Genomic DNA, 56,964 nt, shown 5'->3' on the forward strand with positions numbered 1-56,964 from the left:
TCCTGCTCCCGCAACTCGAGGATGTTCATGAGGTGCAGTGGGGTCGGTACCGGCGGGTGGTGAAGTGCCAGGATGCTGCCGAGCTCGGCAGGCGAGCTGAGCACGTCTGCCAGCCAGGCTCTTTGCTGTTCAGACACGTCTCCGTGGTGGAACCCGGGCACGCTCGTGTCGAGGGCGATAATCCGGAGGCCGCCGATGTCGAAGACCCGATCGACGGGTTCGGCCGTGCCCGCTTCGCGGAGGAGTTCGGTGCGGAACGCCGATCGCTCGTCGTGATTGCCCATCACCCAGACCACCGTGGCACCGAGCCGATCAGCTGCGATCTCGACCTGGTCGCGAACGCGACGGTAGGCGTCTGGCTCACCACGGTCGGTGATATCCCCGGTCAGCACGATTGCGCTCGGTTGCAGGCCGGTGAGCTCCAATTGCGCCAGTGCCCGTTGGAGAGTGCGGTCGGTATCGACCCTGTCGTAGAGGGCACGCCCTTCGCTCAGGTAGTGCGTGTCACTGATGTGCACGATCAGCTGCGATGCGGCAGCGTGCTGGCCCAGCTGAACGGTTGGCATGCTGCACCCCTTCTTCTCTCGAGCGACCAGACTACGGGCTGGGGGTGACACTCGGCATCATCGCGATTGAGACCGCAGCCAGCCGCCGGCACCCTCGCGAACCACCCCCTCCAGCCCGAACAGCCCGAGCACCGAGACCACCGATGCAACAGAGAGCCCCGCACGACGAGCGATGTCTGCCACCGGACGCGGTGAGCGCGCGCTCAGGGCGTCAAGAACCCGAACCTGGTCGCTGGTGCGCTGCCCCGCGTCTGATGGTCGGTCATCAAGTGGAAGGTCGAGTTCGACAGCGCCGAGTCCCGGCGACGCCAGTTCGGCCATCTCTGCCGCGTTTGTCACGCAGAACGCATCGTATTCGCGAATCAGTCGATGGCATCCGGCCGAGGTCGGCGACGTGACCGGCCCCGGGACTGCACCGAGCGGGCGACCGAGCGCAGCGGCGTGGCCTGCCGTGTTGAGCGATCCGGACCGCCACCCGGCCTCAAGCACGATCGTCGCCAGACTGGAAGCCGCGATCAACCGATTTCTCTGCAAAAACCTCCACTTGGTCGGTGCTGACCCGCACGGCAGTTCGGAAACGACGGCTCCGGCATCCGCGATACGGCTGAGCAGTGCGTCGTGTCCGCTGGGGTAAAAGCGGTCGACGCCTCCCGCGAGGAACGCGACGGTGAGGCCCCGACTGGCCAGTGCCGACCGGTGGGCCATCCCGTCGATGCCGTATGCGGCCCCGGAAACGATGGCGAACCCTCGATCGACCAGCCCGGCCGCGGCTTCCATGGCGACATGTTCCCCGTATCCGGTTGCCGCGCGGGCACCGACGAGTGCGAGCGAATGCGGCAGCGCGGCGAGCGCCGCCTGGACTCCCCGCCACCACAGGGCAAGCGGGGCGTGCGCGCCGAGATCGTCGACTGCGCGCGGCCAGAGTGGGTCCTCAGGCAGCAGAAGTGCAGCCCGAACGCGCTGAGCCTGCTGCATCGAACGGATGATGTCGGCCGATTTCAACCGCGGGCGCCACCGTGCGAGCCCCTGCCCGATCCCGGCTTCCAGTTGGGGATCGACTTGTGCTCCCACACCTTTCACAGCATCCGCGAGCTTCGCGGGAGACCAGGAGTCAAGAACGGCGGTAAGCGACGTGGCTGCGCCGAGGTAGCCGACAAGCAACCCTGCGACCGCGTCGCCGGGTTCGGCGATTCCCGTCCAGGCGGCGCGCGCAAAGACATCCGCCACGGGTACTTCCGGCATGTCTGGACTGTCTGGCCCGTCATGCCCGTCTGACCCATCTGACCCGCCCGACCCGCCTGGTCGTACGAGGCGCGCAAGCCGACCGACCTCCGACGAGTCGAGTCCGAATTGTGTGGTCACGACATTCCTTTCCGCAGGTACAGTGCTTGCCCGACCTGGTCTGCGCCGGGGCTCGTGAGCCCTTCGAGGTCGGCGATCGACCAGGCGACTTTCAACACGCGGTCGTATCCGCGCATGGTGATTCCGCCGCGCTCCAGGGCACGGTCGAGCCCCGCGGTGATGGCACCGCCGAGCCGAGCGTGTGGCCCGCGGAGCCATGGACCGGGTACCTGGGAGTTGAGTGTCCACGGCGTCGGGGCGAGACGTTCGGCGGCTGCAGCACGCGCGCTCTCGACACGCGCCCGTGCCGCGGCGCTCGTCACGCGCTCTTCGGTGTCGGCGAGCCTCAGTTGCGCCGCGGTGATTCGCTGCACACCCAGCTGGATATCGATCCGGTCGAGCAGCGGTCCGGAGATCTTCGCCAGATAGCGACGCCTGGCGTTCGGCGGGCAGGTGCATTCCTTGTCCGATGCGCCGTACTGTCCGCACGGACACGGGTTCGCGGCCATCACCAGCTGGAAACGGCCAGGAAAGGTCGCGGTTGCGTTCGCCCTGTGAATGCTGATGAGCCCAGATTCCAGCGGTTGCCGCAGTGCGTCGAGAACCGGTGCCGCGAACTCGGGCGCCTCGTCGAGGAAGAGCACACCGTGCGCCGCCCTCACCGCGGCACCTGGGCGAATCTGCCCCGTGCCCCCGCCGATCATCGCTGCTGCCGTCGCGGTGTGATGAGGAGCTTCCAACGGCGGCCGCGTGACGAGGGACCGCCCAAGTCCGCTACCCGTCAGCGAGCGGAGTGAGCTGACCTCGAGCGAAGCAGCGGTGTCGAGGTCGGGAAGGATCCCGGGCAGCCTGGCCGCCAGCATCGTCTTTCCCGAACCCGGCGGTCCGAGCATGAAAACGTGGTGGCCACCGGCGGCAGCCACCTGCAGGGCAAGAACCGCCTCGTCGTTTCCCACGACGTCCACCAGGTCGAGCTCGGTCTGAGCATCCGCCGCGTCGTCGTGCTGCATGATCGGATCGACATCAACCGGCTCGATCGCTGCGCCATGCCAAATGAGTGCTTCACGCAGCGAAGCGACAGCGATCACCCGCATCCCGGGCACAAGCGAGGCCTCTTGGGCGTTCCCCACGGGAACCATCACCTGGCGATGCCCTCGTTTCGAGGCAGCGATGACCGCAGGCAGAATGCCGGCCGTCGGCCGCAACCGGCCGTCGAGAGCGAGCTCACCGATGTGCACGACCTTGTCAATGGATGCGGGTGGAACGATGTTGTCCGCAGCCAGGCAGGCGAGGGCGATCGCGAGGTCGAACCCCGAGCCGTGCTTGGGCAGGGCTGCGGGCGACAGATTCACTGTCAGCCGATGCGGCGTGAGGGCGGAACCTGAGTTCTTCGCCGCCATCCGCACCCGATGTGTCGCCTGGGAGAGTGCGGCGTCTGGGAGGCCGATCAGGATGATGGCGGGGAGATTCGCTGAGATGTCCGCTTCGACCTCGACCAACGACCCGGTCATGCCCAGGAGGGCGATCGCATGAGTGCGGGCGACGCTCATCAGAAGATCCCGGTCAGATGTTCGATCGTAGGACTCGAGGCGAATGGGGCGATCACCGAGATGGCATCGATGCGGATGCGCCGCGGGCTGGTGGCGGACTGGTCACACCAGGCCGCCGCAAGCCGCCGCAGCCTGGCCAGCTTGTCGATGGTGATGGCCTCGAACGGATGCCCGAAGGCGACACTCGATCTGGACTTGACCTCTACGAAGACGATCTGCCCCTCGTGCTCCGCGATCAGGTCGATCTCGCCCTGCGGGCAGCGCCAGTTACGCTCGATCAGCCGGTAGCCGGCTTTCGTCAGGAAAAGGGCAGCGCACTCTTCGCCGCGTCTTCCGAGATCGTCTTTTCTGGCCACATCGACCAGAGTGGACGAGCCGCAGGCCGCATGGGCCCACATCCGACTGATCTGTGCACTGTCGGTTTTGGCGAAGGCTGTTGAGGGACACCGTCATCCGGCTCCCGAAGTCCGCTCACACTGGGTGCGGCGAACGCTACTCGTCGAGCGCGAGTTCCTTGGGGAGTTCGAAGTCCTTTGATGCCAGTTCCTCGACGTTGACGTCTTTGAAGGTGAGCACCCGCACCGATTTCACGAACCGGTCTGAGCGGTAGACGTCCCAGACCCAGACATCCTTCATCGTCAATTCGAAGTAGAAGTCGTGCTCCGTGTCGCGGCGAACGAGTTCGACCTCGTTGGCCAGATAGAACCGGCGTTCGGTCTCGACGACGTACTGGAACTGCCCGACAACATCGCGGTATTCGCGGTACAGGGCAAGCTCAACCTCGCGGTCGTAGTCCTCGAATTCATCTTCTTCCATGATGATCCAATCCTACGCCGTGAACGGCAGCCAGGATCTGCGGTGCAGCTCACTCGGACCGAGGTCGGTGATCGCGCTCATGTGGGTTGAACTTCCATAGCCCTTGTTCGACGCCCAGTCGTAGCCCGGCAGCCGGGAGTCTGCCTCGATCATCAGCCGGTCCCTGTGCACCTTGGCGATGACGGATGCCGCGGCCACAGACGCGCAGTCCCTGTCGGCCTTGATGCGAGTCACGACATTCAGCGGCGTGGGCAGCGCTCGGTTCAGCCAGTCATGGTTCCCGTCGAGGAGGATCACGCTGTGCCGGAGGTCGATGCCGACGGAGTGCAGTTGATGAACGGCCCTTCGGCCGGCGAGTCCGAGCGCCGCCATGATGCCGAACGCGTCGACTTCGTCTGCAGAGGCCAGACCGACCGCAGAGTGAATAGCCCAGGCTGCTGCAAGCGGGGCGAGCAGCTCGCGACGTGGTTCGCTGAGCATCTTCGAGTCGCGGAGCCCCGCCGGCATCTCCCGGACGGTCGAATCCACCACTGCGAGGCCGACGGCAACCGGGCCCGCCAGTGCTCCGCGGCCCACCTCGTCACAGCCGATCACGCACGGAACCCCGCTCGCAATCAGTGCGCGCTCGACCTCCATGGTCGGGTCAGCGACGCCCATTCACTCCTGGCCTTCCTCGTTCACTCCTGGCCTTCCTCGTTCACTTCTGGCCTTCCTCAACACCCTCGAACACCTGTGGGTAGTTGTCGAGCCAGGTCCACCTGTCGAGTGGCCAGCTGATCACCAGGGCACGACCGACGACGTTGTCGATCGGCACGAACCCCTTGCCTGGGGTGTCGCCGTTGTAGCGGGAGTCACGGGAGTTGTACCGATTGTCCCCCATCATCCACAGCGAGTCCTCTGGGACGACGATGTCGAAGTCGATCTTGGACACCTCGGTGTTTCCGGGCGGGAGCATCACATACGGCTCGGAGAGCGGAACATCATTGACACTCATCTGGCCGAGGGAATTGCAGCACACGACGTGGTCGCCCGGCAGTCCGATGGTGCGCTTGATGAGGTGATCGTTGCTGTCTGGCGCGGCGAGGCCGACGACCGACAGGAGCCATTCCAGGCTGGCAGCGATGGGGTTCTGCTGGATCTCCGGCTGGGGCATCAGCCATCCGCCTGGGTCGCGGAAGACGAGAACGTCGCCGTGCTCGATCGGCATCATGCCCGGCTCAAGCTGGTTCACGATGATGCGGTCGTTGACCATCAGGGTCTCTTCCATCGACGCAGACGGGATGTAGAACGACCGAATGAGGAAGGTCTTGATCAGGAACGAGATCAGCAGCGCAACAACAAAGATGATCAGCAGGTCGCGAAGAAAGAGAACGGCGCCGCGCCTGCCGCGGTCGCCGCGCTTCGAGTCTGATTCCAGGCGATCCGATCGCGAGGGCAGAGAGTGATCTGTCATTTAACCGCCTGAGCTCCTCACCCAGTTTATGCGGTGAGGAACTCAGGCAGAACCAGCCGGAAACGCGAGTCGCCGGCAGGCGGATGACTAGTTGTCGCGCTTTTCCTTGATCTTGGCCTTCTTGCCACGGAGGTTGCGCAGGTAGTACAGCTTGGCGCGACGCACGTCTCCGCGGGTGACGACCTCGATGTGATCGATGACCGGGGAGTGCACGGGGAACGTACGCTCGACGCCGACCTGGAAGCTCACCTTGCGGACGCAGAACGTCTCGCGGACGCCTTCACCCGAACGGCCGATGACGACGCCCTGGTAGACCTGGATACGAGAGCGCGTGCCCTCGACGATGTTGACGTGGACCTTGACGGTGTCGCCGGCGCGGAAGTCCGGAATGTCGCTGCGGAGTGACGCAGCATCCACGTGGTCGAGAATATGCATGAGTGTTTCGCTCTCTGTACCCGCCACAGGTCGAATACGGCTTGTGCTCCGGGCCACACGCGAATGCGCGTCGATCGGGGCAACCGATAGATGATGGTGTTGTGCCTGCGTTGATGCAGCTCCCCTGTGGCAGACGCTTGCCGCGGCACAAACGCTTATTCTGCCACGAACAGGAGCCGGCCGCAAAAACGGATGCCGCCGCTCACCGAATCGGACGCGAACCGCGGGCTACGGTGTCGGCTTCTCTTCGATGATGATGACGTTCGGGTCTGGCCGTACCGACTCGGGCCGCACCGTCGTCGCCCGGGTGTTGCCGGGTGTGGCGGTCCAGGTGCCGGCGTCGAAGCTGCCGGCGCCTTCCGACTGCAGGTATGCGGGCCTGGCCGCCTGCTCGAGGTCGTCCATCACGGCGCGCATCCGCTGCCTGGCCGCATCGATGAGCTCCCAGATGGCGAACCAGAACGCTGCGGCACCGACGACGATGACCAGAATCGACAGCCACGGGGAGGCGGAGGCGTAGAACCCGACGGCGATAATCAGTGCGTGCCACAGGGCGAGCACTCCCGCATCCGCCCAGGACACTGCACGTTCGGCCCGCACCTGCTTGCGAGCCGTGAACAGCAGGGCCACGATCAGCATCGCGAGACCGAGCACGACCGCGCCGAGGAACACGCCGAGTACCGCCCAGCCACCGGCGCCGAAGATCGGCCAGCCGACGACGAGCCACACCGGGAGCACAACAACGGCGGCGAACTGCCAATAGAAGAATGCCCTGCGGATGATCACGGAACCAGATTATCGGCGTCGGCTGCGTGAATCCTCGGAGTTCGCCGAAGGCGGAAGCCCGGAAAGAAGGTCTGGCCGCACCTGTGAGGTGCGTTCGACCTGCTGCTCGTGTCGCCAGGCGGCAATGGCGCCGTGATGACCGCTCAGCAGGATCGGTGGAACCTCGAGCCCCCGCCACAACGGCGGCTTGGTGTAGCTCGGGTACTCGAGGAGGCCGTCCTCGTGCGACTCCTCGATCAGGCTCTCCGGGTTTCCGACAACACCGGGGATGAGCCGCCCGATCGCCTCGATCATCGCCATGACCGCCACCTCTCCCCCGTTCAGCACATAGTCGCCGAGGCTGATCAGCCGCACCCTTCCCCGCGCTGCGTAGTGGTCGACCACCCGCTGATCGATGCCCTCGTACCGTCCACAGCCGAAGACGAGGTGGGGTTCCTGGGAAAGTTCGCGGGCGATCGACTGGGTGAACTGCTCGCCGGCGGGTGACGGGAAGATGAGAACGGGGCCGTCGGTATCGGCCTGGCTTGTCCCATCGGCCGCGTCCGCAGCATCCGTTGTGCGTGTCGCCTGGATGATGGCATCGAGGGCCTCACCCCAGGGTTCCGGCTTCATGACCATGCCTGCGCCGCCTCCGTATGGGCCGTCGTCGACGGTGCGATGCCGGTCGTGGGTGTGGTCGCGCAGGTTGTGCACGCCGAGTTCAATCAGTCCGCTCTGGCGGGCCCTGCCGAGGAGCGAGATATCGAGCACATCGAAGAATTCAGGAAAGATCGTGACGATGTCGATGCGCATGCCTCGAATTCTACGGCGCGGGTTCTCCCTCAGCTGCGATGAGGTAGCGTTCGAGCACCAGCTCGGCGAGGGCTTTCGGCGGTGGTTCGTGCGGCACCAGCAATGGTTCAGAGACGAGGTCGGCTGTCGTCTCTCTGGCCAGGGAATGGAAGTAGCCGGGTGCTATCAGGTAGCTGCTGACGACGATCCTGGCCAACGGATGCTCACGCCTTGCCGCCTCGATAGCCTCAGAGATGCGGGGAGCGGCAGCCGAAATGAAACCGACAGACACCGGTGTTCGCAACCTGGCCGCGAGCATCCGCCCGACGCGCCTACAGTCTTCGACGGCCCTGGAGTCGCTCGACCCGGCAGCGGCGAGCACAACGGCGTCGCCTGGCAGATAACCGACCTCGCTGAGGCGTTCCTCGAGCACGTCGATCAGACGTTCGTCTGGGCCGAGCGCCGCAGACACGGCGATCGTCCGCCGGCTCGCCGCGCTCTCCCTCTGCAGATCGACATGAACGTGGTACCCCGCAGACAAAAGTAGCGGCACGATGATCGCCGGCTCGCCCCCGTCGAGTGAACTGAGCACGGCGGCGACATCCGGCTGCTGCACGTCGACGAAGCCACCGGCTACGGCGAGGTCCGGCCGCAGGCGGGCGACGGCATCCACCAGCGCCGCGACCGCCACCTGGCCCTGCACAGAGGAGGTACCGTGCGAGATAGCGACCAGTGTCGGCTGCTGATCGACCATGGTCATGCGTCGAGCGCAACCTCGATGAACCCTCCGACGATGCGCGTGCGGTAGGTGCGGAGGAAGAGGGCAGGATCGCTGAAGCACTCCCCCGTTCCGAGGTCGTACACCTCCTTGTGGAGCGGCGACGCGAGCGTCGGGCGGTCGCCTTTCGAACCGACGATGCCGCGAGCCATCACGTTCGAATCGGTGTGCGGATCACGATTCGCCACGGCGTACACCTCGCCTGGCGCCAGCAGGAAGAGCGCGATCTGCTTCATGCTCAGCAGCGCGGCCTCCCCCCACGACGGTTCCAGGTCGGTGACTTCGCACGCACGCTCCCAGCTAGTCGGATCCGTTGTCGCCTGGTCCGCAGCCGTGTTCTGGGTCATCGTCATGGTCATGTCGCACTCCCTGTGGTTTGGCGTCGAACCGTTTGCGCTCGAACGGTGATGGCTCAACGCTAGGCGGGCCGCATTTCGGATCATCGCGCGTTGTGTTACAACGCGATGAATCCCGCCTCACATTGTCTGGCTCGCGCCGTGGGGAGTTGTTAACTGCCCGACACATACGGGAAACGGCCGGGAAACTGCCCTGGCCTACCGTCGAGGCCACGAGCTTTTCGCCACTCGTCTTCACTCGACACCAAGGAGCGGCACATGACGTCACCCTCAACAGGTTCGGCCACGCAGCCGGGAACACTCCCCAGACGGATCGTCATCGTCGGTGGGGGCCCCGCCGCACATCGACTGGCGGACGCTCTCCACGCCCGCGACACCGACGGGCGCACCACGGTCACGATGATCGCGGAGGAGCCACACCGTCCGTACGACCGTGTTGCCCTCAGCCAGCGTCTCGCCGGCGCGATCGACCTCACTTTGGAGCCCACCAGCGTGTGGAGTCCGCACCGGGTCGCACTTCGTATCGGCGAGCGCGCGACCGCTGTAGACCGTGCGGCGCGCACCGTGACGACCTCAGCAGGTGATGTCCTGCCGTACGACGACCTGGTGTTCGCAACCGGGTCGAGCGCTCCGGTGCCCGAGATTCCGGGCTCGGAGCAGAGCCGGGTCTATCGCACGCTGCAGGATGTCGATGCGCTCGCCCACGAAGTTGCCTTCCTCACCGAGACCCTCGGTCGGCCTCCTCGGGTCATTGTCGCGGGCGGCGGACTGCTCGGGCTTGAGGCGGCCGGCGGGCTGAAGTCCCTCGGAGCGGAATCGGCCGTCGTGCACTCCGGCTCCTGGTTGATGTCCGCGCAACTCGACGAGGGCGGGGGGCAAGCCCTCGGACGGCTGATCAGCGCGCAGGGCATCGGGCTCCACCTGGGGACGCGCCCTCGCGCGATTCTCACCGACGACTCAGGCGAGCACGTCGTCGGTGTGAAGTTCAGCAACGGGCAGAGCGTGGCCGCGGACATCGTTGTGTTCGCGATCGGGATCACACCGCGCGACGAGCTGGCCAGGGACGCCGGCCTCGAGCTCGGTTCCCGCGGCGGCATCACCATCGGTGACGATTGCCGCAGCAGCGACCCGTCGATCTGGGCGATCGGTGAGGTGGCGAGTTATCATGACCGGTGTGTCGGCCTGGTGGCCCCGGCGAACGCGATGGCAGAGGTCGTGGCCGACCGACTACTGGGCGGTGAGGCGACATTCACGACCATCGACGACGCCACCAAGCTGAAGCTCTCCGGTGTCGACGTCGCGAGTTTCGGAGACGCCCTCGCCACGACATCCGGTGCCCTGGAGATCGTGTACGCAGACCCGGCGCGCGGGCTCTATCAGAAGCTAGTGGTCACGGATGACGCGAAGACCCTGCTCGGCGGCATCTTCGTCGGCGACGCCGGCCCGTATTCCGCTCTTCGCCCGATGGTCGGCCGCGAGCTCAGCGGCGAACCTGCCGCCTACCTCTCCGCGGCGGGCGCGGAAGCGCCGGGCGACGAGCTCCCAGACGACGCCCTGGTCTGCTCATGCAACAATGTCTCGGCCGGCACCGTTCGCGCCGCGGCGGGCGGTCCGCACGGCGACCACGCCGAAGCGTGCACCGACCTCGGTGCGCTCAAGGCCTGCACGCGCGCCGGCACCCAGTGCGGTTCGTGCGTCCCCCTGGTCAAGAAGCTCCTCGGCAGTGAGCTGGCGAAGTCCGGCGTGACCCTGTCGAGGGCGCTCTGTGAGCATTTCGCGATGAGCAGGCAGGAGCTGTTCGAGTCTGTTCGTGTACTCGAGCTGAGCTCCTACGAAGAGATCGTCAGCCGATTCGGCTCTGGGCGGGGCTGCGATGTCTGCAAGCCCGCCATCGCATCCATTCTCGCCAGCGTTCACTCGGCATACATTCTCGACAACGGCAGGGGCACGCTCCAGGACACCAATGATCGCGCCATGGCGAACATGCAGAAAGACGGCACGTACTCGGTCGTTCCGCGCATCCCCGGTGGTGAGATCACGCCGGCCAAGCTGGCCGTCATCGCACAGGTTGCGACCGACTTCGGGCTGTACACCAAGATCACGGGCGGCCTGCGAATCGACATGTTCGGCGCTCGGCTCGAGCAACTGCCAGACATCTGGCGAGTGCTCGTCGACGCAGGGTTCGAGTCAGGGCAGGCGTACGGCAAGGCGCTGCGAAACGTGAAGAGCTGCGTCGGGTCGACCTGGTGCCGTTTCGGCGTTCAGGACTCAGTGGCGCTGGCCATAAAGCTGGAGCTGCGCTATCGCGGGCTGCGAGCACCCCACAAGTTCAAGTTCGGGGTATCGGGATGCGCCAGGGAATGCGCGGAGGCGCGGGCAAAGGATGTCGGAGTGATCGCCTCTGAGCAGGGCTGGAACCTGTACGTCGGCGGTAACGGCGGCTTCCAGCCCGCGCACGGCCAGTTGCTCGCCTCCGACCTCGACGAGGACACCCTGATCAGGTACATCGATCGCTACCTGATGTACTACATCCGCACGGCGGACCGGCTGCAACGCACGGCGCGCTGGATCGAGGAGCTCGACGGAGGTCTCGACCACGTGTACGAAGTAGTGGTCGACGACTCGCTCGGCCTCGCCGACGAGCTCGAAGCGGCGATGGCCAGGCACGTGGACAACTACGAAGACGAGTGGGCGGCCACGCTCGCCGACCCAGAGCGACTTCGACGGTTCCGCTCGTTCGTGAACGCGCCGACCCAGCCGGACCCGAGTATCGTCAGGGTGCCGGAACGGGGCCAGTCACGCCCGGCAACCCCCGAGGAGCGTTCAACCGTGCTGTTGGCCGGAGACCGCATCCCGGTGAGGGGCGAGTGACCGTGCGCGGCACCACCGGACCGGGTGGCCGGGTGTCCCCCGGTCGTGTGACCCTGGTCGGCGGCGGACCGGGATCACTCCACCTGCTCACCGTCGGCGCCGTCGACGCGCTGCGTGAAGCCGACGTCGTGCTGTACGACCGGCTCGCCCCGCACGACAACCTGCGCTCACTGGCTCCGCGCGCCGAGCTCATCGATGTCGGAAAGCACCCGGGCAACCACGTCGTCGGACAGGACGGAATCGAGGCGCTGATGGTTGCCAGAGCCCTGGCGGGCTCACACGTCGTTCGGCTGAAGGGCGGGGATCCATACGTGTTCGGGCGCGGTAGCGAAGAGGTGCTCGCGTGTCACGAGCATGGGATCGCCGTAACAGTCATCTCCGGTGTCACCAGTGCGATCGCCGTTCCGGCGGCTGCCGGCATCCCGTTAACCCACCGCGGCATCAGCCATGCCTTCACTGTCATCTCCGGCCACGCCCCGCTCACAGACAGGGAGCTGTCCGGACTGACGATGCTCGGAGGCACGATCGTGGTTCTGATGGGCGTGGGCACCCTGCCCACCCTGAGCCAGGGGCTTCTGCGACACGGCATGGCCGCCGATCTGCCGGTCGCAGTCATCGAACGTGGCTTCAGTCCCACCCAGCGCACGACGATCGCCGATCTCGGAACGATCCTGACCGAAGCCGCGCTGGCCGGTGTGGAGTCCCCCGCCGTACTGGTGGTCGGGGAGGTCGTTCGACTTGCTTACCGTGGTGATCTCTCCGCCGGCCAGATGATGGACCGCGCAGAAGAATTTCTGGCAGCAGACTCATCCGTACCGGGCTGGCCGGTTTCCGGCAGGACGGCGGGATAACGCATGCAGGCATCCGAGGGCGTCGTTCCTACCTTCCGGCCGGACCAACTCGAAGGTTTTCGCATCGGTGTGACCAGCGACCGCAGGTCAAGCGACCTGATCGACGCATTCGAAAGACGGGGCGCGCGCGTGTTGCACGCACCGACGCTGCGAATCGCGCACTCCCAGCAAGACGGCTCTCTGCTCGACAACGCCATGCTTGACGACACCCGTGCGCTCATCGACGCCAGACCCGATGTGCTCCTGGCGACAACCGGATACGGGGTGCGTCGCTGGTTCGAGGTGGCGGATGCCGCCGGCCTCGGTGAGCCCCTGGTCGGAACGCTTGCCGAGTGCGACGTCCTCGTTCGTGGACCGAAGGCGCGTGGCGGCATCCGCGCCGCCGGATTGAATGATGCCGGCATGAGTGACGAAGAGACCACCACTTCGCTGGTGTCCAAGGTGCTCGAAGAGTACCCCGCCGGCCTCACCGTCGGCGTGCAGGTGCACGGGTACACCGACGAGGAACAACTGGACCGATTGCGCGCGGTGCACGCCCGTGTAATCACGGTTGCACCGTATCGCTGGGTCGCGCTGGACGACACCGATGAGCGCGTGCGGCACCTCGTCGACGCCATCTCCACGGCGCAGCTGGATTGCGTCACGTTCACCAGCGCACCTGCGGTGCACGCGCTGTTCTCGGCCGCGGAGGGCATGGGCGTCTACTCTGAGGTGCTCGCAGCGCTTCGCGGCCCCGTCTGCGCGGCCGCGGTCGGTCCGGTGACCGCTGCGCCGCTCATCGCGGCGGGAATCGTGCCCATTCAGCCGACGCGGTTTCGGATGGGGGCGCTGATCCGTTTGGTCTGCGAGCACCTCGAACAGCAGGGAATCGATCGGATCGAGACCCGTCACGGGCCCATCTCGCTTCGTGGATCCGTCGCCGTCATCGGAGCCGACCGCATCCGTTTGCCGCCGTCGGCCCTGGCGATTCTGCGTGCCCTCATCGCGGCGCGTGGTTCCGTGGTCTCCCGCGATGACCTCGTCCGCGCGCTGCCCGGCACCCAGGACGACCACGCGATGGAGGTGTCGCTCGGCAGGCTGAGGCAGACGCTTGGTGTGCCTGGCCTGGTCGCAACGGTCGTCAAACGCGGCTACCGGCTCAACGTCTAGCTTTCGCTGACATCAAGCCGGTGGCCGCGAGGTCTTGGCTGCCTGCTCTAGCGCAGCGACGGCTCGAGTTCTTCGATCGGCGCGACGAGTGTGTCGAGCTCGGCATCTTTCACAGCACGGTTGACGCGGGTGCGATGGGAGAAATAGAGCAGAGCGCCAGTGAGCGTGACGGCACCGATGAAGTTGCCGAGGAGCACGGGCAACTGGTTCCACCCCCACCAGTCGAGAAAGCTTACGTTGGCGCCGAGCACCATGCCGGCCGGGATGACGAACATGTTCACGACCGCGTGTTCGAAGCCGAGTGCGAAGAACATCGTGACAGGGAGCCACATGGCGAGGATCTTGCCGCCTGTCGAGGTGGAGCTGAAGGCGAGAATGGCGCCGAGCGTGACCATCCAGTTGCAGAGTATGGCTTTGATGAAGACCAGTACGAGTCCGGATATGCCCAGCGCCTCGTAGCCGATGGTCTTGCTCTCTGCCACGTCGATGATGGTGGCGATCATCGGGTCGGAGTGGTCGGTTCCCATCCTGGTGATGGTGGCCAGGTAGAGCGCCGCATAGATGGCGCAGCCGACGAGGTGGCCGATGATCACAAAGAAGAAGTTGCGGAACATGGCTTTCACCGTTGTACGGCCCTCGAGTACCGCCAACGGGATGAGCGCGAACGTTCCTGTGACTAGCTCAAGGCCGAGGATCACGATCATCACGAATCCGACCGGGAAGATCACCGCTCCGACGAGGCCCAAGTGGGTCTGGTTGCTCGCCGTGAAGGCCAGGGTGGTCGCACAGGCGAGGATGGCCCCCGCGAGGGTTCCACGGGCCAGAAGCTGCCCGATTCCGAGGCTCGCCTTAGTGACGCCCGCCTGCACGATCGAGTCGATGAGCTGGTCTGGTTTGACGTAGGTCATTGGCTGCCCTTTCGGTCTGGACCCGCGGTGCGCGAGCCGATATTCCGACAGTACAAACGCCGCTATGCGGAGCTGTTTCGCCCCTGTCACCCGCCCGTAAATTCCGTCTCAGCCTCGGCCGCGGTCACTGTGAGGGTTCGCGTGCAAGGGGGATCTCGTCTAGCTGTGAGCATCAGCACCTGTATATAGCGGGCGGACATGCTCACAGCTGGATATCGTCGCCCTGCGAGTTATCCACAATTTCTGGGGCGGACCGTATGAGCACAATCATTACCGGCACAGTAGGTGCGTGAGCACGGTGACGGATGTGATGAGGAAGCTGGGCGGTGTGGCTCACCGCAGCAGGTTGCGTGGGTCGGGGGTGACGCCGAAAGAGCTCGAGATCGCAACGCGAGCGGGAACGGTCAAACGCATCAGGGCTGGCTGGTACTGCCTGTCGGACGACAACGACGAGCGTGTGCGTGCGCTTCGTGTCGGAGGCCGGCTCAGCTGTGTCTCACTCCTGCGGCGATACGGAGTATGGACGATGCCGGACGCCAGGCTTCACGTCGCCGTCTCCGTCCCGAGAAGCAGGCTCCGATCACCGCACGACCGTGAGGTAGCGCTGTCTGACTGGAGTAGGCAGGCCAGCGTCGCAACGCATTGGAGAACGAAACTCCTCTGGCCGGCCGAGCCGGCCGACCTTCTCGACGATGCAGCGGCGTGCGCGGCGACCTGTTTGTCGCGCGCTCACGCCATCGTCGCATTCGATTCGCTTCTCAACAGCCAGCTGCTTTCGCTGGACCGCCTGCGTGCGGCATTGACCGGGCTGCCGGATTCCCATGCCTGGATGATGCCGCTTGTAGACGCAGGATGCGGCTCCGGTCTGGAGACACTGGTGCGCCTGCACCTTCGCAGCCACAACGTCAGGGTGCGGAGTCAGGTGCACATGCCTGGCATCGGCTGGATCGACCTGCTGATCGGTGATCGACTCGTCGTCGAGCTCGACAGCCGGACGCACCATGACAACCCAACCGCCTATGAACGAGACCGCGCGCGGGATCTCGCCCTGATCGAGCGCGGCTATGTCGTCGTGCGTGTGACGTATCGCAGAGTCATGACGGACTGGCCGGCGGTAGAACGCGCACTTTTGGCGATCGTGCGGCGACACGAGCACCGCTGGCAATCAGTCCATCGCGCAGCCGGCGTCGCCGTACTCCCGGAATGAGGGGCGATTAAATCCAGCTGTGGCCTACAGCATCCGCATATACGGGGTGCTACCGCTCACAGCTGGATCTAATCCACAGGTGGTGCAGGCTCGGCGGATGCCGGGGCATCCGTTTCTGACTCGGCGGAGGCCGGGGCTTCCGTTTCAGGCTCGGCCGGGAGTTCTTCTGGGATTTCGTCAGGGAGCTCTTCGAACAGGCCGGGAGGCGGCGTCACCGTCACGGTGCCGCCCTTCACGTCAACGCTCGGTACGATCGCCTTCACAAACGGGACCATGACGTCGCCCTTTGGGGTGATGACGATGAGAAGGTCCTGCGCCGGCATGTGATCCAGCCGCGCGATCGTGCCGACCTCGACTCCGTCGCGAAGCACCTTCAGGCCGACCAGCTGGTGGTCGTACCAGGCGTCTTCCTCATCGGAGAGCTCCTCGGCATCCTGGTCGATCCAGAGGATCGCCTTGACGAGAGTTTCCGCGGCAGAACGGTCGGGAACATCCTTGAAGAACCCGACGGGCTGCTGGTTGTACCAGCGCAGCTCGACGAGTTCCAGGGTCTTACCGTGCCAGGGTGAACTGGTCGGCACCTGGAGGGTGAACACGGCACCCGGGACGAACCTGCGCCCCGGGTCATCCGTGAACATTTCCAGTTTGATGGCGCCCTTGAGGCCATGGGCCTTCGTCAGGCGACCGACCCGCAGCTGGGTACGCGCTGGTGTGCCCTCGCTCACCGGACCCCTGACCAACTCAGAAATCGGTGTCGACGACGTCGACGCGCACGCGCTTGCCGTCGGCCAGCGCGGCCACCAGGGTGCGCAGCGCCTTGGCGGTGCGACCGGAACGGCCGATCACCCGGCCGAGATCCTCCGGGTTCACACGAATCTCGAGGACATCGCCGCGCGGTGAGTTCTTTGAGATCACGTTCACGTCGTCCGGGTGATCAACGATCCCCTTCACGAGGTGCAGAAGAGCGGGAGCGAGCAAGACTAGGCCTTGTCTTCTGCGGTTGCGTCGGCGTCGGCTGAAGCAGCGTCGGCCTCGGCAGCAGGCGCTTCGGCAGGAGCCTCTTCCTTGGCGGCAGGCTTGTCGGCCTTCGGCTTCAGAACCGGCTTCTTCTTCTCGTCGGCGACGAAAGCGACCTTCTCTTCCTTGACCTTGACGGTGTTCTTGGCGTTCTTGTCACCCTTGAAGATGCCCCAGTCGCCGGTGAGGCGGAGGAGTGCTTCAACCTGCTCGGTCGGCTGTGCGCCGACGCCGAGCCAGTACTGCACGCGCTCGGACTCGACCTTGATGACCGAAGGCTCTTCGGTCGGGTGGTACTGGCCGATCTCTTCGATGACACGGCCATCGCGCTTGGTGCGCGAGTCGGCGACGACGATGCGGTAGTACGGCGCGCGGAGCTTGCCCAGGCGCTTCAGACGGATTTTGACAGCCACAATTCTCCTGTGATTCTTAGATGTTTGGCGAACTGACTGCCGTGAGCGTGGGGGCACACTCGGCAGGAGGTCTAATGGGGTTCATGCCACGTCTGATTAGAGGGTCGAACGTGACGGAACTCGACTAATCATTCTGTCATGCATCCCGGTGTTTGTGATAATCGATCATCACACCCGTGAAATTATGGCGTGCAACCGAGGCAGAGGAATGCACATGAATATCGATTTTGCCCCGTCGGAGCGTTCCACCGTGGGCATCGAGTGGGAACTCGCGCTCGTCGACCGCACCACTGGTGACCTGGTTTCGATCGCCGGCGACGTGCTCGAGGCGCTGAACCAGGCCGACGGGTCCCCCCATCCGTCGATCACCGGCGAGCTCCTGCTGAACACCGTCGAGCTGGTCTCCGGCGTTCACCACACCGTTGCGAACGCGGTGGCGGATGTTGTCGGCCAGCTTGACGAGGTTCGTGCCGTCACGGAACCCCGCGGCGTCGACCCCGTCTGCAGCGGATCGCATCCGTTCGGCCAGTGGTTCGAACAGGAGGTGACAGACAAGGAGCGCTACCACAAGCTGATCGACCGCACCCAGTGGTGGGGGCGCAACATGATGATCTGGGGCATCCACGTGCACGTGGGCATCGAAGCCAGGGACAAGGTGATGCCCATATTGGGCGGCCTGCTCGCCTACCTTCCGCACTTGCAGGCGCTGACCGCGTCCAGCCCGTTCTGGGCCGGCATCGACACCGGCTACGCCTCGAATCGCGCACTGATGTTCCAGCAGTTGCCGACGGCCGGGGCTCCGTGGGCCCTGCCGGACTGGCAGGCGTGGGAGGGCTACGTGGCCGACTTGACGGCGACCGGCATCATCGACGACGTGACAGAGGTGCGCTGGGACATTCGTCCTGCACCACGGTGGGGAACGATCGAGATCCGCGTCTGCGACGGCGTGTCGACCAGGGAGGAGCTCGGCGCCATCGCGGCGTTCATCCAGTGCCTCGTCGAGTGGATGAGCACACGACTCGACGCCGGGCACGACGTGCCGACCATGCAGCCATGGTTCGTGCGAGAGAACAAGTGGCGAGCCGCCCGCTACGGCCTCGACGCGCAGATCATCCTCGATTCAGCGGGAACGGAACGGCTGGTGACGGATGACGTGCGCACCCTCATCGACACCCTCGCGCCGACGGCCGAGCGCCTCGGCTGCTCGGTCGAACTCGATCAGTTGAACCTGATCCTCGACGGTGGCGCCAGCTACCAGCGGCAGCGCAAGGTCGCGCAGGCGCATTGGGGCGACCTCCCGGCAGTTGTCAGTTCCCTCCGCAGGGAGTTGAAGTACGGGCTCGTCAGCTCATAGCAGCGGCGTCAGGCTGCTGCTCAGGCGTTCTTGGCATCGCGCCAGGCCAGCCACTGTCGTACCGGCGCCAGGTCGTGTTCTGGGCCGGTGATGCCCACCGTGAACAGGCGCGCGCCGAGTTCGTAGAGGGCGTCGGCCTCCTTGGCCGTTCGCGCCTTGAGCTCCGTGGAGATCTCGATCTCCTCGATGTCTCTGCCGACCCGTTCACACCAGTCCGCGAGCACGACGAGCTTGTGTTCCATGACGGTCGGCGACGAGAACGAATGCCAGATGTCGGCGTGCTCGGCAACAATGCGCAGCGTCTTCTTCTCTCCGCCGCCACCGATCAGCACCGGAATGTCACGCACCGGGGCAGGATTCAGGAGCGACCAGCGCTTCTCAATGCGTGCCAGGTCCGCGTCGAGGGCGTTCAAGCGCGTGCCCGGCGTTCCGAACTCGTAGCCGTACTCGTCGTAATCGCGCTCGAACCAGCCTGCACCGGTTCCGAAGATGAACCGGCCACCGCTGATGTGATCGATGGTGCGAGCCATGTCTGCCTGTAGGTCGGCATTGCGGTAACTGCTGCAATTGACCAACGCCCCGAGCTGGATCGTCGAAGTCTGCTCTGCCCAGGCGGCGAGCATCGTCCACGATTCGAAGTGCAGGCCGTCAGGGTCGCCCTGGAGGGGAAAGAAGTGGTCCCAGTTGAACGCGATATCGACGCCGAGTGCCTCGATCTCGGCCAGAGTCGACCTGATGCGGTCGTACGGGGCATGCTGCGGCGCGATCTGTACGCCGATGCGCACTGCTCGGTCCACGGCCGAACGGGGCTGTCCCATCGTCAGTTGACCGGAGTGAGGTCTTCGTTGCCAGCGACCAGGGTCGCGGTGACCTCGCCCGCGGCATCCTTGAGCGTCAGCGTCGTGCCCTCGAGTGCCGCGGCCTTCGCCTCACTGAAGAGGCTCGGGATCGGTTTGCCTTCACAGAAGATGAGTGTGTGCGGGCCGGCAGTGGTCGTCAGAGCGCCGTCGGCGCCCAGCTCCCACGTGCCCTGCACGCCGTTGCAGCCGTCCGATGCCGTCCAGGTGCCGTCATCGACGATCGTCAGGAACGGGGTCTTGGGAGAGTTCAGTGCTTCGTCAGACACCCAGGTGCCGACAAGTTCCTCAGCGGTGATGGCGCTGGACGGTTCCGCAGAGGGAGTGCCCGTCGTTCCGCTCGGAGTTCCGCCGGCCGGTCCAGTGCACCCGCTGAGCAGCGCAGCCGCCAGGAACGCCGTCCCGACGAGCAAAGCCAGCTTGCCGGCTCGTCGTGTGTTCCGTTTGTCATTGTGCAAAGCAGACCCCCTGGCGCCTCGTTGATGTTGCCGAATCTATTTCGTCTTGCTGGGATTACCGTCCGAGCATCTTCTGCAGTGCTGCCAGTTCTTCTTCACTCGGCCCGTCAGGTTTGCCCGCGTTGCCGCTGAGTCCGAACCCGGATCCGCCCACGCCTGCAACGGCTCCGCCCTGCTTCACACCATTAGCCAGCGCTGCGTTCTCTGCAGCGCGCTTGGCCGGATTTCCCGACTTCGAGCCCTTCTTCTTCTGCTGCGGCTTGCCGCGGCCACCGCTGAATCCCGCCCCGGGAACGGGACCCATGCCCGGAACGTTCGGCATGCCACCCCTTGCGACGGTCTTCATCATCTTCGCCGCCTGCTCGAAACGCTGCACGAGCTGGTTCACCTCAGTGACGCTCGAGCCGGAACCGCGGGCAATTCGCAACCGCCTCGATCCGTTGAGCAGCTTCGGCGTTGTGCGCTCCGTCCGTGTCATCGACTGGATGATCGCCTCAGTGCGAACGATCTCGCGTTCGTCGAAGTTGTCCAGCTGCTGCTTCATGGCTCCGGCACCCGGCAGCATGCCCATCATCTTCTTGATCGAACCCATGTTGCGCAGTTGCTGCATCTGGCCGAGGAAGTCATCGAGCGTGAAGCTGTCGGTGGCGAACTTCTCGGCGACCTTCTTCGCTTCGTCCTCGTCAAACGCGTCCTGCGCCTGCTCGATCAGGGTCAGGATGTCGCCGAGGTCCAGGATGCGGCTGGCCATCCGGTCGGGGTGGAACGGTTCGAAGTCGTCGAGGCTCTCACCTGTCGAGGCGAACATGATCGGCCGACCGGTCATGGAGGCCACGGAGAGTGCGGCACCACCGCGCGCGTCACCGTCCAGCTTTGTCAGCACAACGCCGGTGAAATCCACTCCGTCCTGGAAGGCCTTCGCCGTGGCGACGGCGTCCTGGCCGATCATCGCATCGATCACAAAGAGCACTTCATCCGGGTCGACGGCCTTGCGGATGTCGGCGGCCTGCTTCATCATCTCCGCGTCGACACCGAGACGACCCGCGGTGTCGACGATCATCACGTCGTGCTGCTTCTGCTCGGCGAACTTCACCGCGTCTCGAGCCACCTTCACCGGGTTGCCGACGCCATTGCCGGGTTCCGGAGCGTAGACCGCAACACCGGCCTGCGCCCCGACTACCTGGAGCTGGGTGACCGCGTTCGGTCGCTGGAGGTCAGCGGCCACGAGAACGGGTGTGTGGCCGTCTTTGGCCAGCCACTTCGCGAGCTTTCCGGCCAGGGTGGTCTTGCCAGCACCCTGGAGTCCGGCGAGCATGATGATCGTCGGTGGCTTCTTCGCGAACTCGAGTCGTCTCTGCTGCCCGCCGAGGATCTGCACCAGCTCCTCGTTGACGATCTGCACAACCTGTTGGGCAGGATTCAGCGCTTTGTTGACCTCGTCGCCGAGTGCGCGCTCGCGCACCTTGCCGGTGAAGTCCTTGACCACGTCGAGGGCGACGTCGGCGTCGAGCAGGGCCCGGCGGATCTCGCGGACCGTGCCGTCGACATCCGCTGCAGAGAGCTTGCCCTTTGTGCGAAGGTTCTTGAACGTCTCCGCGAGACGATCTGAAAGGTTTCCAAAAGTAGCCATGGTGACTCTAGTTTAACGCCCGTCGTCAGCGTTCGACGGCCACGGCGACGGTGTCACCGTGCACGTCGACCGTCACCACCAGCAGCGAGTCGCTGTCATCTGGGCTGATCGAATAGTCGAGCAACGCAAAATGCTCGTCGCTGCCGCCATGGTGTGGGTGGAAGCCAATCCGTTGGAGCCGCAACGAGCGCAGGAAGTCGATCTGCCGGTCGCCGGAATCCCAGATGATGGCGTCGTCGAGCGCGTCGTCATCCAGCTCCTCAAGTTGTTCGTTGATGTACCGCAGTGTCGCGCTCTCCTCCGAGCTCAGCTCGGCGACGAGCGATTCCCGCGCCTGCGAGTCGAGTTCTTCAATCGAGGAGATCATCGCGGCCGCGATATCGAGTGATTCCGAGGCAACGGATGCCTCATCGGGCGAGTTGAGGTCGACGCCGACGTTCTGGTCCCCCAGTTCGACAGTGTCTGACCAGTACACCTCCCCCTCGTCTTCGCTGCCGAGGATGCCGAAGAAGTCGTGTTCGATGGTCATGTGGGCTCCTTCCCTTCTCAGCCGACGAGCTTCTGCGCAAAAACGTGGGGTGTGAAGCCGGTGAGATCGTTGATCCCCTCGCCCTGTCCGATCAGCTTGATCGGAATTCCGGTCTTCTCCTGCACGGCAAGCACAAATCCACCTTTGGCGGACCCGTCGAGTTTGGTGAGCACGAGGCCGGTCACGCCGGCGTGCTCGATGAACGCCTCCGCCTGCGCGAGTCCGTTCTGCCCTGTCGTGGCATCAAGCACCAGCAGCACCTCGGAGATCGGAGCCTGCTTCTCGATGACCCTGCGCACCTTGGTGAGCTCATCCATCAGGCCGCCTTTGGTCTGAAGCCGGCCGGCGGTGTCGATGATCACGATCTCGATGCCTTCTGACTTCGCCTTCTCGACGGTCTGAAAGGCGACGGATGCTGGATCCTGGCCGTGCGCCTGCGGCCGCACGATCTGCGCGCCGGCACGTTCCGCCCAGGTGGCGAGTTGTTCAACGGCTGCCGCGCGGAAGGTGTCGGCAGCACCGACCACAACGCTGCGGTCGTAGGTGCGGAGGAACTTGGCGAACTTGCCGATGGTCGTCGTCTTACCCACCCCGTTCACGCCCACGACGAGCACGACGGCAGGTCGCTCGCTGAGCTTCAGGGTCGGGTCGAGTTTTGCGAGCCGTTCCTCGATGCCTTCGCGAAGCATCCGTTGCAGGTCTGCTGGGTCTGTTGTCTTGTACCTGTCGACCTTTGCGCGCAGTTCGGTGATCACCGCGTCAGTGATGTCGGGGCCGAAATCGGCCTGGATCAGCGCATCTTCCAGATCGTCCCAGGTCTCCGCGTCGATCGTCTTCTTTGCGAACATGCCGCGCAGGGCGCCGGAGAGTGACCAGGAGGTGCGATCTGCCATGCCTCTAGCCTACGGTCTCTCCCGGCCACCTCCTCCGTGAGCGCAGGCCGATTCACAGGCAGAAGGGCTGGTGCGGTGCCACCGGGCTCGCTACTCTCAGCAGAGTCGGTGGTCGTCTGCCCGCCGGTGTCACCTCCCGAAGGGTTTCACCATGACACTCGAAGCACACAGCACCGAATCCGCCGCTGAAAACGCCGACTCGGTGCTCGCTGCGCTTGCCGTCGATCTGGGCGGCCGCGTGGTTTTGCCGGCGGACGCCGGCTGGGACGCGGCCCGTGCACCGTGGAACATCTCCGTCGACCAAAAGCCTGCCGCTGTTGCGACTCCACTCGATATTAGAGACATCCAGCGGATCCTGGTCGCGGCCAGGGAAGCCGGGCTCGGCGTCACCGTGCAACCTCGCGGACACGGAGCGAACGGTGACGCCGCGGGTTGCATCCTGGTTCGCATGTCCGCCTTCGACGAGATCAGTGTCGACACCGACGCACGTACAGCGCGGATCGGAGCTGGAGTGCTCTGGGGAACGTTTCTTCCCCACCTGGACGGCACCGGACTGATTCCGCTCGCCGGAACCAGCCCAGACGTCAGCGTGATCGGGTACCTGCTCTCCGGTGGTCACTCCTGGTTCAGTCGATGGAAGGGCCTGGCTGCCCATTCGATTCGCGCCGTGGAACTCGTCGACGCGCAGGGTGACGTGCGCCGAATCACCGCAGAAAGCGATGCCGAGCTATTCTGGGCGCTTCGCGGTGGCGGAGGTCTCTTCGGCGTCGTCACAGCAGTGGAGATCGAGCTGTTCGAGGCGCCGGCGCTGTTCGGCGGCAAGATCCTCTTTCCCGACGCGGTTGCCGAGACGGTGTTCGCGCAGGTCACCGACCTCATGACTGATGCGCCCGCCGAGCTCAGCATCTTCTTCGGAATGATCAACTTCCCCGACGCGCCGTTCATACCGGAGCCGATGCGAGGCCAGACCTTCGCCAACGTCGACGTCGTCTTTGTCGGCACGGCTGAGTCGGCCGCGCCATTGCTCGCACCGTTGCTGGCCTCCGCTCCCGTGATCGCCGACCAAACCAGGCCGTTCACAATTTCAGAGCTCGGCCAGGTGGCGGCGGAACCGGAGGAACCCATCGCCGCGCTCGACCTGGGCGCCTCGATCGTCGATCTCCAGGGCGATGCGGTCGCCGCGCTCGTCGGGGCCTTCCGTGCCGCCACACCGGATGGCCTCACCATGATGCAGCTACGCAGGCTGGGTGGCGCGGTCAGCGACACCGCGGCAGGCGATTCCGCGGTGGTCGGGAACCTGGATTCGGCTTACCTGCTGTTTGCTGCCGCGATCCTGATGGGCCCGTTACCGAGGGACCGATCGCTGTTTTCCCCGCTGGAGTCGGCACTCGAAGGGCGCACGGTGCCTCGCTCTGTCGTCTCGCTTCTCACCAGCGGCCAGACGCTCGCCTACGCGTACCCCGCAGAGACGCTGCGGCGACTGGCCGCTGTCAAGGCGATGGTCGACCCCGGCAACGTCATCCGCAGCAACCGCCCACTCCCCTGACCCGACTTCCTGCCATGGTGGCTCTCACTGCGGGTCAGGAGGCCTGCTGCTCGTCACGCACGATGCGCTGGCCGACGACGGCGGAGACACCGTCTTGCCGCATGGAGACCCCGTAGAGGGCATCGGCGATCTCCATGGTGCGCTTCTGGTGTGTGATCACGATGAGCTGGCTGGTTTCTCGCAGGTCTTCGAAAATAGTGAGCAGGCGTCCGAGGTTGGCGTCGTCGAGCGCCGCCTCGACCTCGTCCATGATGTAGAACGGGCTCGGCCGCGCCTTGAAGATCGCAATCAGCAGCGCAACGGCCGCCAAAGAGCGTTCGCCACCCGACAACAGTGACAATCGCTCGATCTTCTTTCCTGCCGGCCGCACAGAGACCTCGATGCCCGTGGTGAGCATATTGTCTGGGTCGGTCAGCTGAATGCTTCCGCTCCCGCCGGGGAACAGCACGGGGAACACCTCAGCGAATGCCGCCTTCGTGTCGTCGAAGGCGCTGGCGAAGATGGTCTCCATCTTCCCGTCGATCTCCTCGATGATCGTCAGCAGGTCCTTGCGCGTGTCTGTCAGGTCGGTCAGCTGCTCGGTCAGGAACTTGTGGCGCTGCTCCAGCGCCGCAAACTCCTCGAGCGCCAACGGGTTGACCCGTCCGAGCTGGCCGAGCTTTCGCTCAGCTGCGGCCAGGCGTCGCCGCTGCTGCTCCCGATCGAACGGTACACCTTCCTCATCCGGATCCACTTCTGGTCCGTCTGCCGGAATCAATTCCTCTGGCCCGTATTCCGCCACCAGCACGTCTTCGACGAGTCCGAGCTCACTCCCTGCGCGCTCAAGCAGGCTAGACAGGTGCAGCTTCTTCTCGTAGATCTGCAGCTCGAGGCCGTGCACGTTCTCGGTGATCGCCTGTAGCCGCTCTCGCAGGGCGCTCTCCTCCCTGCGCAGGGTGGAAAGCTCCTCGTTCTGGCTGGCCCGCTCGGTCTCGGCGGTTCGCAGTCGGAGCCGCGCTTCACTCACGGAAGTATCGACGGAGGCGAGCACCGCAGGTAGCGCCTGCACGACGCCGGTGGCGGCATCCACCTGACGACGACGGATAACGGCACGCCTGGCCGCTACCTCTGCAGCGGCCCGATCGGCCTCGAGCTGCCTGGCGAGTTCCTGCCCCCTGGCTTCCTCCGCGCGAACCCGCTCTCGCGCGGTCTCCACCTGCAGGCGAGCCTCAACCTCGCGTTCGCGTGCCGCTTCCAACTCGGCATACAGGGCATCGCGCGAGCTGACGTCGAGGATCGGCCGTGGCCGGGACTGCGCCCTTTCCAGTTCGGCCGTACTCTGGGCTGCAGCGGCTTCAGCATCACCGATGGAGACGCTGGCAAGGGCGAGCGCCGATTCAAGACGGTCGAACTCCGCTACGGCGGCCTCGACCTGTACTCGCGCACGATTGAGCCTCTCGGTCTGCGCGGCAAGTCTCGAATCGAACTCGCGCAGCGCGGCCAGGGCATTGGCTGACTGCTCCTTGTACACCTGCAGAAGGCCTCGCTGCTCAGCCAGCGCAAATCGCGCCCGTTCGATCTTCGACGTCACCTCGCCGAGCTTCTCCTGTGCCGTGTCGCGTTCCGCAACCAGTTCAAGCTTGCTCTGCTTCGCTCCCGACCCGCCGCGCAGCACGTAGTCGGTGAGCACGTCGCCGTCCCTGGTGATGATCGTTACCGGCACGGCGGCAGCGTGTTCAGCGAGAACCGGCCGCGCTTGCCTCGCAGCATACACATCTTCTGCGATGACGGTGTACGCGAGGACACCGAGCACTCCATCAGGCGCCTCGACGACGGATGTCGCCGGCACAACTCCCTGGCACGTGGGAAGGTCGGCGGACACAGCACGCGCGTCCGCAACGATGAGCTCCACCCGCCCGAGATCATCGTGCCTGGCGTGGGCCACGGCCTCGAAAGCGGCGTCGCGGTTTTCGGCGAGCACGGCGTCAGCCAGTGACCCGAGCGCAGCGGCGATGGCGGTTTCGTAGCCGGGGTGCACCTTCACATGCTCTGCGACCAGTCCGCGGATCCCATTCAGCCTGGCTGCAACCAGCGCAGATGAACCGTCCTTCTGGTCGAGGGCAAGCGACAACGCGCCGGTGCGGGCGGCAAGCGCATCGCGTTCGCGCTCGTGGCCGTGAAGTTCCTCCCGAAGCTGTTCTATCTCTGACTCAGCCTCGAAAACGGATGCCTGTGCGAGTTCATAGGTCTCGTCAAGATTGGTCTCCCCGGCGTCGGCCGCCGCGGCATCCGTTTCCAGGATGGTGAACTGCGCCTGCGCGCTCTCGCGGCGTTCCTGGGCAGCGTCAAGTGCGTTCTGCTGGCGCAGGACTTCACCACGCACGGCGGCGAGCCGCGACGCCGCCGTCTCGGCCTGCCCCTTGAGCTTGGAGATCTCGAGGTCGTGGCGGGAGACCAGCGCGGCTTGCGCCGCGATCTCCTCATCGACGGAGTCAAGCTGGCTGCGGGCCAGAGTGGTCGCAACCTGCGCGTCCTTCCAGCCCTGCTCAGCTGTCTGGATGCCGGCTTTCAGCCGTTCGACCTCGGCCGCGGCATCCGTGAGCATCTGCGGCGTCACGCTGGACCCTTGGTTGATGTTCTCCCCTTCGGAGCCAAGAAGGGCGAGGCGCTGGTTGGCGAGGGTGTAGAGACCCCGGAGGCGCTCCTGCACGGACTCGAGGCCAAAACTGGTACGTCTTGCCAGGTCGACGGCGTCGCCGATCTGGGCCTGCTCGAGACGCTGAACGCGCAGTTGCTTTTGCTCGAGCTGCTCCTGAAGCACAATCCGCTCCGAGTGCCGCTCGCTCTCGGTGCGCCCGTGGCCGTCAAGGGCCGTGCGCAGGGTCACGACCTCGTCCGCGAGCAGCCGAGCCCGCGCATCGCGCACAACGGCAGCAATCGTCTGCGCCTCACGCGCGATTTCTGCCTGGTGACCGAGGGGTTTCAACTGGCGTCTGATCTCACCGGCCAGGTCGCTCAGCCTGGTGAGGTTGGTGTGCATCGCATCGAGCTTCCGCAAGGTCTTCTCTTTGCGACGCCGGTGCTTGAGGATGCCTGCGGCCTCTTCAATGAAGCCACGGCGGTCATCCGGGCTGGCGTGCAGTACGGCATCCAGCTGGCCCTGTCCGACGATCACATGCATCTCGCGACCGAGTCCGGAGTCGCTGAGCAACTCCTGCACATCGAGGAGGCGGCAGGTCTGGCCGTTGATCGCGTACTCGCTCGCCCCGTTGCGGAACAGGGTGCGTGAAATCGTCACCTCCGAATAAGCGATCGGGAGAGCGCCGTCAGCATTGTCGATGGTCAGGGTGACTTCGGCGCGACCGAGGGGACCCCTGGTCGAGGTGCCGGCGAAGATGACGTCTTCCATCTTCCCGCCGCGAAGGTTTTTTACGCCCTGCTCCCCCATGACCCAGGCCAGCGCGTCGACAACATTGGACTTGCCGGAGCCATTCGGTCCGACAACACAGGTCACCCCGGTTTCGAAGGCGAATGTCGTCGGCTGGGCAAACGATTTGAACCCCTTGAGGGTCAGGCTCTTCAGGTACAACGCGCCGCCCTTCCTGGTACACCGGTTCTCATCACGGCCTCCACTGCTGGGACTACGGTACCGGACACCGCGGCACCTGCCCCCCAGCCCGCTGGCGCTTCGCCCGAACCACCCTTCCCCCAGTCCATTCGACTCCCCAAGTCCATTCGACGGAGATTTTCGCTCAATACCCGGTTTTCGGGTTCGGAAAGCGGTTTCACGGCAAAATGTCCGTCGAATGGTATGCAGAGCGCCTCAGGGGCGGTTGTCTGATGCCACGCCCGACGCATACGCTGGCGGTCATGGCCGACTTCACCATCGAAGAACTTGTCATTCCGCGTGACGCCAGGGCTGAGGGGTGGGACGACTTCACCGCGACCGTCGACGTTCGCAATCAGGTCGAGAGCGTCGGTTACGGCACGACAGAGATGAACGTCACGGCTCGCGAACTGTTGCCGGGCTGGCAACGCCAGGAGCACAAACCACGACGCCTTTTCGCGGCCAGGGTCGGCACCCGAATCGTGGCACGGGCGTTGATCGAAACCCTTGCAGACGAGGGAACAGATGCTGCCTGGCTCAGCGTCGAAGTACTCCCCGACTGGCGTGGCCACGGCATCGGCCGCGCACTGGCCGACCAGGTCGAAGGCCTGGCACAAGCGGATGGCCGCACGTCATTGCTCGTGTATGCCGTATCGCCCGACGCCCTAGGAGAACGGCTGGCAGCCCCGACCGGTTACGGTTCTGTGCCGCGCGGAAATCCGGAAGTCCGGTTCCTGCTCAGTCGGGGCTACCGGCTCGAGCAGATCAGTCGCGGCAGCCGCCTCGCGCTGCCGGTCGACCCCAGAATCGTCGACGGCCACATGAAGATGGCCTCGGCGCGGGCTGGCAAGGACTACGCGCTGCACTACTGGATCGATCGGGTGCCGTCGCGTTGGCGAGAAGACGTAGCGGTGCTGAACACCCGCATGTCGACGGATGCCCCGACCGCCGGCCTTGACGAACCGGAAGACGTCTGGGATGTGCAACGAGTGCTGGACTACGAGGAATCGGAAGCGCAGAGCCCCCGCACGATGCTCACCGCCGCAGTGGAGCACCGCCCCACCGGCATCCTTTGTGGCTTCACGGAGCTCTCCGTGCCCGCCGAGACCGAACGTCACGTCGGCCAGGAAGACACGCTGGTGCTGAAAGAGCATCGAGGGCACCGCCTTGGCATGCTCCTGAAGGCCGCGAATCTGCGTCATCTCGCACAGCAGCGGCCCGGGCATCCGTCTGTCATTACGTTCAACGCCGAAGAAAACCGACACATGCTCGATGTGAATGAGGCGATCGGATTCACGCCGATCGGCTACGAAGGAGGCTGGAAACGGACGATCAGCGGGTCATGATGACGCGGATACGCGCAGCCGCTGGCAGCGCGGGCAGAAGTGCGAACCGCGATTCATGAACCGCTCGCGCACCATGATCGTTCCGCACCTGATGCACGGCTTCCCCTGCTGGCCGTAGGCCGTGAGACTGTGTGAGAAGTAGCCTGACTCCCCGTTCACGTTGACGTACAGCGCATCAAAACTGGTGCCACCCTCAGCCAGCGCCCGGTAGAGTATCTCGCGCACCGCCGCGAGAAGGTGTTTCGCTTTCGCCGACGAGAGCGAGGCGGCCGGCTGGTCGTAGTGGATCCTGGCCGCAAAGAGCGCCTCATCCGCGTAGATGTTTCCGATGCCGCTGACCAATCTCTGGTCGAGAAGCGCGCGCTTGATCCCGCTCTTTCGCTTCCGGAGCGCGGCGAAGAACAACCGGTCGGAGAACGCAGGATCGATCGGGTCTCGCGCGATGTGCGCGACCTGCGATGGAACGCTCAGCTCCCAGTCGCCCGCCGCCGACCCGGCGAAGCCGGCGGGCGCCGCGCCCTCGACCGGCAGCATCCGGTCGACGGCCATGCCGCCGAAAATTCGCTGGTCGACGAAGTTGACCCAGAGTTCACCGTGCTCCGGATGCTCGAGGTGCAGCCGGATGCGCAGCAACCGGTCCAGCGACCCAAGCCCGGTTTCCGTACCGGGTGAGCGCAGGAGAACCTGACCGCTCATTCCGAGGTGAATGACGAGGGCACGTCTGCTGTGGAGCGGGATCCAGAGAAACTTTCCCCTACGAACGGCCGCGAGGGTGCGTTGACCATCGAGCAGGGCGGCGAAATCGCCGCTGCGTCGATCGTGCCGACGAAGGGAACGCTCGTCGAAGACTTCGACGCCGTCGATGACCGCGCCGGCCACTGCCGGTTCGAGGCCGGCCCGTACGACTTCGACTTCTGGAAGTTCAGGCATGTGAGGGGCTCGCGTTGACTATCGGCCGGCTGTGATCATCGGCCGGCACTGATCATCGGCCAACACTGGTCATCGGCCAACACTGAGCAGGGTCCACGCTTCGAGGGCCGCAGCCATCTCGGCGTGCTTCTTGCTCGTACCCTCGCCGTGCGCACTGACCAGGGTTCCGACGGTGACCGTGGCGACGAACACCTTCGCGTGGTCGGGCCCGCTCTCCGTCACCGTGTACACAGGAACGCCCGCGCCACGCCGGGCTGCGAGCTCCTGCAGGCTGGTCTTCGGGTCCATGGCGGCACCGAAACGATCGGGGTCGGCCAGTAGTGGATCGACCAAACGCAGCACAAACGCCGTCGCGGCATCACCGCCGAGGTCGAGGTAGACCGCGCCGATGAGTGCCTCAACGGTATCGGCCAGAATGGATGCCTTCTCCCGGCCACCGGTCAGCGTCTCACCACGGCCCAGACGAATGTACTTCCCGAGGCCGATTCCCCTGGCCACATCTGCCAGCGCAACGCTCGACACCAGGCTTGCCCTCCGCTTGGCGAGGTCGCCCTCATCAAGATTCGGATGTTCCCGGTAGAGCATGACCGTCACGGCCTGCCCGAGAATGGAGTCGCCAAGGAACTCGAGCCGCTCGTTGGTCGGGATTCCGCCGTTTTCGTAGGCGAACGACCGGTGGGTCAGCGCAAGCTCGAGGAGTTCCGGATTCACCTGGATTGCGAGGATCTCCTGGAGTTCAGCACTGTCATCGGCCGCATTCATGGTGCCAGGCATGTCAGGCTGCACAGCCGGTCAGGCTATCCATGTGACTAAACGCCGTCGATTAGACGTCTGCGACCTTGCGGCCCTTGTATTCCAGGAACAGCGCGGTTCCGGCCGAGTCCTCGACCACCTTCGCGCGGTGCGGGAGGCTGTAGGTGACCTTGCCGTTCTCGACGGTCTTGACCAGGGTGGGAACCTCGGCCTTCCACTGCGAACGACGCGAGTGGGTGTTCGATCGTGACTGCTTCCGCTTCGGAACTGCCATGATTATTTCTCTTCTCTCTCCGTGTCAGCAGGGCGTTGTTCCGCCGTGCCGCTGTCTTCGGAAGCTTGGAATCGGGCAAGCGCGGCCCATCGGGGATCGCGCTCATGTACTGGTTCCCGGTCACGGGCATCGGCAAGCCGCTGTCCGGTCTCGGGGTCGAGACCCGGGCAATCCGGCCGGCAAACCGGCTGGAACGGCAGTGACAACACCACCGCATCCCTGATCAGAGGTTCAAGATCCACGTGGTCGTCTTGAACTTCACTCTCGTAAGCTTCGTCTAGAGAATACGCGAAAAGTTCCTGAAACTCGACTCGAACGGGCAGACGGATGTCTGTGAGGCACCGGCCGCACACACCATCTGCTGTTGCGGAGACCTCCGCTGAGGCCAGAATTCCCTCGTGCATCGACTCAAATCGCAGGTCGATGTCGAGGCTGGAGCCCGCCTTCACTGCCACCAGGCTCTCGCCGAGGTCTTCGGGAACCTGCACGCTCAACTGCTGCTCGCGCATGGTTCCTGGTCGATTGACGAGGTCGCGCACGTCCACCATGTACGGTGTTTTCTTCACAAAAGTCACAACATGCGATTCTACGCGTTCCTGCCTGTGCGTTCACCCTTCCAGCCCTGAACCCATGGCCAGAGAGAGACCGGGGCCAGCGCCGCCACGATCCGCTGCTTCCGCGACGAGGCCTGCCGAAGGCTACGGATGACACTCTTCAGGTCGTCGTGCAGCGCTGGAGACGGGATGCCCTGTCCCGTTCCAGGGCGGCCGAAGGTGTCCTGTTCGCATATGTTCAGGAGCCGGTGGAGCGCGGCCTGCGCCTGGACGGTGCCGCCGATGCGCGCGGCTACCGCCGCAGCAAGTTCACGAGGTGTCTGCGTCTCACGCACCGGCACACCGAAGTCGGCGGCCGTATCTGACAGCTCGGCCCACGCATCCGTGATCCTTCCCGCCGCTGTCCTTCCCGCCGCTGTCCTTCCCGTCGCTGTCCTTCCCTTCCCTGTCTTTCCCGACCCTGTCTTTCCCGACCCTGTCTTTCCATCGGTTGTTGCGCCAGAGTGGATCCTGGCGAACCGCATGCTGCGCCGCACCCTTCGGGTCACCACGGGAACCAGGAGCAGGCAGGCGACCAGGAGCGCGACCAGCCCGGCGACCAGGAGTGTCTGGAGCGGGCCGGAAGTCGACTCGGCCTGCCCTGATGCGCCGGCATCCTGGGTGGGATCGTCTTCGTTGGCACGCGGCGCTGTCGACGGCGCGCTCTGTTCTGGTACGGCGGCGTCCGGTGCCGCACCAGCCGGGTCGGTGAAATCTGGAACACTTCCGCGACCCGGGGTCGGCTCGAACGACACCCATCCCACACCGGAGAAGTAGAGTTCCGGCCACGAATGCAGGTCGTGCGAGTCAACGTTGTACCGGCCGAGACCCTCCGCGATGTTCGACGACCTGGTGCCGGGAAGGTAGCCAAGAGCAACCCGGGCAGGGATGCCGATGGACCGTGCCATGATCGCCATGGCCGAGGCGAAATGCACGCAATAGCCCCGCTTCACCTCGAGGAACGTCGCAACGACCTCGGTTCCGCCACCGTCGTATCCGTCTTCGACCGGAGCTTCCGTGTCATAGGTGAACGCACTGCTGCGCAAGTAGTCCTGGATGGCCACGGCCGAGTCATAGGCGGATGGCGACGTCGCCGTCAGGTCTCTGGCCGTTTGCGCGATGAGAGCCGGAATCGCCTCCGGCAGGGCGAGTTGCTCCTGTATGTCAGCCGGGTAAGTGGTCCCAGATGCGCGCAACTGTTCAGCGGTGGGTTGGATCTCCAGGGTGGTGACCTTGTACTCCTGATCGCGTGTCGTGGCATTGCTGCCGACGATCGCCCCTGTGCGCTGATCCCAATACCAGTTGCCGCTGAGGCCGTCTACCTCCATCGCCGGCGACGGTACGGGCAGCCAGCCGGTATCGACCCCGTCGATCACGACAGAGGTCTCGCTTTCCGTCGTCGGAACGGCTCCCGTCAGACCAGCGGGCAGGGCAATATCTTCCACGGAATTTGCCGGGTCCGGTTCTCCGAGACGCACGGTCCAATTGCCGTCGGTGAACTGGTCAAGCGTCAGCAGGGTGAAATACGGCGGCTCGGGTGCCGTGCTCAAATAATGCAGCGCCGGTCCGGCCTCCGGACGTCGAAGATCCTGCCCGAGGTCGATCATCGGGCTGACGCCGGCGCCGAACAGGGAGGCCCCGACACGCGAACCGCCCGGAGTGACCTGGGAGAGCGACGGCGCGATTGTGCTGAGAACCAGCGCGCCGACGATTGCGATGCTGCCCACCACAATCGAGCCCCAGAGCGGACCAGGGCCCCGACGCCGAACCGGTGCCAGTATGCGCGGAGCATCACGGCCCACGTCTGGATTCAACGCCTCTGCGCGGCGCCTGGTGCGCACATCGACACGAAGCAGCACCAGGAAGGCGATCGCACTCTGCACCAGCGCAGTCACGTCCGCCCCGCCCTCGACGATCACGCCTGGCACGGAAAGCGGCACCAGCGCCGGGACTCCGGCGAGCGCCGGCCAGCGCAGTGTGATCGCGAGCATGTCCATCAGCACCGCAAGGAGCCCGGCGCCCATGGCGAGGAGGAAGACGATTCCAGGCTGGGCCTCCGCCGGTGTGCTCTGCTGCTGGATCGAGATGCCCCCGGCATCGATGAGCGACCCGAAGACCCCGAACGTCTCCGGTGTCGGGAGCAGCCAAGCCAGTCCCGTTCCGGCTCCGAACAGAAGCGTCAGGGTGACCAGGAGCACGCCGAGACCGACGATGGGGACCACCGACCGCGGCACGGCGAGAGCGCGCGCCCCGGCGCACGCGACCAGCACCGCACCGGCCACCAACGCCATCGCCCACCACCACCCGGAGCCCCGCAGCAACGGGCCGAGTGCAGTGGAAGACACCATCAGCAGCAGAAGAGCCGCCAGGGTCAACGGCCACTGGGCGACTCCCCGGCCCAAACGACCCCGACCACGACGGCGAGGATGCCTCGCCGCGCCGGGGCCCGGCATCGAAGGTGCAGGTCCCGGTCGGGCCTGTGCCCGGTCTGAGCGGGTATCAGAGAGCGTCATGCGCCCCACCCCGTTCTCGTTGGACTTCGTCCCATGCTGCCGGGATGTCCTTGGGGCTGCGCAACCCGATACAGCGCCATCCCGCGTCCTGCAACCGGGTCACGGCAGCGCGCGACATGGTGTCGAGAACAAACGCGACGGCAGGCTGGCACTGCGGCCGGTACTCGGCGATCTCCACGGCATCCTGCTCATCGATGTCGACGAGTACCGCAAAAGTCGGCATGGTCTCGTTGATCGAATGCGTCGCGGTCCTGGGTCGCTGCATGGTTGCATCATCGACATCCGGGCGATCGACGGGCACAACGTTGGCAAGGCCCTCCAGCAGCATGCGGTCCCCACCGAGCGACAGGAATGCGCTCGGGCTGTCGCCGTGCAGGCCACCGCGCTCCCGGTGCGCGTCCGGCGCGAACTGGCTCCGTCCGAGCTCGACCACCTCAAGCCGGAACCCCGAATCAAGCAGGTGTACGCCAACGGATGCCGTCAGTTCGATTGCGAGTTCGAAAGCCTGGTCGAGACGGCCGGCCCGTTCCCCGCCGTGCTCAGCCGAGTACAGAGGGTCTCCGCTGAGAGTGGTGTCGAGGATGATTCTGGCATCCGGATTGCTGCGCTGCTCTTCCTGGCGCACCATAATTTCACCGTGCCTGGCCGTTGCCGGCCAGTTCACCCGGCGCATCGAGTCTCCTGGTCGGTATTCGCGGGCAATGAGTTCGTCTGAATTGGGATTGATCTGCCGATGCAGCTCGTGGATCGTCCCCTCGCCACTCAGGTCGGAGAGTCCGTTCCCCGGCAGCGGTGTGATGCGCGGTGTTACGGTCAGGTCATGCCCGGTGCCGATCGCCCTCTCGCTCCAGGCCAGTCCGAACGGATCGTGCCGGCCGAGGACGAGGGGACCGACGTCGTACACCCCACGCACCCTGGGTGTGAGCGTGTAGTCGAGGATGACCGAATCCGCTCCCCCGGCCGGGCCGCCCTCGTGGCTGTCGAGACTAGGGAGCTGGGCACCCGCCACTGCTGTGATGCCCTCAGAGGCCCCATCCCGCCACCGGGCGCCGTACAGTGGGCGCAGGGAGAGGTTGCGAACGCGAAGCGACACGATGGTGTCGCCGCCTGCCGGCACAATCGGAGGGCGGAAGATGCGTTCAACGCCGAGTCGTGCCGGCCGCACCGTGACGTAGACCATGGCAACCAGCGGGATCGCGATGAGCAGGCAGGCGATGAAGACGAGGTCTCGGCGGTTGCCGACCAGCGAATATGCCAGAAGCACTCCGCCGACAATGAGAAACGCACCGCCGCGCAAGGTCACCCGCGGAAACCAGGCCGGTCGGGTGCGGCGTGTCGCGGACATGAGCTCAGGGTCTGCTTGCTGAACCGACGGGTACGGGCGTCGCCGCAATGATCCGCCTGATCACTTCTTCGATCAGCGGTCCACTGTCCTGGTGGTGGTGGCCGAGGGCACGACTGGTAGGCATCAGCCGGTGACCGAGCACGGGAACAGCCAGGGAATCGATGTCGTCCGGAAGCACATATTCCCTGCCGGTCAGTGCCGCCTGCGCCTTTGCCGCTCGAATCAGCTGGAGTGTCGCCCGTGGGCTCGCCCCGAGCCGCAGGTCACGATCCTCACGGGTGGCCCGCACCAGCGCGACCGTGTACTCCTTGACTGCGGGTGACGCGAACACTCCCCGTGCAGCGGTCATCATCGCGCGCAGCCTGGCGACGGTGACCACCGGCTCAATCAGCGAGAGCGGGCTCACGGTGTCGCGGGAACCGAGCATCGTCAGTTCAGACTCTGTATCGGGGTAGCCCATCGAGATCCGGGCCATGAACCTGTCACGTTGTGCCTCTGGGAGGGCGTATGTGCCCTCCATCTCGATCGGATTCTGTGTGGCGACGACGGTGAACGGCGACGCAAGCCGGTACGTTGCCCCGTCAACGGTCACCTGGCCCTCCTCCATGCACTCCAGCAGGGCGGACTGAGTCTTCGGGCTGGCGCGATTGATCTCGTCGCCGATGACGATGTTCGCAAACACCGCACCAGGCTTGAATTCGAAACGTCGCTCAGCCTGGTTGAACACGGAGACGCCAGTCACGTCAGAGGGAAGCAGGTCTGGTGTGAACTGGATGCGGCCGACGCTGCAGTCGACGGATGCCGCAAGCGCCTTGGCCAGCATCGTCTTGCCGACTCCCGGCACATCTTCGATCAGCAGGTGGCCCTCCGCCAAAAGCACCGTGAGCGCCGTCTCGACCGCTTCGTGCTTGCCGTCGATCACCGTCTCCACGTTGTACACAATCGCCTCAGACGCTTCCCTGACCTGCTCGATGCTCATCGCTTCGACAGCGCCGGACTCGGCGGGGCGGGGCTCGGCCGATCCGACCGCCGAACGGTGCGAGCGCTGCTGGCCAGACGGCAGGTCTGCCGACGGTGTTCTGGTGGAGGGTATCGTCACCGTCGTTCTCCCTGCAGAAACTCTGAAACGGCGTCGGGAACGTACGGAGCGACGTTGCCGCCGAGCGCTGCGACCTGTCGCACGAGCGAACTCGACACGTGGGCATGGGCCGGGTTCGGCAGCAGGAAGATTGTTTCTACGGATGCGAGGTCACGGTTCACGATAGCCATCGGCGTTTCATAGGCGACATCGATCTGCGACCGGATTCCCTTCACCAGGACGCTCGCACCGACATCCGTGCAGTAATCGACCAGAAGTCCGACGTTCCAGGAGGCGACGACGATATTCGCCGGCAGTCCCCCCTCGCTGATGGCACGCTCCAGCAGGGAAACGCGGCTCGCTATCGGAAGAAGGGCCGACTTGTCGGGGTTGTGCACCACCAGAACGTGCAGCTCGTCAAAAAGTCCGGCCGCCCTTTCGATCACGTCGAGATGCCCCAATGTGACGGGGTCGAACGATCCAGGAACGACGGCGATCCTCTGCATAGGATTCAGCTTAACGCCCCAGCAGGCCGGCGCTGTCAGTTCTTTGTCAGCCAGGTGCGCTCAGACTCATCGAGTCGGCGGCGCACGGCCTCCCGCAGGGCTGGAACGCTCCGAAGGCCAGGGTCTCCCCCGATCAGCTTCGCGGCCGCATCCCTGGCGTCCGCGATGAGGTCGCCATCGGTCGCCACCCGCAGGAGCCGAAGCGACGAGCGACCGCCAGACTGGTTACTGCCCAGCACATCGCCTTCCTGCCGGAGGGTCAGGTCGATCTCGGCGAGCTCAAAACCGTCGAGGGTTGCGGCGACTGCCTCGACCCGCTGCCTGGCGAGCGAATCGGCCTCGGCATGGGTCACCAGGAGACAGAGACCCTTGACGCCGCCACGACCGACGCGGCCGCGCAACTGGTGAAGCTGGGATACCCCGAAACGGTCTGCGTCCATGACCACCATCGCCGAGGCGTTCGGAACGTCGATGCCGACCTCGATGACCGTGGTGGCGACCAGAACATCAATCTCACCGGCAGCGAATGCCCGCATGATGGTGTCTTTCGTCTCCGACGGCATCTTGCCGTGCAGCCCCTCAATCCGGGCCGACGACAGCGCCGGCGCCGCCTTCAGTTCTGCGAGGAGGGTCTCGACGGCAACCGGGGGCATGGTCGTCGCCTCGAGGGATTCGCCTTCCTCCACCTGCTTCGGCGCAATTGCCGGACACACGACGAACACCTGGTGCCCGCGTTCGAGCTCTTCCGTGACGCGCGCCCAGACCCTGCTCGACCAGGTCGGCTTCTCGGCCAGCGGAACGACAAAACTCTCGATTCCCCCGCGGCCGGCCGGCAGCTCGCTGATGGTACTCACATCCAGGTCGCCGAAGACGGTCATCGCCACGGTGCGTGGGATCGGCGTCGCCGTGAGCACGAGCACGTGGGGCGGGACGATTCCCTTCAGTCGCAGTGTCTCGCGCTGTTCGACGCCGAAGCGATGCTGTTCGTCGACAACGACCAGACCGAGGTCGAAGAAGTCGACGGTGGCGGTCAGCAGTGCATGTGTTCCGATCACGATCCGGGACTGCCCAGACACGATCCGCAACATCGCCTTTCGCCTCTCGGCAACGGGAAGCTGGCCGGTGAGGAGTGTCGGCATGAGCTCGGCGGCAAGGTCTGGGCCGAGCACTTTCACGATCGAACGCAGGTGCTGCGCCGCGAGCACCTCGGTGGGCGCCAGCAGCGCTGCCTGACCTCCGCTGTCGGCGACGGCGAGCATGGCACGTAGAGCCACCAGGGTCTTGCCAGAACCCACCTCGCCCTGCACGAGCCGATTCATCGGCTGTGATCTGGCGATGTCGGCTGCCACCTCTGCCCCGACAGCCTTCTGGTCGCCGGTGAGCGTGAACGAGAGGGCAGCATCGAACCGTTCAAGGAAGCCCCCCGGCGTCGGCACCCTGGCCGTCGCGCGCTGTTCCTTCGTCGCCGCGCGCTGCTGCAGCAGCGCCGCCTGCAGCACGAACGCCTCCGTGAACCGCAGGGTGTCTTGCGCCGACTTCCAGTCGCCCTCCGTCTTCGGCCGGTGCACCAGTTCGATCGCCCGGCCGGCATCGAGCAGCCTGCGTTCCTTCTTCAGGTCGAACGGCAGAGGGTCGGGCAAAACGACAAGCTCGTCAAGAACGAATTCAATCGCCTTGCGAATCTGCCAGCTCGGAAGGCTGCCGGTCGCCGGGTAAACGGGTATCGGCGTCTGGGCCCACTCCCGCGCGGCGGCACTTCCGACCGGTGCGGCATCCGCATCGAACATCTCGTAGTCAGGGTGGGCCAGCTGCAGTTGGCCTCGGTAGTCGGTGACCTTGCCGGCGAACAGCCCCCGCACGTGTGGCTTCAGGTCTTTGGTTCGCCATGACTGGTTGAAGAACGTCAGGGTCAGGATGCCTTTGCCGTCTGAGATCTTCGCCTCGAGTATTGACCCCTTCTTCGACTTCATTGTGCGCTCACGCACCTCGAGCACTTCGGCAACGATGGTCACGTTCTCGTCTCGGGGCAGATGCGAGAGTGCGGTCAGTTCACCGTGGCGCACATAACGCCGCGGGTAGTGGCTGAGCAGATCACCGACCGTCACCACGCCAAGGCCCTTTTCCAGTGCCTTCACGGTTCCGGCGCCGAGAATGCCGGCGAGGGGGGAATCAAGGGCCACCGCTGCGTCGGCGGCTGGCGAGTCGGTCATTACTCGATGGTACGGTCTGCCACCGTCAATTCCGCGAGCTCTGCCTGCACGAACTCATCGTCGGGGCGAACGGCTGCCAGTCGCTCCTGGATGACGAGCGCCTCAGCGGTTCGTCCGAGGCTGCGAAGACAGCGACCGAGCGCCCACTGGCCGATGAATTGCTGCTCTGCTGTGCCGACCGCGTTCGCGGTGTCGAGCGCCCGTTCGAAGTGAACGAGGGCATCCGCCGGCCTGCCTGAATCGTGCAGATACCACGCGAGATTGATGTTGAGCGCAACACCCCAGCGCCTGACCCGCGACGCGGAAACGGCGTCGAGCATGGCGAGCCCCTCGTTTGCCCATTCCTCCTCATGCCCGGTGTCGGTGAGCGCCAGCATGTGCAGGGCGTCGAGGGCGAGGAACGGCGAACCGGTCGACGCGGCCTTTCGTGCTGCGAGCGTGAACAGTCCGACGGCGTCTTCCCGCTCGCCGTCCTGATCGCCGGCAACCCGCAGCCGACCGCGTTCGAGCGCGACCCTCGCCTGCACCAACTCGTCTGGAGACCGGCCAGGGCCTCGCTCAAGCAGCGCCTCGGCCTGATCTGCCTGTCCGGCAAGCCCGAGCGCCCTCGCGAGCTGGGTCTGGAGCACGGCGCGGTCGATGTCGCTGTACGAAGAGTCTTCCGCTGCGTCACGGAAACGGTCGGCTGATGCATCAGGATCGCTGAAGTCCCACAGGGAGTCAAGGGTGGCCTGGCTGATCGATATGGTGTCGGTCACCTCCCCATCCTGTCACCCCGACGGGGGGTTCGATGACCTGGGCGATAGGCTCGATGCGCGATGACGAGAATTATCGCCGGATTCGCCGGCTCCCTCACCCTTGCGGTACCGCGATTCGGTACCCGGCCGACCAGCGATCGTGTGCGCGAGGCGATCTTCTCGGCGCTCGATGCCCAGGACGCCCTCCGCGATGCGCGGGTTCTCGATCTCTACGCCGGATCCGGCGCATTGGGGCTGGAGGCAGCAAGCCGGGGTGCGCGGGCCGTCACCCTGGTAGAGAAGAGCCATGGAGCGACCCAGCTCTGTCGCAAAAACGCCGAGGCCGTGCTGCGTGCCGCACCCACCCGCAAATCGGTGTCGATTCGGGTGACCGGTCAGCCGGTGCAAGCCTTCCTCGCCGGGTCTCCATCCCGCTTCGACGTCATCTTCCTCGATCCGCCGTACGACCTCGGCGAGGTCGAGCTCGCACGCAACCTGACTGCTCTGGCCCCGATCCTTGCCGAAGACGCCACTGTGGTGGTCGAACGGGATTCCCGGTCGCCGGAGCCGACCTGGGGCGATGCGCTCCAACTCACACGCCGCAAGGACTACGGCGACACCGCGGTCTGGTATGCGACTGCCGCTGCACTGCCGCCATACTCATCGAGCCACTGAGCCTCATCAAGCCACCGAGCCTCATCAAGCCACCGACGCTGGCCGGTCACGTGCCGCGGCAGTTCTCAGCCTGCCGCGCCGTCCCAACCCCGGTAGGGATCCCAGCCGTCCTGGTCGTGGGGCGAGCCGTCCACCAGAACGATGCCGGCGGCATCCGTCACCACGCCCAGTTTCCGGAAGCCGGCGGGAATCTGCGTGCCGACGGGAAACGTGGCGAGCAGGCCGTGGTCCTCTCCGCCGTGCAGGGCGGCATCCGGGAAATCGCCGAGTGCCGCAGATTCGAAGTCGATGCCGACGTTGCTGGCCCTGGCGATCCGGCCGGCGTCGATGGCCAGGCCGTCTGACACGTCGAGCATCGCGGATGCACCGGCGACGGCCGCTGCCGCTCCGAGCGCCACGGGGGAATCCGGCCTCAGTTGCGCAGCGAGCAGTTCCGGATGCGTACGCCTGAGGGCTTCGGCGCGCGCGGCATCCGGTTCGCCGTTGTCATCGACACCGCCCTCGAACAGTAACGCCAGGCCCCGGCCTGCAGCTCCGAGACTGCCTGCGATGGCGACGATATCGCCGACACGTGCGCCGGAGCGGAGAACAGGAGCGCGGCCCTCGAGGTCACCGAAGGCGGTCACAGCGATGGTGAGGGTGTCGGAAGCGGAGAGATCGCCGCCCACGACGCCGCAGCCGGGCGCCAGCGCTTCGCAGCACTGCCTGAGGCCGTCTGCGATACCCTCGATCACCGAAACGGGGGTCGACGGCGGGGCGGCGATGGCCACCACGAGCGCGGTGGGGCGCGCGCCCATTGCTGCGACGTCTGACAGGTTGGTGGCGGCGGCCTTCCAGCCGAGGTCGAGGGGTGTCGACCAGGCCAGCCGGAAGTCTGGGCCGTGGATCATCATGTCGGTCGTGACCACAAATCGCCCGTCGGCTGCGGTGACGACGGCGGCATCGTCACCTGGGCCGAGCTGCTGCGCAGAGGCCGCGGGGAGGCGCGGGAAAATGCGGGCCAGGACTTCGCTCTCTCGGAGCTCGGCCAGGGTTGGCACGCTGTTGGTCGGCTCCATGGCGTCCGCAGCATTCGTCATGAATCAAACGGTAGCCTGAAAGGGATGACTCCCCCATTCCGGCGCCCGCGCCCCTTCGTGCTGATCGCGCTGGCCTGCAGCTCGCTGTTCCTGGCCGGTTGCGCTGCTGCGGTGCCCCTGCAGCCCGCGGCAGAAGCGACCGATCCCGCCTGCGCCGACGTGATCGTGCACCTGCCGGAGAGCGTCGGCGACCAGCCGGAGCGTGAGACCAACGCGCAGGCAACGGGAGCCTGGGGAGAACCGGCCGCAATCCTGCTGCACTGCGGCGTGGAAGTGCCTGGCCCCACCACCCTCCCGTGCAAGAGTGTCAACGGCATCGACTGGATCGAGGACGACGCGGATGCTCCGCGATACCGGTACACGACCTACGGTCGCACGCCGGCCATTGAAGTAGTGCTCGATTCCGACGTGGTGAGCGGAGCGACGGTGCTCACCGACCTCGCGAACGCGGTCGAATACGTACCCGCGACCGGCGGCTGCCTCGGCCCGCAGGACATCGACATCCCGTTGCCCCCGGAGTGAGCGCACAGAAGTCGCGACATTTCACTCCCTCCGTGCCCACCGCGGGCGCCGAGAATCGCCCTTGTCGCCGAGAATCCCCGTAGCACCGGCGACAGCCGGCACAAACGGCGACTCTCGACGCGATGCCGGCGGGTAGGCGAAAGTTACGGCGGACGCTACGACCCGTGCGCCGCGTGGGCGACGGCAACCTCGATGAGCTCGTCGATGAGCTCCGGGTAGCTGTAGCCGCTCGCCAGCCAGCAGGTCGGGAACATCGAGATCGGTGTGAAGCCCGGCATGGTGTTGATCTCGTTGATCACCCAGCCGTCTGCGGTGAGGAAGAAATCCACGCGCGCCAGCCCTGCGGCACCGATCGCCTCGAACGCCAGAATCGCCAGCCGCTGCATTTCGGCGAACTCGTCGCCTTCAAGCTCGGCAGGGCAGACCAGGTCGATTCCCGGCGCGTCCAGATACTTTGCGGCGAAGTCGTAGAAATCACGCCCCGTCAAGACCACCTCACCGGCGACGGATGCCCTGGCCGGCTCCCCCGGGCGACCCTGGAGCACAGCGATCTCGATCTCGCGCCCCACCACACCCGCTTCGATGAGAACCTTATTGTCTTCGGCCAGCGCCGTCGCCATGGCGTCGGCCAGTTCCTCCGCCCGCGCGACTTTACTCACCCCTACGCTCGATCCCGCCCTGGCCGGCTTCACGAACGCCGGAAAACCGAGGGCGGCGACGGCGGCATAGGCCGTGCCAGGCGCATCCGCCCAGTCGTCTGCCGTGATCGTCCGCCAGGGAGCAACCGGGATGGAGGCTTGCCGGAATACCGTCTTGGTGAAGTGCTTGTCCATACCGAGCGCTGACGCCAGGACACCGGATCCGACGTAGGGCAATCCGGTCAGTTCGAGCATTCCCTGGATCGTGCCGTCTTCGCCGTATGGTCCGTGAAGGATCGGGAAGACGATGTCGACGGCGCCCAGCAGACGCCCGGCTCCGCCAGGATCGATGACGGTCAACTCACGTTCGGTGGCGCTCTCCGGCCATCGCACCCTGGTGCCGTTGTCGACGACCTCCGGAAGGGAATCGGCGTTCAGCGCGAACTTCGCTGCATCGTCGTCTTCAAGCACAAATGCGCCATCGCGGGTGATCCCCACCGGGATCACGTCGTACTTGCTGCGGTCAATTGCCGCCAGAATCCCGCCCGCCGTTGCGCAGCTGATCGAATGTTCGCTTGAACGCCCCCCAAAGAGCAGCGCCACCGTGAGCTTGTCCGTCATCCGTCGTCCTTTCGCCCTGCGGTTCCGCGGAGTCTGTGGTGAGGTGGGGTGCGATATCCCGAGGTGCAAGCGTACCCGCCAGAACCTGCCTGACCTGCTCGACGATCGGCATTTCAACCCCCTTCGCCCTGGCGAGTTCGAGAACCGGGCCGACGGATGCCAGTCCCTCAGCCGTCTGCTGCATCTGCTTGACCACGTCGTTGAAGCCGTATCCCTGACCGAGGAGCCGTCCTGCCGTGTTGTTTCGCGATAGCGGCGACTGGCAGGTGGCGATCAGGTCGCCGAGACCGGCGAGACCGGAGAGGGTCTCAGGATGCGCACCGTATGCAACCGCAAAATCGGTCATCTCTACCAGGCCACGCGTGATGATCGATGCCTTCGTGTTCTCGCCGTAGCCGACACCGTCGACGATGCCGATCGCCACGGCGATGAGATTCTTTAAGACGCCGCCGAATTCGGTGCCGATGACATCCGTGTTCACAAATGAACGGAAGTAACGGTTGGTTGCCAGCACCGCAACGGCCTGGGCCGTCTCCAGGTTCGACGACGACACGACGGCGGCCGTCGGCTGTTCCCTGGCGATCTCGAGTGCCAGGTTCGGCCCGGAGATGACGGCGATGCGATCTGGCCCGACCGGCAGCACTTCTTCGATGATCTCGCTCATGCGGCGCCCGGATGAGCGCTCGACCCCCTTGATCAGAGAGACGATGATGGCATTCGCGCCGATGTAGGGTTCCGCCGCGATGAGGGTGTCCCTCATCGTCTGGCTGGGCACCGCAACGTAGACCTGCTCAGCGCCGGCAAGGGCGAGGTCAAGCCGTGACGTCGCCCGGATTCCGATCGGAAGGTTGACGCCGGGCAGATAGTCGCTGTTCCGGCGGCCTTCGGAGATCTCCCGTGCCAACTCTGGGCGTCTCGCCCAGACCATCACATCGGACCCGCCGTCGGCGAGGATCTTGGCAAACGTGGTTCCCCAGCTTCCGCCGCCGAGAACGGCGACGCGTGTTACCTGCTTCGATTTAGACTTCAAAGCGCCCGGTCTCTTCCTGCTGGTGTTCCGATGGATTCCAGCGGCCGGCCGGTGCCTTTTCGCCGCGGAGGTCTTCAACCAGCCGGGTGATGGCGTCCATGACGACGGCTGTGGCTTCATTCAGGGTTGCCGTGTCGAGACTGCGGCCGCGGAAGGCTGACAGGTCGACCGGGTCGCCGATCTTCACTGCGATGCGCTTCCGGGGGAAGACGTTGATCTTCTTCGAATACCTCGCCATCAGCGCCTGGGTGCCCCAGTGGGCGGCGGGGATGAGGGGGATGTCCTGCTCGAGCGCGATGCGAACCGCGCCCGTCTTACCGCGCATCGGCCAGAGATCGGGGTCGCGCGTGAGCGAACCCTCGGGGTAGACGATGACCATCTGGCCCTTTGCCACCAGTTGTTCTGCCGCTTCGACGGGGCCACGACCACGGCCGGAACCCCCACGCTGCACCGGGATCTGGCCTGTCGAGCGCAGCAGCCAGCCGAGGACAGGCACGGAGAACAGCGAGCCCTTTGTCAGAAACCGGGGTAACCTGCCGAGCCGCCAGGCCACGTGGCCCATCACGACGGGGTCGATTTCGCTGTAGTGGTTCGGCGCCAGCACGTAGGCGCCGGTCTTCGGCAGCTTCTGACCGTCGTGAATGTCGTAGCGCGCGGCCAGTGTCATGAACGGGATCAGCACACCCGCCAGGATCCAGAACACCGAGGGGCGGCTCTTCTCCGAGCGGACCTTCCGTGCGCGGTGCGGTTGCGAATCTGGTTCTGGGTGGTCTTCGTGAGCTGGCACAGCCCCATTATCCTTCGAGATCGAAGTCCGCTCCCAACAACTGAAGCTTCGTGATGAAGTTCTCGTATCCGCGGCTGATGATTCCGACGTTGCTGACCGTCGATGTGCCGTCGGCCGACAGCGCCGCAATGAGGTGACTGAACCCGCCGCGCAGGTCTGGAACCTCGATGTCGGCGCCGTGCAGCTTCGTCGGCCCGGTGATGACGGCCGAGTGGTTGAAGTTGCGCTGGCCGAAGCGGCAGGCCTGGCCGCCGAGGCACTCTTTGTGGATCTGGATGGTCGCGCCCATCTCGACGAGCGCGTCGACAAAGCCAAACCTCTGCTCGTAGACCGTCTCATGCACGATCGAGACGCCGTGTGCCTTGGTGAGGGCGATCACCAGCGGCTGCTGCCAGTCCGTCATGAAGCCGGGGTGAACATCCGTTTCAATGATGACCGGCTTCAGCTCGCCGCCCGGATGGTAGAAACGGATGCCGTCGTCGTGAATATCAAACGCGCCCCCGACTTTGCGGAAGACGTTGAGGAAGGTGACCATCTCAGGCTGGCGTGCGCCGCCGACAAAGATGTCGCCCTCGGTTGCGAGGGCGGCAGCTGCCCAGCTGGCGGCCTCGTTGCGGTCGAAAAGCGCGCGGTGCTGGTAGCCCTCGAGGCGGTCGACACCTTCGATCCGGATGACCCGGTCGGTGTCGACCGTGATGATGGCGCCCATCTTCTGCAGGATGTTGATGAGATCCATGATCTCCGGCTCGATCGCCGCACCCTTCAGCTCGGTGATGCCCTCTGCGCGCACCGCGGTGAGCAGAACCTGCTCGGTTGCCCCGACGCTCGGGTATGGCAACTCGACCTTTGCGCCCTTGAGGCCGTTCGGCGCCGACATCCGGATGCCGCTCGGCTGCTTCTCGACGACAGCACCGAACTTGCGCAGCACCTCGAGGTGGTAGTCAATCGGACGGTCGCCGATGCGGCAGCCGCCGAGGTCGGGGATGAACGCCTCTCCGAGGCGGTGCAGCAGCGGGCCACAGAACAGGATCGGGATGCGGGAGGAGCCGGCGTGCGCGTCGATGTCGGCGAAGTGTGCGCTCTCAACGTTGGCCGGATCGAGGATGAGGTCGCCCGGCTCTTCACCGTCGGTGATCTTCACTCCGTGCACACCGAGCAAACCGCGCACGATACGCACGTCACTGATGTTCGGAACGTCTTTGAGCACGCTCGGGCTCTCGCCGAGCAGCGCGGCAACCATCGCCTTGGTGACGAGGTTCTTCGCGCCCTTCAGCTCGATGCGCCCGACCAAGGGGATGCCGCCGCGAATCGTGATCTTGTCACCCTGGAGTCCAACGGCCGCGCCATGACTCTTCGCGTCACCGCGGCTCTTCGCATCGTCACCGCTCTGGTCTTCTGAGCCGCTCTGTGCCGCGCTGGCCTGAACGTCTTCGACCTGCGACTCTTCGCCGTCCTGGACCTCGTCGCGGTTCTGCGCGTCGCCGGGTGTGCTCACTAATTACCTACCTTGCAGGGAGAGTGCGGGGCCGCCATGACTCACGCGATAGTTCGAATTCTGCGATCCGCGCCTCATCACGCAGGGTCAGGCCGATGTCATCAAGGCCTTCGAGCAGTCGCCACCTAGTGTAATCGTCGATCTCGAATGAAACTGTGAGGTCGCCTGCCCGTGCACTCTTGGCAACCAGATCGACAGTGAGTTCTATTCCCGGGTTCGCTTCGATCGCCGACCAGAGCCGCTCGGCATCCTCCTCGGTGATTTGCCCGGCCAAGAGGCCCTGCTTGCCGGAGTTTCCCCGGAATATATCTCCGAATCGCGGGCTGAGAACCACGTCGAAGCCGTAGTCGCGGAGGGCCCAGACGGCGTGCTCACGCGACGAACCCGTGCCGAAATCGCTCCCGGCCACGAGCACGCGTGCGCCCTGGTATTCCTTCTGGTTGAGGATGAACTCCGGGTCGTTACGCCAGGCGGCGAAGAGCGCGTCTTCGAAACCGGTCTTGGTTACGCGCTTGAGGTACACAGCGGGAATGATCTGGTCTGTGTCGACATTGGAACGACGCAGGGGAACGGCGACTCCGGTGACGGTGGTGAACTTCTCCATCACAGTGCTCCCGTCTTCTCAGTCCGCGAGCGGTCAGGTTCAGGTTCCGACTCGTGCAACAGGTCCCACGGGCTGGACAGCGTTCCACGGATCGCGGTCGCCGCGGCGACGAGCGGCGACACCAGGTGGGTTCGCCCGCCCTTACCCTGCCTGCCCTCGAAGTTGCGGTTGCTGGTCGAGGCGCAGCGTTCGCCGGGTTCGAGCTGGTCTGGGTTCATGCCGAGGCACATCGAGCAGCCGGCGAACCGCCACTCAGCGCCGAAATCGGTGAAGACCTTGTCGAGGCCCTCCGCCTCCGCCTCGATGCGCACCCTGGCAGACCCCGGCACAACCAGCATCCGTATGCCTTCTGCCTTGGTTCGGCCCTTGATGATCTCGGCGGCCGCACGCAGGTCTTCGACCCGGCTGTTGGTGCAGGAGCCGAGAAAGACGGTGTCGACCCTGATCTCCTTCATCGGGGTGCCGGCTTCGAGATCCATGTACTCGAGGGCACGTTCTGCCGCAGAGCGTTCGTTGGCGTCGTCAATGCTGGCGGGGTCTGGCACCGCCTGGCTCAGCGAAACGCCCTGCCCAGGGTTGGTTCCCCAGGTCACGAATGGCTCGAGCTCGTTTGCATCGAGGTACACCTCAGCGTCGAAAACGGCACCTTCGTCGGTGGCGAGGGTGTTCCAGTAGGCGACGGCATCATCCCAGTCGGCGCCCTCTGGTGCGTGCTGGCGGCCCTTCAGGAAGTCATAGGTGATCTGGTCAGGGGCAACCATTCCCGCCCTCGCGCCGGCTTCGATGGACATGTTGCAGATGGTCATCCGCCCCTCCATCGAGAGCGCCCTGATGGCACTGCCGCGGTATTCGAGCACGTAGCCCTGTCCGCCGCCCGTCCCGATCTTGGCGATGACGGCGAGGATGATGTCTTTGGCTGTGACTCCCGGTCGCAAGTCGCCCTCCACCGTGATCGCCATGGTCTTGAACGGCTTCAGCGGCAGTGTCTGGGTCGCCATCACGTGTTCGACCTCGCTGGTGCCGATACCCAACGCCATGGCGCCGAACGCTCCGTGCGTTGACGTGTGGGAGTCACCACAGACCACAGTGAGGCCGGGCTGGGTGAGGCCGAGCTGCGGTCCGACGACGTGCACGATGCCCTGTTCGATGTCACCGAGCGAGTGCAGACGGATGCCGAACTCGGCACAATTGCGTCGCAGCGTGTCGATCTGTGTTCGGCTGGTGAGGTCGGCGATGGGCTTGTCGATGGCCAGCGTCGGCGTGTTGTGGTCTTCGGTCGCGATCGTCAGGTCTGGGCGGCGAACCGGTCGTCCGGCGAGGCGGAGCCCGTCGAATGCCTGTGGGCTGGTGACTTCGTGCACCAGGTGCAAGTCGATGTAGATCAGGTCTGGCGTGCCGTCTTCGCCCTTGGCGACGAGATGCTTCTCCCAGATCTTCTCTGCGAGCGTCTGCGGCCGAGCGACGATGTCGACGGGACCGGAAGTGGTGGCAGCTGGCTTACTGGGAGCGGCCGGCGATGGTGCGTTGGTCATGGTGTGCGTCTTCCTCATGAATGGTGGTCAGCCAACAACAGACTCCGCGATGAGCCAGGCTTCAGGACTGGGGCTCGTCGCGGCTGAGAAGAAGAAGTCGACCGAACAGCACACTTCAGGCTAACACTTCGCCGGCGACGGCCCGTCGCACTCGTACTCAAACGCAACACGCCGAGAATCGCCACTCAACCCCAGAATCGCCGGTGGAGCGGCGTCTACCGGCGCAAACGGCGATTTTCGGTGAGAGCGAGGTGTGAGTTCCCTCCGTATCGCGCTGATCACTTGCATCGCTTAGCGCACTGCGGAAGCGTAGCCAGTTCGCTGTACAACCGACGGAAGGATCCTTGTGCTCACCTTAACCGAAACTGCCAGCACGGTCGTTGCGAGCATTGTGTCTCAAACCGAAACCTCCACTACCGGTGGACTCCGCATCGACCAACAGGACAACGAGTTCGCAGTCGCGATCGTTGACGCCAACACGCCAGACGACGTGGTGGTCGAAGACGGTACCGCTCGCGTCTTCCTCGCCAGCACCGTCGCCGAAGCACTCGACGACAAGGTGCTCGACGCGCAGGTCGGCGACGACGGAAGCGTGCGCTTCGCCATTGGCGCGAAGGCGTAACACCCCAAGAACAAGCACGACCGGCGGATGTGACGAGAGATCGTCGCATCCGCCATTCTTATCTGTGCATCGGGTGAGACTGAATCACGTGAGAGTGCATCACTCGTGGGTGATGTCGATACGAAACTCACCTAAAAGCAGCCGCGACCCGTGTCGCACGGTCGCCCGCCCGCCCGGTTCGAGGTCGGTCTCCGTACCGTCCGCTTCGATCACGATGACGCCATTCGTTGAGTGCAGGTCTGTCACCGAAAGTTCACCGCCCTCCAGATCGATGATCGCGTGGGTCTTCGACACCGACTTCGCCTGGTCGGTGACCGGCACGAGCCTGGCATGCTGCCTGGCCGGAACCGTTGCCGGGTCGCGCCCGAGTATGAGTGAGCCAGTCGCTTCGATACTCTGGCCGTCTGCGAACGCGAGCCTCCACGCCGTCGGCAACAGTGTCTGCTCCTGCGGAAGCACATTCTGCGGCGGAACAGGCAGCGGTGGAGCCGACAGTGGCGCCCCGATTGCAACCGGCACAAACGCCGGGAACGATGCGGGTTCAATCGTGCGTGCCGGAGTGGTCTGGTCGTCGACGTGCGACGGGATCAACCCGGGTGGGGGAACGATGAAGCCTGATTTGTCCACACATTCACCCTAGCGAGACAGATCGACCTTGCTCCAGTCGCGCGCAGACCGCAACCGGAACCGACTGATCAACCGACGCGTGCGGCCCGCTGCGGTCTCGGCAACATCGAGCGACTCCAGCGCGGCGTCCCAGCTCTGCTGCACACGCTCGTCGTCGATATCCTCACCGTTGAAGACGGCTCGGTCGACCTCAGCAGCCAGTGGGACCAAACGGATGCTGGTGGCCGGCGCGTCGCCGCCGGCAACGGCCGGCCCAGGCCTGCGTTCCGCTCGTCGCGGCCTGACCATCGTCTGGGTGGCACCCTGCGCGTCAGCCTCCTGCACGCCAGCTCCCGCGCCAACAACGGCGACGGGGCCGGTGTCTGTGCGCACAACAGGCCGGTCACCGAAGTGCTGCTCGGCCAACTGCGCTTCGAGGTGGGAGGCGACCTGTCGCCTGGTGGCAGCACGAGGAACATCGAAGCCCAGCTCGGCGTAGCCGTCCGTCAGCTCATCCCACGAGCCGGCCACACGCTTGTCACCGGTCCCCTGGTTTCGGCGGCGACGACGGCGTCTGGCCTTGAGCGCACCGATCACGAGAATCGGCCCGAAGAACAGCAGCGCCGGAATACCCACGACCCCGAGCACAACCCACGCCCACGCCGGGAGCACAAACGCCCCGTCATTGTCGTCCTTGTCAGAATCGTCGATCTCGACAGCGGTCAGCAGGTCGTCGTTCTGGTTGTCGGAGCGCGGTGGCTGACGAACCTGGGGTTGCGGCACGGTCCTCGGTTTCGGAGTCTGGTCCTGCGGAACGTCCGTCTGTTCTGGAGTCGGGTTGAACGCCACCCAGCCGGTGCCCTGGAACGCCACCTCAACCCACGCGGTCACGTCGTCGCCCACGACCTCGACCGATTTCGCGTCTTCTGGCACCTCGGGCGCAAAGCCCATCACGACCCGCGCGGGGAAACCCATGTTCCGAGCCATCAGTGCCATCGCGGCGGCATACTGTTCCTGATCGCCCACCATCTGACTGCGGGTGAAGAGCTCATCGATGCGGTCGGCACCGTGGCCGGCGCGCGACGGGACACCGTCAGAGGCGAGTCCGTGGCTGAGGAAGCCCTGCGTCTTCAACCCCTGCTCGATGGCGCGAAGCTGATCGATCGGGCTCTCGGCATCGCCTACCAGTTCCACGCCCTTGGCAACAACGACATCCGGGATGTTCTCCACCGGCGGCATTGCGATGTCGGCGACCGGAACGTCGGCCAGGTCTTCGTCCTTGAAACTTCGCTGCAGTTCGGCGTCGACCGTGTAGCTGTAGCCGTCTTTGACCCCGCCGGTCAGAACGGCGGTGCCGGTGCCTGCGTTGTAACGAAGGGACTCGGCCTGCTCCTGGCTCGCCTTGTCATCAAATTCGATCGTCGTCGGATAGCCGACACCGGGCAGCCAGGCGTCGCTGTAGCCTTCGACCGACACCGTCACCGTGCGCGTCTCAGACGACGTGACCAGCTTCGTCTCCGGCAGAGTACGTCCGACCAGGCGGAAGCTGCCTGAACCATCCGTCTGGCTCTTCGGCCCTGCCACATTCCAGAGCTTGCCGTTGTAGGAGTCCATGCTCGCCAGCCGCACCACGTCGCCGGTCTTCAGTCCCTCGACGGTGAACAGGGGCGTGTCTGCGAGGGTCTTGGTGTACTTGCGGAAGCCCGCAAGCGGGCTGGGGAACTGCAAAGGGTCGAACGGAGGCTGGATCTCCTCCCTGAGCACGAAACGGTTGTGCGCCGTCGGAGCAAGTGCTGCACCGGCGAGAGAGCCGACAAGAATGGCACCGGCAACCAGCGATGCCGTTCCGATGAGCTTTCGACGCAGGAGTCGGTTCGACGACGGAGAACCCGCCTGTTCGATCTGCGTACGCCGCCAGCCAAGCCAGACCAGGGCTATGACCGCAAAGGCGACACCACGGATGCCGGCGAAGTACGGCTCGTCGGTCCCCATCAGGATTCCGGCGAGGTAGAGCAGAACCGGTCCGATGAGCAGAATGCTGGAGCGCCAGACGGTGCGCTTTCGCGATGGCAGCCAACGGCTGGCGAGCATCGTTCCGACCAGGGCGACGAGCCAGGCCGCGAAGTACGGCAGCACCGGCATGTAGTACGGCGCCTCGACCGGGGTGCTGAGGGTCACGATGTCGGCCCAGCCGAACACGGCACCGAGGGCGAGCCCGGCAAGCGTCGCCAGGCTCGGCAGCACGACGAAGATGCCCTCGCCGCCCATGGTGAACGGCGTTCCGATCAGGAAGTAGGCGAGCAGCCCCACGAGCACGGTCATGAGGGCGCTCAGCCGGAGCGAGTATCCGAGAATCGCGGCGGCAGTGCCGACCAGCAGGCCACCGAGTCCGGCGAGCAGGAAGTTGTATGCACCGAACGACGTCTCGAAACCGAGCACGCCCAGCAGTGAGAGCACGCTGAGCACCACGACGTCCCAGACGGCGCGGCGGGGGAACGGGCGAAGGTCCTTCATCGCTGCACCCTCCTCAGGAGCTTCGGCAGGTCGGCAAGGTTGCCCAGGGTGATCACGGTAAGGCCGGAGACCTTCGACAGCCGCGATTGGCTCCCCAGCTCGATGCGGAAGGCGAGGGTGGTGGTGTCCTGGCTGAACAGGGTCTGCACATTGCGGAACTCAGCGAGTTCGAGCAGCGAGCCACCGATGATCATCACGATGCTGGGGTCGTCGAGCCTGCGAGTGGCGTCTCTGGCAAATTCGCGCATAGAGTCATATCGACCTGACGCCGGTTCGATGCGGCTGGAATCGTCGAGGAGCGAGACCGGGGTCGCCGTCTTCAGCTGGAGGTTCTCGGTGACGACGGCGAGGCGCGTTCCGTCCCTGATCACTTGGAGGGCGAGCGAGGCCATCACGGAGACGCCCAGTTCGAACTCGTCGTCAGAGGCGTACAGCGAGCGCTCTGTCGAGTGCACAATGGTGAGCTGTGACCGGCGGGTCTCCTCGAACTGGCGCACCATGAGCTGCCCAGTTCTGGCAGAGGTGCGCCAGTGCACGTTGCGGAGCGCATCGCCGGGCTCGTAGGCGCGCAGTGCGTGGAAAGAGATGTCGCTGTTGGTGATCTTCTTGGTGATCTCACCCTCGAGGTCACGCACCAGTCCGGCTGCCGACGAAGCCAGCCGGGCCGTGACCGGGTGCACGAAGAGTTCGACCGGGTCTGTCCAGCGAACGGTGCGCCGCAGCAACCCGAGCTGGTCGCCGCGCACAGAGATGGCCGGCCCGGCGACGATCACCGCGCGTCGCTGAGTCGGCACGGCGAAGAGCTCCTCGTGGCTCTTCTCAGGTGCGAGGCCTGGAATGACGAATTCGGCAACCCCGTCTCCGACCGGGAGTTCCATCCGCACCGGGAGCAGTCCACGTTCGCCGCTATTGGCGACCGTCATCTCTCCGAGTGCCCGTTCCCCCGCCACCACGCGGTGCGGGTTGAGGGCGATGTCCACCGCGTACGTCGCTCGACCGAAGACGAACACCACCGCCACCAGGAGCGCGGCCAGCAGCGTCGTGGCAAGGAAGGTGAACTCGAGCCAGCCGAAGATCGCACTGATCAGGAAGGCCACCGCCGCTGCGCACAGCACCAGCCAGCCGGCGGGGCCCACAACATCCGTCACCGGCTTGATTGCGCGCCAGGCACGCTTCAGGAGTTGCCAGAACAGCCGCGCGCCGGTGCGCGCGCCGTCGCCGATGGCGCGCCACAGCGACTTCGCGGCAAACTCTGCCTGCGAAATCCTGCGGGGTGCCTTCTCTGCGACTCTGGTCATCTGGTGGGGCTCAGGCCGCCCGGTAGGCCGGCGGTTCGATCTCGACGATGATGCGACCGACGATGTCTTCTGCGGTAACGCCGGCGAAGTCGGCCTCAGGGTCGACGATGATGCGATGTGCGAGCACCGGAACTGCAAGGTCACGGATGTCGTCTGGCGTCACATAGGTTCTGCCCTGTGCGAGCGCCCAGGTCTTCGCTGCGCGTGCGAGTGAGAGCGCGCCACGCATGCTCACGCCGAGCGTCGAGTTCTTGTCGGTGCGCGTTGCGGTGACGATCTCGTTGAGATACCCGAGCACAGACGCATCGACGAAGACGTCTGAGGCCAGCTGCGCCATCGTGGTCACTGAGCCCGACGCGATGATCGGACTGATTCGGGAGTCGCGCGCCCGGTTGGACGAGTCGAGCAGCAGCGTCACGGCCGTGTCGTGGTCTGGGTAGCCCAGCGACGTCTTGATGAGGAAACGATCGAGCTGCGCCTCTGGCAGCGTGTACGTTCCGGCCTGTTCCACTGGGTTCTGGGTGGCGATCACCATGAACGGGCTGCCGACCTCGTGACTGACGCCGTCGACGGTGACCCGGCCTTCCTCCATCACCTCGAGAAGCGCCGATTGTGTTTTCGGGCTGGCCCGGTTGATCTCGTCTGCGAGCACGATCGAGGCGAAGATCGGGCCCTTGTGGAACTCGAAGATGCCCTTGCCCTGGTCGTAGATCGTGACGCCGGTGACGTCGGACGGCAGCAGGTCCGGCGTGAACTGGATCCGCGAGTTGGTGCCTTCGAGGGTCTTTGCGAGTGCCTTCGCCAGCACGGTCTTGCCCGTGCCTGGGAAGTCCTCGAGGAGCACATGCCCGTTGGTCAGCAGCGCCGCCACGACCAGACGGATGACGTGGTCTTTACCAAGGATCGCCTGGTCGACATTTCCGACCAGTTTGTTGAACGCGTCGGCGAACCAGTCCGCCTGTTCCTGTGTCACTGCCATGTTTGCTTCCTCATCTGTTCATTCCTTGCGCTGGCTAACCCCAGTCGCCGGAAACCTTGCTGTAGAAATCGTCCGGTCCCTGGAACCTGACCCTGACCTCGTCATGTTCACCGACCGTGCCGAGCATGCTGTATGTCTGGGCGCTGCCGTTCTTGCCCAGATTCATGCCCTGCGCGCTCAGCGACGACCAGCCGCTGGCACCAGCGTCGCGGAACTGCACCGTGACTGTGTAGTCGCCGCCCTTGAGGTACGAGTAGTCGAACGCCACGCGGAAGCAGCCACTATCACAGCCGCTGGTGCTGTCTGGAGCCCCTCGCTTCGGCGTTGCAGATGGTGACGGTGGCGGCGGGTCGTTCACCTGCACCGTGTTCGACGTCGCGCCAAGGCCAGTCCCGCCTCCGCCGTCGTTGACGGCGACAACATCAAAGTTGTAAGTTCCGGCACCGCGGTTATTGATTGATGCCTTACGACTATTGGTGTCGTTCCATTGGCCACCGTTCAACCGCCACCGATAGTGCACGGAGCCACCACCGGTCTGGTCTGGTGCACCCCAGCTCATCGAAAGGTCAGCCGGCGCATCACCAGAGGAGCTGATCTTCGGATTGTTCGGAGCAGTCGGCTTGCCGTACGGCGTCACGGAGTTGCTGGGGCCGGATTGCTCTCCGGTATCGATCGCATTCACCGCCGCAACCGTGGCCGTGAACGCCTCACCGTTGGTGGCGGGCAATACACACTTCGTTCCGGCCGTGCAGCCGTTCTCTGTGCCGCCAGGATACTTGACGACGTAACCGGTGATCGGCGAGTTGTTGTTGGCGGGAGCCTTGAAGGTGATCGTGACCTGACCATCCCCTGCCGTGGCCGAAGGCGGTGCCGGCTTATCGGGCTTATCGCGGATGACGAGCCGAATACGTCCTTGTGTCTCCCGAGCTGGATCCTTGGTGCCGTCCTGGATTCGGTACACGGCAGTCAACGTGCCGGTCGCACCCGGCCCAGTGCGGATCGTCACACCGCTCGCCGTGAAACTGGCCGATGCCGTTCCGCCCGACACATCCTGTTCGATGCTCGCCGCGATGACCTTGAGCGGAATCCCGTCGGCCGCGAACGGATTGTAGTCATTGTCGAGCACCGGAATCTCGACCGTCTCAGCGGGATGCGTCTCGATGCCCTTGCCGTTCGGACCACTGTCGTCGACCGCCTGCGGCTTCGCCCTGGTCGACGACACAACGGTGACGTTCACAGAGCCGGGAACCGTGAACTCCTTGTAGGTGACGTTGAACTTCAGAGCCACCTTCGTTCCAGGCTGCACTCCGAGCGGCGCCGAGATACTGAGGTCTGCTCCACCGAGGTCTGCCTTCACGTCGGCCGTCTGGCCGCTCAGCGAGCCATAGCTCAGCTGCTCGAGGATTGCCGGGTTCGGATGGGCACTTGACGTGCGCAGATTCACCACCAGCGGGTCTTCACCGGCTTCAATCGTGACGTTCGGCGGCGTGAATGTGGGCGGTTCGTCTTCGAAGTTCGGGTCGCCGACGGTGACCGGAATCGTCAAGGTCGCTTTC

At 65.0% G+C, this 56,964-nt stretch carries 54 protein-coding genes (2 of these 54 only partly in view); 10 read left to right on the forward strand and 44 right to left on the reverse strand.

The window, feature by feature from the left end:
* The 12 genes from K323_RS0116970 to nirD all read right to left on the reverse strand — a co-directional run.
* A protein-coding gene (locus K323_RS0116970) for a phosphodiesterase (RefSeq protein WP_022886460.1) crosses the window boundary here: on the reverse strand, positions 1 to 566 show its 5' portion. The gene continues 334 nt to the left of window position 1, outside the view; 566 of the gene's 900 nt are visible here — the first part of the coding sequence; the start codon lies at positions 564 to 566; its stop codon lies beyond the left edge, outside the window.
* A 57-nt stretch (positions 567 to 623) separates the two neighbouring features.
* Positions 624 to 1,928, reverse strand: a complete 1,305-nt coding sequence (dprA, locus tag K323_RS26845; protein WP_022886461.1) for a DNA-processing protein DprA — start codon at positions 1,926 to 1,928, stop codon at positions 624 to 626.
* On the reverse strand, positions 1,925 to 3,457 hold the full coding sequence (locus K323_RS0116980; protein WP_022886462.1) for a YifB family Mg chelatase-like AAA ATPase: 1,533 nt from the start codon (positions 3,455 to 3,457) through the stop codon (positions 1,925 to 1,927). The genes dprA and K323_RS0116980 overlap by 4 nt, the downstream gene beginning before the upstream one ends.
* Complete coding sequence (locus K323_RS0116985) at positions 3,457 to 3,822, reverse strand: YraN family protein (protein WP_211219870.1); 366 nt, start codon at positions 3,820 to 3,822, stop codon at positions 3,457 to 3,459. Before K323_RS0116985 ends, K323_RS0116980 begins: the two co-directional genes overlap by 1 nt.
* Positions 3,823 to 3,949: 127 nt before the next feature.
* Positions 3,950 to 4,273: a DUF2469 family protein gene (locus K323_RS0116990; protein WP_022886464.1), complete on the reverse strand. Its 324-nt coding sequence runs from the start codon at positions 4,271 to 4,273 to the stop codon at positions 3,950 to 3,952.
* Positions 4,274 to 4,285: 12 nt separating this feature from the next.
* Positions 4,286 to 4,930: a ribonuclease HII gene (locus K323_RS0116995; RefSeq protein WP_022886465.1), complete on the reverse strand. Its 645-nt coding sequence runs from the start codon at positions 4,928 to 4,930 to the stop codon at positions 4,286 to 4,288.
* A 40-nt stretch (positions 4,931 to 4,970) separates the two neighbouring features.
* Positions 4,971 to 5,726, reverse strand: coding sequence for a signal peptidase I (gene lepB / locus K323_RS0117000; protein WP_022886466.1), 756 nt, complete (start codon positions 5,724 to 5,726; stop codon positions 4,971 to 4,973).
* A gap of 87 nt (positions 5,727 to 5,813) precedes the next feature.
* Entirely contained in the window at positions 5,814 to 6,161 is a 348-nt protein-coding gene (rplS, locus tag K323_RS0117005) for a 50S ribosomal protein L19 (RefSeq protein WP_022886467.1), read from the reverse strand.
* A gap of 228 nt (positions 6,162 to 6,389) precedes the next feature.
* Positions 6,390 to 6,947 carry a hypothetical protein gene (locus tag K323_RS26850; protein WP_022886468.1) on the reverse strand — a complete coding sequence of 186 codons (558 nt, stop codon included), beginning with the start codon at positions 6,945 to 6,947 and terminating at the stop codon, positions 6,390 to 6,392.
* 9 nt (positions 6,948 to 6,956) lie between these two features.
* A complete protein-coding gene (gene trmD / locus K323_RS0117015) occupies positions 6,957 to 7,739 on the reverse strand; it encodes a tRNA (guanosine(37)-N1)-methyltransferase TrmD (RefSeq protein WP_022886469.1) in 783 nt (260 codons plus the stop codon).
* 10 nt (positions 7,740 to 7,749) lie between these two features.
* Positions 7,750 to 8,478: a sirohydrochlorin chelatase gene (locus tag K323_RS0117020; RefSeq protein WP_022886470.1), complete on the reverse strand. Its 729-nt coding sequence runs from the start codon at positions 8,476 to 8,478 to the stop codon at positions 7,750 to 7,752.
* Entirely contained in the window at positions 8,475 to 8,849 is a 375-nt protein-coding gene (nirD, locus tag K323_RS0117025) for a nitrite reductase small subunit NirD (protein ID WP_026851768.1), read from the reverse strand. Before nirD ends, K323_RS0117020 begins: the two co-directional genes overlap by 4 nt.
* A gap of 261 nt (positions 8,850 to 9,110) precedes the next feature.
* Here nirD and nirB point away from each other — a divergent pair, with 261 nt between their 5' ends.
* Genes nirB through K323_RS0117040 form a run of 3 tightly spaced genes read left to right on the forward strand, consistent with a single transcriptional unit; the run spans position 9,111 to position 13,723 of the window.
* Positions 9,111 to 11,723, forward strand: a complete 2,613-nt coding sequence (gene nirB, locus K323_RS0117030; protein ID WP_022886472.1) for a nitrite reductase large subunit NirB — start codon at positions 9,111 to 9,113, stop codon at positions 11,721 to 11,723.
* 2 nt (positions 11,724 to 11,725) lie between these two features.
* Positions 11,726 to 12,574, forward strand: coding sequence for a uroporphyrinogen-III C-methyltransferase (cobA, locus tag K323_RS26855; RefSeq protein WP_245571016.1), 849 nt, complete (start codon positions 11,726 to 11,728; stop codon positions 12,572 to 12,574).
* A gap of 3 nt (positions 12,575 to 12,577) precedes the next feature.
* Complete coding sequence (locus tag K323_RS0117040; RefSeq protein WP_022886474.1) at positions 12,578 to 13,723, forward strand: uroporphyrinogen-III synthase; 1,146 nt, start codon at positions 12,578 to 12,580, stop codon at positions 13,721 to 13,723.
* A gap of 47 nt (positions 13,724 to 13,770) precedes the next feature.
* Here K323_RS0117040 and K323_RS26860 read toward each other — a convergent pair whose 3' ends face one another.
* Positions 13,771 to 14,631 (reverse strand): formate/nitrite transporter family protein, encoded by an 861-nt coding sequence (locus K323_RS26860; protein ID WP_022886475.1) that lies wholly within the window; start codon positions 14,629 to 14,631, stop codon positions 13,771 to 13,773.
* 289 nt (positions 14,632 to 14,920) lie between these two features.
* On the opposite strand from K323_RS26860, the gene K323_RS0117050 reads away from it, so the two are divergent.
* Positions 14,921 to 15,838: a DUF559 domain-containing protein gene (locus K323_RS0117050; RefSeq protein ID WP_157509484.1), complete on the forward strand. Its 918-nt coding sequence runs from the start codon at positions 14,921 to 14,923 to the stop codon at positions 15,836 to 15,838.
* 68 nt (positions 15,839 to 15,906) lie between these two features.
* Here the strand turns inward: K323_RS0117050 and rimM are convergent, their stop codons facing one another.
* The 3 genes from rimM to rpsP are packed head-to-tail and all read right to left on the reverse strand — an operon-like array spanning position 15,907 to position 17,268.
* Positions 15,907 to 16,563: a ribosome maturation factor RimM gene (gene rimM, locus K323_RS0117055; protein ID WP_033373476.1), complete on the reverse strand. Its 657-nt coding sequence runs from the start codon at positions 16,561 to 16,563 to the stop codon at positions 15,907 to 15,909.
* A 16-nt stretch (positions 16,564 to 16,579) separates the two neighbouring features.
* Positions 16,580 to 16,816 (reverse strand): RNA-binding protein, encoded by a 237-nt coding sequence (locus K323_RS0117060; RefSeq protein ID WP_022886478.1) that lies wholly within the window; start codon positions 16,814 to 16,816, stop codon positions 16,580 to 16,582.
* Positions 16,817 to 16,818: 2 nt separating this feature from the next.
* Positions 16,819 to 17,268: a 30S ribosomal protein S16 gene (gene rpsP / locus K323_RS0117065; RefSeq protein ID WP_022886479.1), complete on the reverse strand. Its 450-nt coding sequence runs from the start codon at positions 17,266 to 17,268 to the stop codon at positions 16,819 to 16,821.
* Positions 17,269 to 17,482: 214 nt separating this feature from the next.
* Between rpsP and K323_RS0117070 the strand changes: the two genes are divergently transcribed.
* Positions 17,483 to 18,622: a glutamate--cysteine ligase gene (locus K323_RS0117070; protein WP_026851771.1), complete on the forward strand. Its 1,140-nt coding sequence runs from the start codon at positions 17,483 to 17,485 to the stop codon at positions 18,620 to 18,622.
* 20 nt (positions 18,623 to 18,642) lie between these two features.
* Here the strand turns inward: K323_RS0117070 and K323_RS0117075 are convergent, their stop codons facing one another.
* The 5 genes from K323_RS0117075 to ftsY are packed head-to-tail and all read right to left on the reverse strand — an operon-like array spanning position 18,643 to position 22,989.
* Positions 18,643 to 19,440: an LLM class F420-dependent oxidoreductase gene (locus K323_RS0117075; RefSeq protein ID WP_022886481.1), complete on the reverse strand. Its 798-nt coding sequence runs from the start codon at positions 19,438 to 19,440 to the stop codon at positions 18,643 to 18,645.
* Positions 19,441 to 19,442: 2 nt separating this feature from the next.
* The gene (locus K323_RS0117080) at positions 19,443 to 19,937 is read right to left on the reverse strand and encodes an META domain-containing protein (protein ID WP_169515676.1); all 495 of its coding nucleotides are present in this window, start codon (positions 19,935 to 19,937) and stop codon (positions 19,443 to 19,445) included.
* Positions 19,938 to 19,992: 55 nt separating this feature from the next.
* Positions 19,993 to 21,567 (reverse strand): signal recognition particle protein, encoded by a 1,575-nt coding sequence (gene ffh / locus K323_RS0117085; RefSeq protein WP_022886483.1) that lies wholly within the window; start codon positions 21,565 to 21,567, stop codon positions 19,993 to 19,995.
* A gap of 25 nt (positions 21,568 to 21,592) precedes the next feature.
* Positions 21,593 to 22,096, reverse strand: a complete 504-nt coding sequence (locus K323_RS0117090; RefSeq protein WP_022886484.1) for a DUF2004 domain-containing protein — start codon at positions 22,094 to 22,096, stop codon at positions 21,593 to 21,595.
* A 17-nt stretch (positions 22,097 to 22,113) separates the two neighbouring features.
* Positions 22,114 to 22,989, reverse strand: coding sequence for a signal recognition particle-docking protein FtsY (gene ftsY, locus K323_RS0117095; RefSeq protein WP_022886485.1), 876 nt, complete (start codon positions 22,987 to 22,989; stop codon positions 22,114 to 22,116).
* A gap of 151 nt (positions 22,990 to 23,140) precedes the next feature.
* Here ftsY and K323_RS0117100 point away from each other — a divergent pair, with 151 nt between their 5' ends.
* Positions 23,141 to 24,535: an FAD-binding oxidoreductase gene (locus tag K323_RS0117100; RefSeq protein ID WP_022886486.1), complete on the forward strand. Its 1,395-nt coding sequence runs from the start codon at positions 23,141 to 23,143 to the stop codon at positions 24,533 to 24,535.
* A 34-nt stretch (positions 24,536 to 24,569) separates the two neighbouring features.
* Here K323_RS0117100 and smc read toward each other — a convergent pair whose 3' ends face one another.
* The gene (smc, locus tag K323_RS0117105) at positions 24,570 to 28,103 is read right to left on the reverse strand and encodes a chromosome segregation protein SMC (RefSeq protein ID WP_022886487.1); all 3,534 of its coding nucleotides are present in this window, start codon (positions 28,101 to 28,103) and stop codon (positions 24,570 to 24,572) included.
* Between the two features lie 281 nt (positions 28,104 to 28,384).
* On the opposite strand from smc, the gene K323_RS0117110 reads away from it, so the two are divergent.
* The gene (locus tag K323_RS0117110; protein WP_033373477.1) at positions 28,385 to 29,467 is read left to right on the forward strand and encodes a GNAT family N-acetyltransferase; all 1,083 of its coding nucleotides are present in this window, start codon (positions 28,385 to 28,387) and stop codon (positions 29,465 to 29,467) included.
* Here K323_RS0117110 and mutM read toward each other — a convergent pair.
* The 10 genes from mutM to K323_RS26880 form a co-directional block, all read right to left on the reverse strand.
* The gene (mutM, locus tag K323_RS0117115) at positions 29,462 to 30,397 is read right to left on the reverse strand and encodes a bifunctional DNA-formamidopyrimidine glycosylase/DNA-(apurinic or apyrimidinic site) lyase (protein ID WP_022886489.1); all 936 of its coding nucleotides are present in this window, start codon (positions 30,395 to 30,397) and stop codon (positions 29,462 to 29,464) included. The genes K323_RS0117110 and mutM overlap by 6 nt on opposite strands.
* 69 nt (positions 30,398 to 30,466) lie before the next feature.
* Positions 30,467 to 31,159, reverse strand: a complete 693-nt coding sequence (gene rnc / locus K323_RS0117120; protein ID WP_026851774.1) for a ribonuclease III — start codon at positions 31,157 to 31,159, stop codon at positions 30,467 to 30,469.
* 61 nt (positions 31,160 to 31,220) lie between these two features.
* The gene (rpmF, locus tag K323_RS0117125) at positions 31,221 to 31,424 is read right to left on the reverse strand and encodes a 50S ribosomal protein L32 (RefSeq protein WP_022886491.1); all 204 of its coding nucleotides are present in this window, start codon (positions 31,422 to 31,424) and stop codon (positions 31,221 to 31,223) included.
* Between the two features lie 2 nt (positions 31,425 to 31,426).
* Positions 31,427 to 31,972 (reverse strand): YceD family protein, encoded by a 546-nt coding sequence (locus K323_RS26865; RefSeq protein WP_033373435.1) that lies wholly within the window; start codon positions 31,970 to 31,972, stop codon positions 31,427 to 31,429.
* Between the two features lie 38 nt (positions 31,973 to 32,010).
* Positions 32,011 to 34,365: a transglutaminase TgpA family protein gene (locus tag K323_RS26870; protein WP_169515677.1), complete on the reverse strand. Its 2,355-nt coding sequence runs from the start codon at positions 34,363 to 34,365 to the stop codon at positions 32,011 to 32,013.
* A 151-nt stretch (positions 34,366 to 34,516) separates the two neighbouring features.
* Entirely contained in the window at positions 34,517 to 35,875 is a 1,359-nt protein-coding gene (locus tag K323_RS26875) for a DUF58 domain-containing protein (RefSeq protein WP_022886494.1), read from the reverse strand.
* Positions 35,876 to 35,879: 4 nt separating this feature from the next.
* Positions 35,880 to 36,854 carry an AAA family ATPase gene (locus K323_RS0117145; RefSeq protein WP_026851775.1) on the reverse strand — a complete coding sequence of 325 codons (975 nt, stop codon included), beginning with the start codon at positions 36,852 to 36,854 and terminating at the stop codon, positions 35,880 to 35,882.
* 116 nt (positions 36,855 to 36,970) lie between these two features.
* Positions 36,971 to 37,459, reverse strand: a complete 489-nt coding sequence (gene coaD / locus K323_RS0117150) for a pantetheine-phosphate adenylyltransferase (protein WP_022886496.1) — start codon at positions 37,457 to 37,459, stop codon at positions 36,971 to 36,973.
* A gap of 35 nt (positions 37,460 to 37,494) precedes the next feature.
* Positions 37,495 to 39,669, reverse strand: a complete 2,175-nt coding sequence (locus tag K323_RS0117155; protein ID WP_022886497.1) for an ATP-dependent DNA helicase RecG — start codon at positions 39,667 to 39,669, stop codon at positions 37,495 to 37,497.
* On the reverse strand, positions 39,669 to 40,427 hold the full coding sequence (locus K323_RS26880; RefSeq protein ID WP_022886498.1) for a tetratricopeptide repeat protein: 759 nt from the start codon (positions 40,425 to 40,427) through the stop codon (positions 39,669 to 39,671). Before K323_RS26880 ends, K323_RS0117155 begins: the two co-directional genes overlap by 1 nt.
* 60 nt (positions 40,428 to 40,487) lie before the next feature.
* Between K323_RS26880 and rsmD the strand changes: the two genes are divergently transcribed.
* Positions 40,488 to 41,081: a 16S rRNA (guanine(966)-N(2))-methyltransferase RsmD gene (gene rsmD / locus K323_RS0117165; protein ID WP_022886499.1), complete on the forward strand. Its 594-nt coding sequence runs from the start codon at positions 40,488 to 40,490 to the stop codon at positions 41,079 to 41,081.
* 65 nt (positions 41,082 to 41,146) lie between these two features.
* On the opposite strand, the gene thiL is transcribed toward rsmD, so the two are convergent.
* The gene (thiL, locus tag K323_RS0117170) at positions 41,147 to 42,160 is read right to left on the reverse strand and encodes a thiamine-phosphate kinase (protein ID WP_425402287.1); all 1,014 of its coding nucleotides are present in this window, start codon (positions 42,158 to 42,160) and stop codon (positions 41,147 to 41,149) included.
* 24 nt (positions 42,161 to 42,184) lie between these two features.
* On the opposite strand from thiL, the gene K323_RS0117175 reads away from it, so the two are divergent.
* The gene (locus tag K323_RS0117175; RefSeq protein WP_022886501.1) at positions 42,185 to 42,682 is read left to right on the forward strand and encodes a DUF3515 family protein; all 498 of its coding nucleotides are present in this window, start codon (positions 42,185 to 42,187) and stop codon (positions 42,680 to 42,682) included.
* Between the two features lie 155 nt (positions 42,683 to 42,837).
* Here the strand turns inward: K323_RS0117175 and K323_RS0117180 are convergent, their stop codons facing one another.
* The 6 genes from K323_RS0117180 to leuC all read right to left on the reverse strand — a co-directional run bounded on the left by K323_RS0117180 (position 42,838) and on the right by leuC (position 49,389).
* Positions 42,838 to 43,941: a D-alanine--D-alanine ligase family protein gene (locus K323_RS0117180; protein WP_022886502.1), complete on the reverse strand. Its 1,104-nt coding sequence runs from the start codon at positions 43,939 to 43,941 to the stop codon at positions 42,838 to 42,840.
* Positions 43,844 to 44,971: an NAD(P)H-dependent glycerol-3-phosphate dehydrogenase gene (locus tag K323_RS0117185; RefSeq protein ID WP_022886503.1), complete on the reverse strand. Its 1,128-nt coding sequence runs from the start codon at positions 44,969 to 44,971 to the stop codon at positions 43,844 to 43,846. The genes K323_RS0117180 and K323_RS0117185 overlap by 98 nt, the downstream gene beginning before the upstream one ends.
* Positions 44,961 to 45,758, reverse strand: a complete 798-nt coding sequence (locus K323_RS0117190) for a lysophospholipid acyltransferase family protein (RefSeq protein ID WP_022886504.1) — start codon at positions 45,756 to 45,758, stop codon at positions 44,961 to 44,963. The genes K323_RS0117185 and K323_RS0117190 overlap by 11 nt, the downstream gene beginning before the upstream one ends.
* A 7-nt stretch (positions 45,759 to 45,765) precedes the next feature.
* Positions 45,766 to 47,073, reverse strand: coding sequence for a UDP-N-acetylglucosamine 1-carboxyvinyltransferase (gene murA, locus K323_RS0117195; RefSeq protein ID WP_026851776.1), 1,308 nt, complete (start codon positions 47,071 to 47,073; stop codon positions 45,766 to 45,768).
* 187 nt (positions 47,074 to 47,260) lie between these two features.
* Entirely contained in the window at positions 47,261 to 47,857 is a 597-nt protein-coding gene (leuD, locus tag K323_RS0117200) for a 3-isopropylmalate dehydratase small subunit (protein WP_022886506.1), read from the reverse strand.
* A complete protein-coding gene (leuC, locus tag K323_RS0117205; RefSeq protein WP_022886507.1) occupies positions 47,857 to 49,389 on the reverse strand; it encodes a 3-isopropylmalate dehydratase large subunit in 1,533 nt (510 codons plus the stop codon). The genes leuD and leuC overlap by 1 nt, the downstream gene beginning before the upstream one ends.
* A gap of 346 nt (positions 49,390 to 49,735) precedes the next feature.
* Here leuC and K323_RS0117215 point away from each other — a divergent pair, with 346 nt between their 5' ends.
* Positions 49,736 to 50,011, forward strand: a complete 276-nt coding sequence (locus tag K323_RS0117215; RefSeq protein ID WP_022886509.1) for a (Fe-S)-cluster assembly protein — start codon at positions 49,736 to 49,738, stop codon at positions 50,009 to 50,011.
* Between the two features lie 99 nt (positions 50,012 to 50,110).
* On the opposite strand, the gene K323_RS29055 is transcribed toward K323_RS0117215, so the two are convergent.
* The 5 genes in view from K323_RS29055 to K323_RS0117240 are tightly spaced (at most 34 nt apart) and all read right to left on the reverse strand, a layout consistent with a single transcriptional unit that may run on beyond the window.
* Positions 50,111 to 50,638 (reverse strand): FHA domain-containing protein, encoded by a 528-nt coding sequence (locus K323_RS29055; protein ID WP_022886510.1) that lies wholly within the window; start codon positions 50,636 to 50,638, stop codon positions 50,111 to 50,113.
* A gap of 9 nt (positions 50,639 to 50,647) precedes the next feature.
* The gene (locus tag K323_RS26890) at positions 50,648 to 53,131 is read right to left on the reverse strand and encodes a transglutaminase TgpA family protein (RefSeq protein WP_022886511.1); all 2,484 of its coding nucleotides are present in this window, start codon (positions 53,129 to 53,131) and stop codon (positions 50,648 to 50,650) included.
* Positions 53,128 to 54,429 carry a DUF58 domain-containing protein gene (locus tag K323_RS26895; protein ID WP_022886512.1) on the reverse strand — a complete coding sequence of 434 codons (1,302 nt, stop codon included), beginning with the start codon at positions 54,427 to 54,429 and terminating at the stop codon, positions 53,128 to 53,130. Before K323_RS26895 ends, K323_RS26890 begins: the two co-directional genes overlap by 4 nt.
* Before the next feature lie 10 nt (positions 54,430 to 54,439).
* Positions 54,440 to 55,408 carry an AAA family ATPase gene (locus K323_RS0117235; RefSeq protein ID WP_022886513.1) on the reverse strand — a complete coding sequence of 323 codons (969 nt, stop codon included), beginning with the start codon at positions 55,406 to 55,408 and terminating at the stop codon, positions 54,440 to 54,442.
* Positions 55,409 to 55,442: 34 nt separating this feature from the next.
* Positions 55,443 to 56,964, reverse strand: the end of a protein-coding gene (locus K323_RS0117240) for an Ig-like domain-containing protein (RefSeq protein ID WP_022886514.1). It continues 3,782 nt past the right edge of the window; 1,522 of the gene's 5,304 nt are visible here — the last part of the coding sequence; its start codon lies beyond the right edge, outside the window; the stop codon is at positions 55,443 to 55,445.

The sequence above is a fragment of the Glaciibacter superstes DSM 21135 genome, from assembly GCF_000421145.1.
Classification (GTDB): Bacteria; Actinomycetota; Actinomycetes; order Actinomycetales; family Microbacteriaceae; genus Cryobacterium; species Cryobacterium superstes.

Excerpts from the sequence above, each read along its gene's own strand:
- rsmD (WP_022886499.1), top strand. The coding sequence starts at position 40,488 with ATGACGAGAATTATCGCCGGATTCGCCGGCTCCCTCACCCTTGCGGTA.
- K323_RS0116995 (WP_022886465.1), bottom strand. The coding sequence starts at position 4,930 with ATGGGCGTCGCTGACCCGACCATGGAGGTCGAGCGCGCACTGATTGCG.
- K323_RS26860 (WP_022886475.1), bottom strand. The coding sequence starts at position 14,631 with ATGACCTACGTCAAACCAGACCAGCTCATCGACTCGATCGTGCAGGCG.
- K323_RS0117070 (WP_026851771.1), top strand. The coding sequence starts at position 17,483 with ATGAATATCGATTTTGCCCCGTCGGAGCGTTCCACCGTGGGCATCGAG.
- K323_RS26870 (WP_169515677.1), bottom strand. The coding sequence starts at position 34,365 with ATGGTGTCTTCCACTGCACTCGGCCCGTTGCTGCGGGGCTCCGGGTGG.
- K323_RS0117020 (WP_022886470.1), bottom strand. The coding sequence starts at position 8,478 with ATGACCATGGTCGATCAGCAGCCGACACTGGTCGCTATCTCGCACGGT.
- K323_RS0117075 (WP_022886481.1), bottom strand. The coding sequence starts at position 19,440 with ATGGGACAGCCCCGTTCGGCCGTGGACCGAGCAGTGCGCATCGGCGTA.
- K323_RS0116980 (WP_022886462.1), bottom strand. The coding sequence starts at position 3,457 with ATGAGCGTCGCCCGCACTCATGCGATCGCCCTCCTGGGCATGACCGGG.
- thiL (WP_425402287.1), bottom strand. The coding sequence starts at position 42,160 with ATGACGAATGCTGCGGACGCCATGGAGCCGACCAACAGCGTGCCAACC.
- nirB (WP_022886472.1), top strand. The coding sequence starts at position 9,111 with ATGACGTCACCCTCAACAGGTTCGGCCACGCAGCCGGGAACACTCCCC.
- K323_RS0117090 (WP_022886484.1), bottom strand. The coding sequence starts at position 22,096 with ATGACCATCGAACACGACTTCTTCGGCATCCTCGGCAGCGAAGACGAG.
- K323_RS0117145 (WP_026851775.1), bottom strand. The coding sequence starts at position 36,854 with ATGAGCATCGAGCAGGTCAGGGAAGCGTCTGAGGCGATTGTGTACAAC.
- K323_RS0117155 (WP_022886497.1), bottom strand. The coding sequence starts at position 39,669 with ATGACCGACTCGCCAGCCGCCGACGCAGCGGTGGCCCTTGATTCCCCC.
- K323_RS0117040 (WP_022886474.1), top strand. The coding sequence starts at position 12,578 with ATGCAGGCATCCGAGGGCGTCGTTCCTACCTTCCGGCCGGACCAACTC.
- K323_RS0117100 (WP_022886486.1), top strand. The coding sequence starts at position 23,141 with ATGACACTCGAAGCACACAGCACCGAATCCGCCGCTGAAAACGCCGAC.
- mutM (WP_022886489.1), bottom strand. The coding sequence starts at position 30,397 with ATGCCTGAACTTCCAGAAGTCGAAGTCGTACGGGCCGGCCTCGAACCG.
- ffh (WP_022886483.1), bottom strand. The coding sequence starts at position 21,567 with ATGGCTACTTTTGGAAACCTTTCAGATCGTCTCGCGGAGACGTTCAAG.
- K323_RS26875 (WP_022886494.1), bottom strand. The coding sequence starts at position 35,875 with ATGTCCGCGACACGCCGCACCCGACCGGCCTGGTTTCCGCGGGTGACC.
- rpmF (WP_022886491.1), bottom strand. The coding sequence starts at position 31,424 with ATGGCAGTTCCGAAGCGGAAGCAGTCACGATCGAACACCCACTCGCGT.
- K323_RS0117175 (WP_022886501.1), top strand. The coding sequence starts at position 42,185 with ATGACTCCCCCATTCCGGCGCCCGCGCCCCTTCGTGCTGATCGCGCTG.
- lepB (WP_022886466.1), bottom strand. The coding sequence starts at position 5,726 with ATGACAGATCACTCTCTGCCCTCGCGATCGGATCGCCTGGAATCAGAC.
- K323_RS0117110 (WP_033373477.1), top strand. The coding sequence starts at position 28,385 with ATGGCCGACTTCACCATCGAAGAACTTGTCATTCCGCGTGACGCCAGG.
- leuD (WP_022886506.1), bottom strand. The coding sequence starts at position 47,857 with ATGGAGAAGTTCACCACCGTCACCGGAGTCGCCGTTCCCCTGCGTCGT.
- leuC (WP_022886507.1), bottom strand. The coding sequence starts at position 49,389 with ATGACCAACGCACCATCGCCGGCCGCTCCCAGTAAGCCAGCTGCCACC.
- trmD (WP_022886469.1), bottom strand. The coding sequence starts at position 7,739 with ATGCGCATCGACATCGTCACGATCTTTCCTGAATTCTTCGATGTGCTC.
- rplS (WP_022886467.1), bottom strand. The coding sequence starts at position 6,161 with ATGCATATTCTCGACCACGTGGATGCTGCGTCACTCCGCAGCGACATT.
- K323_RS0117235 (WP_022886513.1), bottom strand. The coding sequence starts at position 55,408 with ATGGCAGTGACACAGGAACAGGCGGACTGGTTCGCCGACGCGTTCAAC.
- K323_RS26890 (WP_022886511.1), bottom strand. The coding sequence starts at position 53,131 with ATGAAGGACCTTCGCCCGTTCCCCCGCCGCGCCGTCTGGGACGTCGTG.
- ftsY (WP_022886485.1), bottom strand. The coding sequence starts at position 22,989 with ATGGCAGATCGCACCTCCTGGTCACTCTCCGGCGCCCTGCGCGGCATG.
- coaD (WP_022886496.1), bottom strand. The coding sequence starts at position 37,459 with ATGCAGAGGATCGCCGTCGTTCCTGGATCGTTCGACCCCGTCACATTG.
- K323_RS26865 (WP_033373435.1), bottom strand. The coding sequence starts at position 31,972 with ATGGTGGACGTGCGCGACCTCGTCAATCGACCAGGAACCATGCGCGAG.
- nirD (WP_026851768.1), bottom strand. The coding sequence starts at position 8,849 with ATGACGATGACCCAGAACACGGCTGCGGACCAGGCGACAACGGATCCG.
- K323_RS26895 (WP_022886512.1), bottom strand. The coding sequence starts at position 54,429 with ATGACCAGAGTCGCAGAGAAGGCACCCCGCAGGATTTCGCAGGCAGAG.
- K323_RS0117180 (WP_022886502.1), bottom strand. The coding sequence starts at position 43,941 with ATGACGGACAAGCTCACGGTGGCGCTGCTCTTTGGGGGGCGTTCAAGC.
- K323_RS0116990 (WP_022886464.1), bottom strand. The coding sequence starts at position 4,273 with ATGGAAGAAGATGAATTCGAGGACTACGACCGCGAGGTTGAGCTTGCC.
- rnc (WP_026851774.1), bottom strand. The coding sequence starts at position 31,159 with ATGAATGCGGCCGATGACAGTGCTGAACTCCAGGAGATCCTCGCAATC.